Raw genomic sequence first — 57,671 nt, forward strand, 5'->3', positions numbered from 1 at the left:
CGAGTCGACATTCTTGAGGCCGCGGCGGTAGGCGCCCAGCTCAAGGTTTTCGAGCACGGTCATGGTGGTGAGGATGGCCCGCCCTTCCGGGACCTGCACGATGCCGCGCGCCACGAGCTGGTGCGGCGGCAGGTTGGTGATGTCCTCGCCTTCAAAGGTGATCTTGCCGCGCGCCTTGGGCAAGAGGCCCGACAGTGCCAGCAGCGTGGTCGATTTGCCAGCGCCATTGGCGCCGACCAGAGCGGTGATTTCCTTGGCGTTCAGGTCCAGGTCGATGCCGCGGACGGCTTCGATATGGCCATAGTTGACCTCGAGTCCGCGGACTTCCAGCATGGCGCTCATTGTGCAGCCTCCGCGCAATGCGCTACGGTATTCGTCTTGGGAGCGGCCCGGCGACTCATCGTGCAGCCTCCGTTTGTTCGGTGTCTTCGTCGTCTTCGCGGCCCAGGTAGGCTTCGATGACCTGTTCGTTGTTGCGGATTTCCTCGGGCCCGCCGCAAGCGATGATCTTGCCGAAGTTCAGCACCGCGATGCGCTCGCACAGCCCCATGACGAAGCGCATGTCGTGCTCGATCATGAGGATGGTGTAGCCGCGGTCGCGGATGGCCAGGATCTCGCGCATGAGTTCGGCGCGCTCGCCGGTGTTCATGCCGGCGACCGGCTCATCCAGCAGCAACAGCTTGGGCTCGGTGGCCAGCGCGCGCGCCAGCTCGAGACGGCGCTGTTCGCCGTAGGACAGGTTATCGGCCAGATCGTTGGCCTTGTGGTCCAGGCGCATCCACGTCAACAGTTCGTGCGCGCGTTCACGGGCGCGCTTTTCGTGCTCGCGGTAGCCCGGCAGGCCCAGCAACAGGCTGGGGAAGCCGTAATTCATGTGACGGTAGGCCCCTACCACCACGTTTTCCAGCAACGTCATTTCCTTGAAGAGACGGATGTTCTGGAAGGTGCGGGCGATGCCCATGCGCGTGATGCGGTGCGGCTTCTTGTCCAGGACGCTCTGGCCGTTGAACGTGATGGTGCCGCCGCTGGGCGGCAGCAAGCCAGTAATGAGGTTGAACACCGTGGTCTTGCCGGCGCCATTGGGGCCGATCAGGCCGAAGATGGCGCCCTCGGGCACGGACAGGCTGACGTCATGCAGCACATGCAGGCCGCCAAAGCTCTTGGAGACGGAAGAAAGCTCAAGCATGGCGCTTGCCTCCCTGGCGTCCTTGGCGCATCCAGCGCTTGAAGCGCGCCGGATCCCAGATGCCTTGCGGCAGGAACAACACAATCACCACCAGAATCACTCCGTTCGCGACCAGGCGCAGATCGGCAAAACCGCGCAGCATTTCGGGCAACACGGTAATGATGAAGCTGCCCAGCACGGGACCGGCCAGGCCGCCAATGCCGCCCAGGATCGCCATGGTCAGGATTTCCACGCCACGGTCGAAACCGTATTCGTTGGGACCGATAAAGAAGGTCAGGTGCGCGTTCAAGGCGCCGGCCAGACCCGCGATCATCGCGCCGGCCACGAAGGCCAGCATCTTATTGGCGCGCACATCGATGCCCATGAGGCCTGCCGCGGTTTCATCGCCGCGGATGGCGTCGAACGAGCGACCGATCTTGGAGGCGCGCACGCGCCACAGCACGAACAGCACGATGACGACCGCCAGCACCACATGCCACCACTGGGTCAGCTGCGGAATGCCGTTAAGGCCCAGCGCGCCGCCGGTAATGGACTCGGTGTTGAGGATGGTCACGCGAACCACTTCGCCGAAGCCCAGCGTGGCCATGGCGAGGTAGACCCCTGACAGCCGCAAGGTCGGCAAGCCGATCAGTGCCGCCACCAGCGCGGGCGCGGCCATGCCGCCGGCAAGCGCGACCGAGAACGGCGCGTCGTAGTTCATGGTGAGCAGCGCGGCGGTGTACGCCCCGATGCCCATGAAGGCTGCATTGGCCATGGCGAGCATGCCGCAAGCCAGGGTCAGCCAGATGGAGAGGGCCAGCAAGGCGTTGGTGCCCAGCGTGAGCACCAGGTTGCCGTAGATGGCCCAGAAATTTTCGAATCCGCTCATTCTTTAAGCCTTGCGTTGAACCACTTTGCCGAACAGACCTTGCGGGCGCACCAGCAGGATCAGGAACAGCAGGCCGAAAGCCACCGCATCACGCATGGTGGAGCCGATATAGGCCACCGACAGCACCTCGGCAAAGCCGAGGAACAGGCCGCCCAGCATGGCGCCGCGGATGTCGCCCATGCCGCCCAGGATGATGACCGCGATGCCCTTGTGCAGCATGGGCTGGCCCATCAGGGGGAACAATGCGTTCGAGTACAGGCCGATCAGCACGCCGGCCACGCCGCCCAGGGCGGCAGCGGCGAACGAGGTGGTGACGAACAGTTTTTCGACGTTGATGCCCAGCAGCCAGGCAGCCTTGGGCGATTCGGCGATGGCGCGCAGGGCGCGGCCGAATTGCGTGCGGCGCATGACGAACATCAGCACGGCCATCAGCGCGAAAGACAGGAAGATAATGCCCAGTTCGATGACGGTCAGGTGCAGGCCGGCGATCTCGATCACTTCCTCGGGCACGGTGCCGTGCGGGAAGCGCAGGTTGCTGGCGCCGAAGATGCCCTGGGCGGAATTATTCAGGATGATGCCCACGCCAATGGTGGCGATCATGGGGATCAGGTGAGGCGCGTTGCGCTTGCGCAGCGGCTTGAGCACCAGGTAGTCGATGATGACCCCGGTAAAGCCGGCGACGAAGAACGCGGCCATCAGCGCCGCCCACAGGGGCAGGCTGAATTGCTGCACCACGAACAGTGCTGCGTAGGCGCCAACCATGAAAACGGCGCCATGCGCCAGGTTGATCACCCCGAGCACGCCGAAGATCAGCGTGAAGCCCAGCGCGAACAGTGCATACACACAGCCCAGCGACAAGGCATTGACGAATTGTTGTTCGAACATGATGGGACTTTCCAAAGCTGTGAGGGCCCCATGCAGCGCCCACTGCATGGCCTTGAGCCTCCTGGCAAGGAGGCGATTCTTTTAGGGTGACGGCCCTGCGATAAAAAGCGCCTTGCGGACGGCCGGGCCATCCGCAAGGCGCATCCCCCCGCGCGGGGATGCGTAGCGCTTACTTTTCGATGACGTACTTGCCGTCCTTCGTCACGCTGACGATGGGGGCCTGGTCGGCATCGTAGCCGGCGGGCTTGCCGGCGCGGTCGTTGGCTTGACGGAACTTGAACGCGCCGGTGGCGCCGGTCCACGTGACCGAGGGCAGCGCGTCGCGCAGGGCTGCGCGATCCTTGGGCAGTTCGCCGGAGATCTTGACGTTCTTCAGCGCCTGGGCGGCGATGTACATGGCGTCGTACGACTGGGCCGCGAACTGGTCGGGCGCGCCGTTGAACTTGGCCTTGTACGCGTCGATGAACTTGACGTTCTCGGGCGCCTTGTTCTCGATCGACCACGGGCTGCCGATCCACAGATTGTTCGACGCGCCGCCGGGGGCCAGGTCGAAAATCTTGACCGAGTTCATGCCGTTGCCGCCGATGACCGGCACGTTCAGGCCGAGCTGGCGGGCCTGGACCATGATCGGAGCACCTTCGGCCAGCAGCGCGGACAGCACGATGGCGTCGGGGTTGGTGCCCTTGATCTTGGTCAGCTGGGCCTTGAAGTCCACGTCGCCCTTGGCGAACGTTTCGGTCGTCGTGACCGGGATCTTCTGGTCTTCCAGGGCCTTCTTGAAGTTGTCGTAGCCGCTCTTGGTGAAGACGTCGTCGTTGCCGTACAGGACAGCGACATTCTTCAGGCCGGTCTTGGCCTTGACGGTGGAGATGGTGGCGGGCAGCACGTCGGCTTCGGTGACCGAGTTGCGGAACACGTAGTTGCCGATGGAGGTGATGCCGTCGGCAGTGTTCGAGGTGCCGAAGACGACCGTCTTGGCAGCCTGGGCGATCGGGTCGGCGGCCTGGGCCGAGTTCGACAGCGTCGGGCCGAAGACCATCAGGACGTTGTCCTTGAAGATCAGTTTCTTGAAGACGTTGATCGCTTCTTCTTTCTTGCCTTGTTCGTCCTCGACCACGAGCACGATCTTGTTGCCGTTGATGCCGCCGGCGGCGTTGATTTCATCAGCAGCAAGCTGGAAACCGTTGCGGATCGACACGCCGTACTGGGCGGCGCCGCCGGACAGGGCTTCCGCCACACCGATCTTGATGTCGGCCGCATGGGCAGCCGGGACGATACCGGCGGCGATCAGCGCGGCCAGCAGCTTCTTGGTCTTGGATTGCATGGTTGTTACCACCTTAAAGTCTGTCTCGGAATATTGGTAATCCGGGCTGATGTAATCCTGCCGGATTGACGACGAACGCCGCCTAAAGGCGCCGTGTTTGCGCGTCAAGACCCGGGATATTACTCCTTTGTATCAGGCGGATACTCGAACGCCATTCAACAAAAGCCTACAAACCGCCCATTTTTTTGTAAAAAACGTGTGGTTACTAGCAAAAACCCTAACGCTGGCCGAATGATATTCGGCAGGCGTAAGTGTCCTACGTTCTGGCCGATAACGCCACGCCCAGATACTGGTCGTAGGCGCTTTCGGTCAAACGGAACCATGGCATCTCCCTGTCGCGAAAACCCATGTAACTATCGTGCATCGCCTTGAATCTGGGGTCTTTGGCGCCCAAGTCCTTGTAGACTTGCTGCGTAGCCTCGAATGCCAGATCCATGATGGATCGCGGAAATGCGCGGACTTGCGCGCCATTAGCCGTCAATTGAGCCAGCGCCGCCGAGTTGCGGGCGTCATAGCGGGCGATGGTGGCGGCGTGCGCAGCCTGCGCGGCGGCCTCGACAAGGGCCTGATAATTCTTAGGCAGCGCGTTCCAGGCCTCGTCATTGATATAAAGCGACAGCTGTTCGCCGGGGGCCCACCAGCCCGGTGCGTAGTAATACTTAGCAACCTTATTCAGGCCCAGCTTGTCGTCGTCGTACGGCCCCGCGCCGGCCACCGCTTGCAGGCCGTCCTTCTCGAAGGCCTCAGTCAGTTTGGCCAGGTCCGCCTGCTGTGGCGCGACACCCAGTTTGGCCAGCACGTCGCCCGCCAAGCCGCCGACGCGCATTTTCAGGTCCTTCAGGTCGCCGGCGCGCTTGATTTCCTTATTGAACCAACCCCCCATCTGGGCACCGGTGTTGCCTAGCGGAAAGTTGATGATTTTTTCCGGTTTGAAGAGCTCGCGGGTGAGCCGCAGGCCGCCGCCTTCGCTCATCCAGGCGTTCATCTGCCTTGCGTTCAACCCGAAGGGCACGGCAGCGTCGAAGCAGAAGACGGGATTCTTGGCGTAGTAGGCGCGGGACGAAGCATGACCGCATTCCACCTTCTTGGTGGACACCGCTTCCATCAGGTCCGCGGCGGGCACGATGTCGCCCTCGGGGAAGTGGCGGATGTTGAATTTCCCGCCGGTGGCTTCCGAGACAAATTTACAGAAGCTTTCGCCCGCTCCGATGCGCAGGTCCAGGGTGCTGGGGAAGCCGGAAGACAGGCGCCAGCTCAGTGAGGGCATGTCCTGCGCGAACGCGGGCGCGCTGACTGCGGCGCCGGTAGCGACGGCGCCGAGACCGGCGTGCTTCAAGAACGAACGTCGTTGCATCTCTTTGCTCCTTTACAGCAACACCTGGGACATCAAGCGATACCCGCCGGATATTACACGCTGATATCGGCCTGCCTTGCCACACTATCAGGTAAGGGATTGCAAAGACCGGAACGACTGCGGCGATCCGGTAGCCGGCCGCGGCACACGGGCCGCGGCCGCCCGGAGGATCAGGTTCCGGCGATCGCCATCTGCTCGATCAGGATCGAGCCGGTGGTCTTGGTGCCGCGGGAAATCGTGTCGGCGCCGACCGCCACGATCTGCTTGAACATGTCATTCAGGTTGCCCGCGATCGTGACTTCCTGCACGGCGTGCTGGATCTGGCCGTTTTCCACCCAATAGCCGAACGCGCCGCGCGAGTAGTCGCCCGTCACGTAGTTCACGCCCTGGCCGATGAGTTCGGTGACGAGAAAGCCCGTGCCCATCTTCTTGAGCATGGCTTCGAAGTCGTCACCCCGGCGGGTCAAGGTGGAGCTGAACACCAGATTATGCGACCCGCCCGCATTGCCGGTGGTCGTCAGGCCCAGCTTGCGGGCAGTGTAGGAAGAGAGGAAGTAGCCTTCCAGCACGCCGGCCGACACCACGCTGCGGCGGCGCGTGCGCACGCCTTCGTCGTCAAAGGGCGAGCTGCCCATGGCGCCGGGGATATGCGGATCCTCGGTGAGGTTGATGTGTTCAGGAAAAATGGGCTTGCCCAGCGAGTCCAGGAGGAAACTGGCCTTGCGGTACAGCGCGCCGCCGTTGGCCGCCTGGGTCAGGGCGCCAACCAGCCCCAGCGCCAGCGGCGCTTCGAACAGGACGGGAAATTTGCCGGTGCGGATGCGGCGGGCCGACAGACGCGAGAGCGTGCGCTCGGCGGCGTAGCGGCCGATTGCTTCGGGCGAGGCCAGCTTGGCCGGATCGCGCTCGGAGCTATACCAATAGTCCCGCTGCATGCCGTTGCCGCGGCCGGCGATGGGCGCCACCGACAAGCTGTGGCGCGAATAGGGGTAGCCGCCCAGGAAGCCGCGCGTGTTGCCCATCACGAACTGGCCTTCGTAGGTGCCCACGGTCGCGCCATCGGTGTTGGTGATGCGCGGATCGACCTCGCGGGCAGCACGCTCGGCGCGCAGCGCCAGCTCCGCGGCTTCTTCGGTGGACACGCCCCACGCGCGGTGCAAGTCCAGATTGGGGAATTCAGTGGCCAGTTGATCGGCGTCGGGCAGGCCGGCGGCCGGATCGGCGGCGGTATGGCGCGCGATGTGCCAGGCGGCTTCCACCGTCTGGCGCAGCGCCGCTTCGGAAAAATCGGAGGTGGAGGCGGAGCCGCGGCTCTGGCCGGCGTAGACCGTCAGGTCCAACGAGCGGTCGCGCGTCTGTTCGACGGTTTCAATGTCGTTCTTGCGGACGGAGACCGACAGGCCCAGGCTTTCCGAGACTTCCGCCGCGGCGTCGGAGGCGCCGATCTGGCGCGCATAGGCGAGGGTTTGTTCGACGAGTTCGGAAAAACGCGCGTGATTCGCCGCCAGCGGCAAGGATGAGGAGGATTTAACCATTGCTGTCCAATTTGCAGAGACGGTTATCATAGCCAAGTCTGTCATTGCGCAGTTTTCCATGAATTCCCATACTGAAGAAGAATCCGTCGACGACGGTTACGACGAGAACGGCTACGACCGCCCCAGCAAGTCCCAGATCAAGCGCGAGATGCACGCCCTGCTGGACCTGGGCAAGCAGCTGATCGAACTGTCCCCCGAACGTCTCAAGCAGCTGCCCCTGGAAGAACGCCTCTATGAGGCGATCCGCATGGCGCAGCGCACCACCGGGCGCGAAGGCAAGCGGCGCCAGGTTCACTTCGTGGGCAAGCTGATGCGCGACGCGCCGGCCGACGAAATCCGCGCCCAGCTCGATATCTGGGAAAACGGTTCGCGCGAGGAAACCGCCGCCATGCACCGGCTGGAAACGCTGCGCGACCGCCTGCTCGACGACGACGATGCCCTGACGCGGTTGCTCAATAGCAATCCGCAGGCCGACGTCCAGCAACTGCGCGCCTTGATCCGCGCCGCCCGCAAGGAAAAGCTGGCCAACGCCGCCCTGCTGCAAGGCCAGGAGCCGCAGAAGAAGCATTACCGCGCGCTGTTCCAGGCCCTGAAGACCCTTACCCTCTGATTCACCACCCTCCGTCCATGAACGCTCCGACCGACCTGCTCGATTGCATCGAGATCGAAACCGCTCCCAACCCCACGCATGCTGTGATCTGGCTGCACGGCCTGGGCGCCGACGGCAACGACTTCGCGCCCATCGTGCCGGAGCTGGACCTGCCGGCCGGCGTGTCGGTGCGCTTCGTTTTCCCGAACGCGCCGGTGCAGCGCGTGACGATCAATAACGGCATGGCGATGCGCTCCTGGTACGACATCCTGGTCATGGACCTGGTGCGCGTCGAGGACGGCCGGGGCATCCGCGCCTCGGAGGCCCAGATCCACAAGCTGATCGCGCGCGAGAACGCCCGCGGCATCCCCACGTCGAAAATCGTGCTGGCGGGCTTTTCGCAGGGCTGCGCCATGACCCTGCATACGGGCATCCGCCTGCCGGAAAAGCTAGCGGGCATGATGGGCTTGTCGGGCTATCTGCCGCTGCTGGACACGGCCGAGGCCGAGCGCAACAGCGCCAATCAGGACACGCCCATCTTCCTGGCTCACGGCCAATACGACCCGGTGGTGTCGCTGCCGCGCGCCCAGGCCTCGCTGGCCGAGCTGCAGCGGCTGGGTTACGACGTGCAATGGCACACCTACCCGATGCCGCACTCGGTCTGCGCCGAGGAAGTGGCGGATATCTCCAAGTTCCTGAAGCAAGTCCTGGTCTGAAGACCATGCGGGGCCGCGCCCGGCGGCCCTGATCGCGGCAGAGGGGCGCGCCGCGCCCTGCCCGCCCACTCGCAGGCCCTGGCGGTCTGCGATTTCATTTTGTATACCAACTGGTATCCCAGCCTGGAATTTTCCTAGGCTGCCTTTCCTGCGTCCATAGAGAAAAACGCCAACTTCAAAAAGCTTGTCGCCCATTTGCATTGAATATAGTATTCGATCCAAGCCTTACCGGCCCGGGCGTGCAGTTCGGGCTTCCCTGTTGTTGCAGTCGAGTCGATCCATCCCATTGGCCGTGTTGCGCCGGGTTTCGGCGTGGCATTCAAGACGCAGGAGAAAGTCCCGTGAAATTCTTGCCATCGCCCCGTCTGGCGGCAGCGGCGCTGCTAGCGTTGCTCGCCCCCCTGGCCGCCCAGGCCGAAGCCCTCAATCCCCCGGTGAAGATCCGCTACGAAGAAGTCGTGCGGTCCATTCTTTACGTGCCCAAGTACGTGGCCCTGTCGCAGGGTTACTTCAAGGACGCCGGCCTGGACGTGTCCATGAAGACCTCGCAAGGCACCGACAAGGGCATGACCGCCCTGCTGTCCGGCAGCGCCGACATCGTGCTGATCGGGCCCGAGGCCTCCATCTACGTCCACAACAGCGAATCCCCGGTCAAGCCCAAGATCTTCGCCGGGCTGACCGCCACCGACGGGTTTTTCCTGCTGGCGCGCAAGCCGGTGGAGAAGTTCGACTGGTCCATGCTCAAGGGCAAGGAAGTGATCGGTTTCCGTCCGGGATCCAACCCCATCGTGTTCCTGGAAACGGCGTTGCGCAAGCACGGCGTGGATCCGCAAAAGGACGTAAAGCTGCTGAACAACATCGGCATTCCAGCGCGCGCAGGCGCGTGGATGGCAGGCCAAGGGGAGTACGGCATTTTTCTTGAACCCGAGGCCGGCGAGCTGGTGCGCAATGGCAAGGGGTACATCGTCGCGTCCGTGGGCCACGAAGTCGGCCAGGTGGACTACACCGTATTCACCGCCACCGATAAATACATCCGCGACAACCCCAAGGTCATCCAGGCCTGGACCAACGTGGTGGCGCGCGCCGAGAAGTACGTAAAGGACACTCCCGCCGCCACGCTGACCCCGCAGATCATGAGCTACTTCCCCGGTATGGACCAGGCCGCCGTAACCGAGGCCATCGAACGCTACAAGCAATACCAGATCTGGAAAACCACGCCGTTGGTGACGGCGGAAGCCATGAACCAGTTGCAGGACATGCTGATCGCCAGCGCGGTCATGAAGGACAGCGCCCGCGTGAAGTACGAAGACGTGGTGGTGGCCGACTTCGCCAAGAAGGCCCAATGATGGGAGCCGTCATCCACAACCTGAAGCCGGATACCGCCACGGCGAAGATCGAACTGCGCGAGGTCTGTCTTTCGTACTTTACGCAGGAAGGCGAGACCGAAGCACTGTCGAACGTGTCCTTCACGCTGGCGGCGGGCGAATTCGTCAGCCTGATCGGGCAAAGCGGCTGCGGCAAGAGCACACTGCTGTCCCTGATCGCCGGCCTGATTCCGCCCACCTCGGGCGCCGTGATGATAGATGGCCAGGCCGTGACCAAGCCGAATCCTCGCATCGGCTACATGCTGCAGCAGGACTATCTGTTCGAGTGGCGCACCATCCTGGACAACGTGATGCTGGGCGCCGAGATCCAGGGGCGGCGCGATGCGCGCAGCGAAGCCCGCGCCGTGCACCTGCTGGAGAAATGCGGCTTGGGCGCTTTCCTGTCGCATACGCCGCGCCAGCTGTCGGGCGGCATGCGGCAACGCGCCGCGTTGGCTCGCACGCTGGTCACCGAACCCGACGTCATCCTGCTGGACGAGCCCTTCTCCGCGCTGGATTCGCAGACGCGGCTGGCGATCTCCGATGAAGTGGTGGACATTCTGCGGCGCGAGGGCAAGACGGTGGTGCTGGTCACCCACGACATCGGCGAAGCCATCGCCATGACGGATCGCGTGATCGTGCTGTCGCGCCGGCCCGGCCGCCTGAAAAGCCAATACCGCATCCACTATGGCGACGGCCAGGCCAGGCCCACGCCATTCCAGGCGCGTTCGCGGCCGGAATTCAATACCTACTTCAAACAGCTATGGGACGAGCTGGACGTCCACGTGGAGGGTTGACCATGAACGCGCCCATCGCCAACACCGTACCGCTACGCGCCGTGCGCGCGCCCAGCGAGAAGTACCTGAACTATCTGCGGCGCGACCGCGCCCGCCGCAGGCACATCCGCATCGCGCAGGCCCTGCTGCTGGCCGTCTTCCTGTGCGCCTGGGAAATCCTGCCGCGCATGCACATCCTCAACCCCTTGCTGACGAGCTATCCCAGCGCGCTGTGGCCCACGTTCATTGAACTGTGGAACAACGGCAACCTGGGCAAGCACATCATGACCACGCTCAGCGCCACGCTCGTGGGCTTTGGCCTGAGCATGGTGATCGGCATCGTGGTGGCGGCCGCGCTGTGGTGGTCCGATTTCCTCTACAAGGTGCTGGACCCCTTCCTGGTGGTGGCCAACGCCATGCCCAAGATCGCCTTCGTGCCGATCTTCTACCTGTGGCTGGGTTCGGATTACGCGGTGTACGGTATGGCCGTGGCCATCGCGGTCTTCGTGACCATCATGGTGGTTTACGCGGGCTTTCGCGGCATAGACCTGAACAAGGTGAAGCTGGCCCACACCTTCGGCGCCAGCCGCTGGCAGGTGCTGACCAAGGTCGTGCTGCCGGGCAGCGTCCCCACGCTGATCGCTGCCGTAAAGATGAACATCGGCCTGGCGCTGGTGGGGGTCATCGTGGGCGAATTCCAGTCGGCGGACTCCGGCCTGGGCTTTCTCATCATGAACGGCAGCCAGGTGTTCAAGCTGAACATCGTCATGACCGCCATCGCCATACTGGCCGTGATCTCCAGCGTGATGTACCTGATCGTCTACCGCATCGAGGCCGCCATCGCGCGGCGCTACGGATAAGGAACCGCCATGGAATTCCCGCAATGGGTAAAGGACCGCGTGATCGCCCGCCAGGGCTGTCTGCATCCCTATGACGAGCTGCCCGCCGCGCGTCTGGCCGTGGTGGTGGTGGACATGCAGCAGTACTTCACCCTGCCGGGCTACCAGGGCGAATGCGCCCCCGCGCGCGAGATCATCGCCCCCATCAACCGCCTGTGCGACGCGGTGCGCGCCGCCGGCGGCACCATCGTGTGGGTGCAGACCGCCTCGGACAACGCCGATTCGTTCTGGTCCCACCACCATGGCGTGATGTTGACGCCGGAGCGCAGCGCCCGGCGCCTGGAAACGCTGCGGCGCGACGCTCCCGGCTACGCGCTGCACCACGACCTGCATGCGCACGACGCGGACCTGCGGGTGACCAAACGCTTCTACAGCGCGATGGCGCCCGGTTCGTCCGAGCTGGAGCCGCTATTGCGCGGGCGCGGCGTGGACACGCTGTTGATCGCCGGCACCGTCACCAATGTGTGCTGTGAATCCACCGCCCGCGATGCGATGATGCGGGACTTCCGCACCATCATGGTGGATGACGCGCTGGCTGCGGTCACGCCGGCCGAACACGAAAACGCGCTGCATGGCTGGATGCTGTTCTTTGGCGACGTGCTGTCGGTGGACGAATCGATCGCGCGCTTAAAGCCCGTCCAGGCGGCCAGGAAGACCGCCTGAACGAACGTCCCGGACCTGGCGGGATCAGGACAGGTTCAGCCAGACCCGGCGCATCGTCGGGTCTTCCGGATCCGCGTCGTTGGTGAAGCCCAGGCTGGTCATCAGCGCCAGCATGGGCCGGTTGGTCGACAGCACCAGGCCATCGATGTATTCCAGCCCCTGCTCGCGCGCCGCGTCGATCAGCGCCGACATCAATTGGCGGCCCAGTCCGCGCCGCTGCCAGTCGTCGCCAATCACCAGCGCATACTCCGCCCCCCGGCCGTCGGGATTGCGCAGGTAGTGGGCAAAGCCCACCAGCACCTCCCGAGGATGGCCGCGGTTGGCCGGATTCGGCACCTGCGTGGCGGCCACCAGGGCCAGCTCGCGGTGATAGTCCACCTGCGTATAGCGCGACACCATGCGCGGCGTCAGCTCGCGCATCATGGACACAAAGCGCATGTAGCGCGAACGTTCGGACAAGCCTCGGATGAATTCCTGCAGCGGCTCGGCGTCCTCGGGCCGGATCGGGCGCAACACCCAGGGTATGCCGTCCGCGAAACGCCGCACCTGCACCAGCCGCGCTGGATAGGGATGGATCGCCATGTGGGGGTAGCCCGCTGTCTGTGGCGATTCACAACCCGGCTTTTCGGTCAGGGTCATGCGCAGGCCGCCGGCGCGCAAATGCGTTTCGCCGGCGTATAGAGGATCGATGTCCAGGGACTCGATATCGGGCAGTTCCGACACCAGTTCTGACACCAGCACTACCGCCTGCTGCAGCGCCTCGGCGGCCATATGGCCGATGCGCGGCGCCAGCACCCGGCGCCACAGCCGGCTGCGCTCGATCAGTTGGCGGGCCAGGAAGCCGTTGAGCGGCGGCAGGTCCATGCCACGGTCGGACAGGGACAGCACCGCGTCCGGGCCGCCCGCGCCGAAGCGGATGACCGGGCCGAATTGCGGATCGCGCCGCACCCGGATCGCCATGGGGCGGGATTCCGGCTCGGCCGCGGCCACGTCCATCGGCGTGTCGCGCAGCGGCACGTAGAACAGGGCCAGCAGGCTGCGGATCTCGGCGGTGTTCAATTCGCGCCGGCACTCGGCGCGCACGCGCGCCAGGATCTCGCGCGCGGCCGCCAGGTCCGGCACGTGGCTGGCCGGCTCCGGCGGCTGCGTCTGCAGCAGCAGTTGCTGGTTGTAGTGGTGGGTCGCGAGCACGCCGAAAGCGTCCGCAGCCGACTCAGGCGTGCGGAATGCCGACGTGCCCGCGTCGTCCAGCATGCGCCGCAGCGGCCGCATGCCGGCGTCGCCCATGAAACACGTCACGACGGGCTTTTTCGCCTTGGGGGCAATCTGCGCCAGTTCACGCGCCACGGCCTGCATGTCGGCCAGCGCGTCGGGCGCCAGCAGCACCAGCACACCGTCCACACCGTTATCGTCCAGCACGGCGTCCAGCATGGCCCGTATGCGTTCCGGCGTCAGCGGCGTAAACGTGATGACCGGGTTGGCGGTGGCGGCGTCCGGCTCCAGCATGGCCGCCAGCGCGCGTTGGGTCGCGGGAGCCAGTTCCGCGCGCAGCACGGCGGCGTCGGGACCGATCAAGTCCATCGCCAATTGGGGAGGACCGCTGCCGTTGGAAATCAGCGCCACGCGTCGGCCCTTGGGGCGCCGCGTGTAGCCCAGCACCTTCACCGCCGAGAACAACTGCACGAAGTAGCGCACGCGGACCGCGCCGGCGCGGCGCAAGGCCGCGTCGAAGATGGCGTCGCCGCTGTCGGTATCGGACCGGCCGGCCTTCAACACAATCACGGGCTTGACCGAGGCCGCCGCGCGCAGGGTGCTCATGAATTCGCGGGCTGGACCCACGTCTTCCAGATAGAGCACGATGCTGTCCGTGCGCGGATCGCTGGCCAGGTAGTCCAGCACCTTGGACAGGCCCACCACGGCTTCGTCGCCCAGCGACACGGCGGTGGAGAAACCGATGTGCACGTCCTCGGCCCAGTCCATGACCGCGGCCATGATGGAGCGAGACTGCGCCAGCAACGCCACGCGGCCGGCGCGCGCCAGCACCGGGTGCTGGCTCAGGTTCAGGCCTGCGTGCGGACGCTGGGCGCCAAAGGAGCGCGGCCCCAGCAATTCGCAGCGGTTTTCCTCGGCCCAGGCACGGCAGAGCGCCAGCGTGCCGCGCGGGTAGGGATCGGGCAATTCATGCGGCAGCAGGATTACGGAGCGCGGCGCCAGGGATGACAGCCGGCGCAGCGTTTCCGGCAGGACGGCGGGCGATACGCAAACCAGGGCCAGATCAGGCCGTTCGCCCTTGGCCAGGCCTTGCAGCGCATCCGGCAGATCCGGCGCGGCGCCGACCTCGCAGGCGACGACCGTGGTCTTGCCCTTGAGCGCGGGGGGCAGCGAAGCCGCCGCCGGCAGCGGCCGGTCGGCGACGATCACCAGCGAGGCGGGCTCGAACATCGGGGCGAGAGCGTGTCGCAACATGGTGTTAGCAGGCCCTAATCTAAAATACCCTTCATCGTAACAAGACAATCCCGCTCTACGTTTGACGCGGGCCCAGCCTGACGCCGTTTTGTGGCGCCGCAGCCGCTATCATTGCCACCTATGACTTCCAACGCCTCTTCTCCCATTCGTACCCGTTTCGCGCCCTCGCCCACGGGTTTCCTGCATCTGGGCGGCGCCCGCACCGCGCTGTTCTCCTGGGCCTTCGCGCGCCACCACAAGGGCACGTTCGTGCTGCGCATCGAAGACACGGACGTCGAACGCTCCACGCCGGAAGCGGTGCAGGCCATCCTGGACAGCATGGACTGGCTGGGCATGCAGCCCGATGAAGGTCCCTTCTATCAGATGCAGCGCATGGACCGCTACCGCGAAGTGGTTGCGCAGATGCTGGCCGCCGGCACCGCCTACCACTGCTACAGCTCGCCCGAGGAAGTGGAAGCCATGCGCGAAGCCGCCCGCGCCCGCGGCGACAAGCCGCGTTACGACGGCACCTGGCGCCCCGAACCCGGCAAGACCCTGCCGGCCATCCCGGAAGGCCGCAAGCCCGTGGTGCGCTTCAAGAACCCCCAGGAAGGCGCGACCTCCTGGAACGACATGGTCAAGGGCACGATCAGCTTCGACAACACCGAACTCGACGACCTGATCATCGCGCGCCCGGACGGCACGCCCACCTACAACTTCTGCGTCGTGGTCGACGACTGGGACATGGGCATCACCCACGTGCTGCGCGGCGATGACCACGTCAACAATACCCCGCGCCAGATCAACATCCTGCGCGCGCTGGGCGCCACCCTGCCCGAATACGGCCACGTACCCATGATTCTGGGCCCGGACGGCGAAAAGCTGTCCAAGCGCCATGGCGCCGTCAACGTCATGGAGTACGACAATGAGGGTTACCTGCCCGAGGCCATGGTCAACTACCTGGCGCGCCTGGGTTGGAGCCATGGCGACGACGAACTTTTCTCGCGCGAACAGCTGGTGTCGTGGTTCGACACCAAGCACCTGTCCAAATCGGCCTCGCAGTGGGATCCGAAGAAGCTGAACTGGGTCAACGCCCACTACATCAAGCAGATGGACAACGCGGAACTGGCCGAACGCGTGGCGCCGCGCGTGGCGAACCGCGGCGGCCATCCGGAAAAGATCGACCTGCCGGGCGTCATGGGCCTGTTGAAAGATCGCGCCGAAACGCTCGAACAACTGGCCGACGGCGCCATGCTGTTCTGCGCCGAATTCAAGGGCGCGCCCGCCGACCTGGCCGAGCAGCACCTGACCGCCCCGGCGCGTGAAGCCTTGGCCGACTTTGCCCAGCGCGCCCAGGACGCCGACTGGAGCCGCGAAGCCCTGTCCGCCCTGATCAAGGCCGTGCTGGCCGACCGTGGCATGAAGATGCCCCAGCTGGCCATTCCCCTGCGCGTCGCGGTAACCGGCCAGACCCAGACCCCCGCCGTCGACGCCGTGCTGGCCTTGCTGGGCAAGCAAACGGTGCTCAAGCGCCTGGCAGCGATCTGACCGCCGCTTTCCCAAACGCACCGCGGGCCTTGCTCATTCCCGGATGAGCAAGGCCCGCAGTGTTTTTCAGCGAAGCTTCTTGGTGCGTGGACAGGCCCTAGGCCTGCTGGACCGCCGCGCGCGCCTTCAACGCGCGCGCAAAGAACGCTCCCAGCAGCGGAAGCAGCACGGCCGAACCTCCGAATAGCGCGGCCGGCCCGATCTCATCGACCACCGCGCCTGCCAGGGCCACGCCCGCCGCTTGCCCCATGAAGAGGCAGGACGCGAACCACGCCACCGCCGTGCCCCGCGCCGAGGGCACCATCTGGGTCGCGTTCGTCTGCAGGGTGGCATGCAGCAGGTAGTAACCGAAACCGGCCAGCACGCTGGCCAGCAGGCTCCACACCCAGACCGGCCCCAGCAAGTAGGACAGGAACGCCGCCCCCAGGACCAGTCCGCCGGCAATCGCGAGGCCGCGTTCACCCAGGCGCTTCAGGATGCGGCCGGCCACGACCGTGTAGATCAGGCCGCCCACCGCATACACGGCCACCAGCGCGCCTGCGGCGGTCAACGAGATGTCGAAGCGTTCATGCAGGTACGAAGGCGCGAAAGCCAGGGCCCCGAAGACCAGCAGGCCCTCGACGAATACGGTCGCCAGCACGATCCGGGCCCAAGGCGTGCCCAGCACCAGCCGGGCCTGCGCAACGAATCCTTGGCGAACCGCGGCCGGGTCCACCTGGCCGAGCCCCAGGGCCCGCTGGCGCCGCACTTCCAGCAACAGCAACACGCCGACTATCAGGTAGCCGCAGACCAGCGCGGCAAAAGCCCAGCGCCAGCCCACCGTATCGGCGAACAGGCCGCCAGCCAACTGGCCGGCCGACATGCCCAGGATGGTGCCGGTCAGAAAGCGGGCCAGCGTGGCCTGGCGCCGTTCATAAGGGACGTTGTCGCCGATCCAGGCCATGGACAAGGGCACGATGCCCGCGCCCGCGGCGCCCGACAGCACGCGGCAGAACACCAGGACATCCAGAGTCCCGGCCATCACCGCCCCGGCGCTGCCCAGGGCGCAGGCGAAGGTCGCAATGCTGACGACACGGTACTTGCCGTAGCGGTCGCCCAGCGGGCCGAAGAACATCTGCAGCACGCCATAGGCCACGGCAAACGCGGTCACCGCGCGCGCGGCCTGGCCCGTGGTGGTGCCGAATTCCGCCGCAAGTTGCGGCAACATGGGGTCGCAGATGCGAAAGGCGCTGGCGCTGACGAAGGCGGCCAGGGCAAGCAGCGCGATGGCGCGCGCTTCGGAGGACAAGGCAGGCATGGATGACCGGCAGCGGGGATGGGTGAAGACCGCACCTTACCGCAGCCCGGCCATCTTGGCTTTGCGGCGGGGCGGAATGTCCGCCCCGCGCAACGCTCAATAGGACAGACGGTAGCCCGTGGGCATGCGGCGCGCAGTCATCACCTGGCCGCCGTTTTTCAGCTCGCGCATCGTCAGTTTGGTCTTCTCGAGCTTTTCGACGCGATAGCGGTTCAGGTAGATCGGATCGTTGGCATCCACGAGCTCGCCGGCGGACTTGGTGGTCTGCATCGTATAGATACCGTCGGCCACGCTCCAGCAGCCGGTCTCGCGCAACGCGGGGCGCGTCTTGCGGCCGATCTTCAGCAGGGACTCGTAGGCCATGGTGCCATCGGCGGACAGCACGAGCAACGATTGCAGGTCGCCGCTGACGTCGCGCGGGCGGCTGTTCGACAGCCAGGTGCCTATCATGGGATCGCCGGCCTTGGCGGGCACGCAGGCGACCGGCTTGGGCGGTTCCGCGGGCTGGGCCTCGGTGATGGTGGCGGGCTTCCTGGCGGCGCAACCGGCCAGGATCAGAACGGCGCAGGCGATGCCGGCCGAACGCAAATACACACTGCTCATGACTTCCTCAACACGTCTGTCGACGCGCCGCGCCGATCACCCCGGCACGTCCCTCGCGCAGCAAACATCACGCACTCTAAAGAGCCGTTTGCGAAGAATCAACGGCGATCCGCGCCACGTGCAATTGCGCAACAGTCCGCCCCGGAATTGCCCGGTTTTATGGCCGCAAATCGCAAAAATGCGTTGGTTTCAAGCGACACTGCGGCCGCGTTTCGCAGCCTTCGCCCGCAGCATTTCCTCCATGCGTTCGGCGGCTGGAGACAAGCTGCGCCCCGCCAGGCGGGTGATGCCCAATTCGCGTTCAATGCGCGGCCCCGACAGCGGCACGAAGGCCAGGCCCCGGGAGTCCGGCGGCACGCCCAGCCGCGCCAGCACCGTGACGCCCACGCCCCGCTCCAGCATGGCCAGCAGCGACATCATGTTGGACACGAAGACCTGCCGATCCAGCATGAACGCGGCCTGCGGATAGCCGGCAAGCTGGCGATGCGCAATGGTCCCGACCAGGGGCAGGTCTTCGATCTCGCGCCAGGTCACCGACTTGCGCCGCGCCAGCGGATGGCCGCGATGGCAGACCAGGCCGAAGGCGTCGCGCAGCAAAGGCTCGAACGCCAGCCGCCGGTCCTGCGACACCGGGCTGCACACGCCCAGCTCCACCTCTCCCGCCAAGACCATCCGTTCCACGCCTTCCGAGTTGTCGTCGAACAGGCGCAGCGCCACCGCGGGATAGCGTTCGCGATACGCAGCCACCAGCTCCGGCAACCAGTGCGTCGCCACCGTGGCCACCGAGGCCATGGTCAAGGTGCCGGCCTGATTGGTGGCCAGCCCCGACAGCGCGCTTGCCACGCGATCGTGGTGCTGCACCAGCTCGCGCGCCAGCGGCAGGCAATCCTGGCCGAAGCGCGTGAGCGTGCCGCGGTTGCCTGGCTCGAACAGCGGCTGCCCCAGGCGTTGCTCCATTTCGCGGATGGACAACGACAGCGCCGGCTGGGAGCGGAACGCCCGGGCCGCAGCCGCGCGAAAACTGCGCAGCTCGGCCACCAGCAGGAAATGGCGGTAATGGGTGATGGAAAGTTCGGGCGATGAACGCATGTGCGCCCCAATTAGTAGAACTTATCTAATCATATGAAAAATAAAGTTTTCTGATCACATGCGCCCACCTAATATGGCCGCACCATGAATGCCGACTCCCTGCTCGCCCCGCCGCCCGCCTTCGCCGACCCGCTGGATTTCAGCCTCGTCGACCACTTGCCCGCCCTTTTTGCCGGCAGCGGCCGCCTTGTCGTTGGCGCCGCCCCGCAAGACGCCAGGCCGGGCCTGCTGTTCGTGCCCGGCGCCTATCACGGCGCGTGGTGCTATGCGCACTACCTGGCCTACTTCGCCCGCGCCGGCCTGGCCTGCGCGGCGCTGGACTTGCGCGGCCACGGCGCGCTGCCCCAGGACGCCTCGTTCCCGTCAGCCACCATCGCGGACCTGGGCCAGGACGTAATCAGCGCACTGGATGCGCTGTCGCACCCCACGGTCGTCGTGGGGCACAGCATGGGCGCGCTGCCCGCGCTGCTGGGCGCCAGCCAGCGCGCGGTGGCGGGCGTAGTCTTGCTGGCACCCTCGCCTCCTGGCGATCTGCCCGGCGCCCAGGCGCTGCCTCCCGTCCCCGATGGCGTGCCGCGCCGCGCCCCGAACGAGCATGAAATACGCGCGCGTTTTCTGGCGACCTCCCCGGACCGCGACATCGGGCCGGTGGCGCAGCGCCTGTGCGCCGAAAGCCCGGAAGTGCTGAACGACCGCTATCTGCTGCGCGTGCCCGTCGATGCCGCCGCCATTGGCGCGCCCGGCCTGTGCCTGGAAGCGGGGCTCGATACCCATGACCGGCATCCGCCCGGCCAGGACCTGGCAATCGCGCGCCGCTTCGGCTTTTCGCACGCGGTGCTTGCCGGCCAGCCGCATTGCATGATGTACGCGGATCAGTGGCAAGTCAGCGCCGCAGCCATTCTGGGTTGGCACCGCGGCCTTTTCGGCTGACCGCAAGAAACCCCTAGGACAACAACGGCGCGCAATCGCGCCATCAGGAGACAACCATGTCCATTCCCCGCTACCTCCGCCCGGCGCTGATCGGCGCCGGCCTGCTGCTGGCCGCGGCCGCGCATGCCGCCGGCTGGCCCGAAAAGCCCGTAACGCTTATCGTGCCGTCCGCAGCAGGCGGCGCGGCCGACCTCACCGCGCGCACCCTGGCCCAATACCTGGGCGAGAAGACCGGCCAGACCGTGGTGGTCGAGGACCGTCCGGGCGCCGGCGGCATCGTCGGCACCAATGCCGCCAAGAATGCGGCGGCGGACGGCTACACCTTCCTCCTGTCCACCAACTCCACCCATTCCGCCAACCAGTTCCTCTACAAGAGCCTGCCCTACGACGCGCAGAAGGACTTCCGCCAGGTCGGCATGCTGGGCACCTTCGGCACCGTCGGCGTGGTATCGCCCGACAGCCCCTACCGCACGGTTCCCGATCTGGTCGCCTACGCCAAGAAACATCCCGGACAGGTCTTCTTCGGCTACTACAGCTCGTCCTCGCAAGTGCCGTCCGAACTCCTGAAGCAACGCGCCGGCATCGAAATCACCGGCGCGGCCTACAAGAACATCACGCAGATCATCACCGACCTGCGCGGCAAGCAGATCAACTTCGCCTTCGTGGACTACCTGACCGCCATGGGCCAAATCGACGGCAAGGGGTTGATCCCCATCGCCGTCACCGGCGCCCAGCCGCAACCGGCCTGGCCCAGCGTGCCGACCATGACCAGCTATTACCCGGATTTCGTCGTTGCCGGCTGGCTGGGCCTGTCTGCCCCCGCGGGCACGCCGCCGGACATCGTGGAGAAAATGAACGCCCACATGCAGGCCGCGGTCAAGGACGAAGCCACCGCGAACAAGCTGCGCGCGCTGGGCCTGACGCCCGAATCGATGGACGTGGCGCGCTTCGATGCCTTCGTGAAGGAAGACACTGCGCGCTGGAAGGAATGGATCCGAATCTCGGGCATCCAGCCCCAATAAGAACGCGGTCCCCTCTATATATAGATACGGAGGGGACCTGCCCGCCTACAGCGGCAGGCGCTGTTCGTGCTTGATCTCGCGCAGCGCGACGATGGTGCGCGTCTGGCGTATGCCCGGCATGTTGAACAGGAAGCGATGCAGGAACCTGTCGTAGGCTTCCGGGCTTTCGACCAGGATCTTGAGCAGGAAGTCCGAATCTCCCGTCACCGCGTAGCACTCCAGGATTTCGGGTGCGTCGCGCACCGAACGCTCGAAGTTCTCGACCGTATTGGCGGAATGCCGCTCCAGGCTGATCTGCGCGAACATGCAGCCCAGCCCCACCTTGCTGCGGTCCACCTGGGCGCTGTAGCCCTGGATCACCCCGCTTGCCTCCATCGCCTTCACCCTGCGCCACACCGGCGCGGCCGACAGGCCGACCTTCTCTGAAAGCTGCTGCGCCGAGGCCCGGCCGTCCTCCTGCAAGGCCTTGAGGATGCCGATATCGGTCTTGTCCATCGCTTAGTCTCCTGGTTTTTGTCGAACACGAAATGTTCATTGCGAATTATAGGGATAGCACGATCCAAAAACGCAATAAACCCGATGGCTCGCGAACCTATCATGGTGCCGAAACCAGGAGTATTCACTATGGACGGTACCCCCGCCGCCGAGCCCCAGTTGGACCTCGAGTACCAGCTCGCCGACAACCTCACCCGCAGCTCCGGCCGCATCTTCCTCACCGGCACGCAAGCCCTGGTGCGCATCATGCTCACCCAGAGCCGGATGGATCGCGAGCGAGGTTTGAACACGGCCGGTTTCGTTTCCGGCTACCGCGGCTCCCCCCTGGGAGGCGTGGACATGGCCATGTGGAAGGCGCAGAAGGCGCTGGACGCCAACCAGATCACCTTCCTGCCCGCCATCAATGAAGACATGGCGGCGACTGCCGTCATGGGCACCCAGCAGGCCGGCGTGCGCGCCGACCGCAACGTGGATGGCGTCTACGCCATGTGGTACGGCAAGGGCCCGGGCGTGGACCGCGCGGGCGACGCCCTGCATCACGGCAACGCCGCGGGCGCCTCGCGCAACGGCGGCGTGCTGGTGGTGGTGGGCGACGACCACACCGCCGTCTCGTCCTCGATCCCGCACTCCAGCGAGGCTTCGCTGATCGGCTGGCAAATGCCCATCGTGCATCCCGCCTCCATCGACGAATACGAAACCTTCGCGCTGTGGGGCTGGGCCCTGTCTCGCTATTCGGGCACCTGGGTCGCCTTCAAGGCCGTGTCCGAAACCATAGAGTGCGGACATTCGTTCGTCCCCGCCCCTGCGCAACGCTACGACATGCCTGCGGACCCGGACATGCCCCCCGAAGCGCTGGAATACTCCGCGCGCGACTTCCTGTCGCTGGCGATCGAAACGCGCATGAACCTGCGCATGAAGGCGGTGGCCGCGTTCGCGCGCCGCCACAGCATCGACCGCCTGACCTGTCCTGCGCCCAAGGCGACCGTGGGCATCGTCACGGTAGGCAAGGCGCATCTGGACACGATGGAAGCGCTGTCGCGCCTGGGCGTGGACACCGTCACCGCGAACGCGCCGGTACGCGTCTACAAGCCCGGCCTGACCTGGCCGCTGGACACCGGCCGCCTGCTCGAATTCGCCCGCGGCCTCTCGCATATCCTGGTGATCGAGGAAAAAGGCGCGGTGGTCGAAAGCCAGATCAAGGACCTGCTGTTCAATATGCCGGACCGTCCCACCGTCATCGGCAAGAAGGGCCTGGACGGCGAACCGCTGGTGCCCTCGGCGGGCCAGTTGCGCCCTTCCCTGCTGGCGCAACCGCTCGCCAGCTGGCTCAGCCGTGCCGCCGGCCTGCCGCTGGCGGCGGACCTGGCCGCGTTCGGCTGCGAGGCGCCGCTATCGAATGACGCCGACGGCATGCGTCGCCGCCCCTACTTCTGTTCGGGCTGCCCGCACAGCACCTCGACCAAGGTGCCCGAAGGCAGCCAGGCGCTCTCGGGCGTGGGCTGCCACTACATGGCCGCGTGGATGGACCGCGACACCGGCGGCCTGACGCAGATGGGCGGCGAAGGCGTCGACTGGATCGGTCTGTCGCGCTACACCAAGATGCCGCACATCTTCCAGAACATGGGAGAAGGCACCTACTACCATTCGGGTTATCTCGCCATCCGCCAGGCCGTGGCGGCCAAGGCCAATATCACCTACAAGATCCTGTTCAACGATGCCACGGCGATGACGGGCGGCCAACCCATCGACGGCCCGATCTCCGTGCCCAGCATCTGCCAGCAATTGCGCGGCGAGAATGTGGCGCGCATTGTCGTCACCACGGATGAACCCGAGAAATATCAGGGCGTGGACCTGGGGGCCGGCATCAAGGTGCATCATCGCCGCGAGCTTGATGCCCTGCAGCGCGAACTGCGCGAAATCCCCGGCGTGACCGTGCTGATCCACGACCAGACCTGCGCCGCCGAAAAGCGCCGCCGCCGCAAGAAGAACCAATTCCCCGATCCGGCACGCCGCATGCTGATCAACAGCGCGGTGTGCGAAGGCTGCGGCGATTGCGGCGTGCAGTCGAACTGCCTGTCGGTCGTGCCCCTGGAAACCCCATACGGCCGAAAGCGCGCCATCGACCAGTCCAGCTGCAACAAGGACTATTCCTGCGCTGAAGGCTTCTGCCCCAGCTTCGTTTCCGTCATGGGCGGCAAACCCAAGAAGAGCGCGGCCCCCAAGGCCGACCAGGAACGCCTGCAAAGCCTGATCGCGCAATTGCCCGCGCCTGCCACGCCCGCGCTGGACCGTCCCTATCGCCTGCTGGTCGCCGGCATGGGCGGCACGGGCGTCATCACCATCGGCGCCATCGTCTCGATGGCGGCGCATCTGGAAGGTCTGTCGGCAGCCGTGCTCGACCTGACCGGCCTGGCGCAAAAGGGCGGCACGGTAGTCAGCCACATCCGTCTGGCGCCCGCCGGCTCGCCGGCCGGCCCGGTGCGCCTGGACTGGCAGCAGGCGGACGCCGCGATCCTGTGCGACCCGGTGGCTTCCATCGCGCCGGATTCGCTGGGCGCGCTGCGCCGTGGCCATACCCAGGTCACGGTCAACACCTACGTGGCCCCGGTCTCCGACTTCACCCGCAATCCGGACGCCGCGATGCGGCCCGAAGCGCTGCTGGCCAAGATCCGCCACGCGGCGGGCGAATCCAACACCGCCGCGATTGACGCGCACGAAGCCGCGCTGGCCCTGTTCGGCGACAGCATCCTGTCCAATATGTTCATGTTGGGCTATGCCTGGCAGCGCGGCGGCGTGCCGCTGTCGCAAGCCGCGATCAATCGCGCCATCGAACTCAACGGCGTGGCGGTAGCCGCCAACCGGGCCGCGTTCGATAGCGGCCGGCTGGCTGCGCATCAGCCGCAGGCGCTGGAAGGCGCGCTGCGACCGCGCGCCCAGGTGGTGCAGTTGCACGTGCCCGAATCGTTCGAGCGCGCCGTTGCGCGCCGTATCGAAGACCTGACCGCCTACCAGGACGCCAACTACGCCCGCCAGTTCCAGGACGTCGTCGAGGCCGTCGCGGCGCGCGAGCGCGAACTGGCGCCCGACGCCAAGACGCCGCGCCTGGCGCTGGCGGTCGCGCGCGGCCTCTTCAAGCTCATGGCCTACAAGGACGAATACGAGGTGGCGCGTCTCTACACCGGCGAATCGTTCCAGGCGCAGTTGAAAGGCCAGTTCGAAGGCGACTACAGCCTGCGCTTTCACATGGCCCCGCCGATCTTCGCCCGCAAGGACCCGCGCACCGGCGTGCCGCGCAAGATGACGCTGGGCCCGCGCACCATGACAGCGTTGAAGCTGCTGGCGCGCCTGAAGGGTTTGCGCGGCACCTGGTTCGATCCTTTCGGCCATACGGCCGAACGCAAGATGGAACGGACGCTGGTGCGCGAGTACCGCCAGACCATAGACCAGTTGCTGGCAGGGTTGACCCGGGACAAGCTGCAGCAAGCGGCTACAATCGCCGGCCTTGCAGAAACCATCCGCGGCTTCGGCCACGTGAAGACTGCGAACGTCGAGAAGTATCGGACGGAGTTGGGCCGCTTGATGCAAACCTATACGGCGCCTGCCCCGCGCGATATGCCCCTGCGGAAAACCGCATAAACATTCGCTCTGAGCGGCACCTTCCTAGGCGCGCCTTGCTGGGCGCGCCTAGTGCATTTAGTAACAATCTTTTGTGACCTTCGTCTTATCTTCTTCTTGTCCCTGTCGTACTCGATCACTAGAATTAGTGTCCAACGAGGGGTGCTACACTATATGTTGTGGTCGCCTAAGCGCTGATTCCCGTCGGCCACGCCTTTTGGACTAGCCCGTCCTAACGTTGCGACCCCCTTTAAAAGATCCGATTTCGTACCTGACATGACGCCGTCATGTCGCTATCTACGCGCTTTTCGCACAGGAGCTTCCATGCAGACTACGATCGCCTCTGTGACCCGGCCCTCGGCCGTGCCGCCCTCCCAAACCGATTCTCCCGCCGACGCAAATGGCGGGAAATGGGCCAGCTACAACATCATTCGCCGCAATGGCTCGGTGGTTGGGTTCGAACCCAACAAGATCGCCATCGCCATGACGAAGGCTTTCCTGGCCGTCAATGGCGGCCAGGGCGCGGCCTCCGCGCGCGTGCGTGAGCTGGTCGAGAACCTGACCGGCCAGGCCGTCAATGCGTTGGTGCGCAACCGCCCCAACGGCGGCACCTTCCATATTGAAGACATCCAGGACCAGGTTGAACTGGCGCTGATGCGCTCGGGCGAGCACGACGTCGCCCGCGCCTACGTGCTGTACCGCGAAAAGCGCACGCAGGAACGCGCCGCGGCCGCCGCCGCCGCCGAAAACCAGGAGAAAGCCGCCGCCCCGCAGGAACACGTGCTGAACGTGACCGACGCCGGCGTGCGCCGCCCGCTGGACCTGGCCGAACTGCGCGCCACCATTGAAGCCGCCGGCGAAGGCCTGGCCGAGTTCATCGACACGGAAGCGATCCTGAAGGAAACGGTCAAGAACCTGTACGACGGCATCCCCGTCGACGAAGTGTTCAAGTCCGCCATCCTCTCCGCGCGCGCACTGGTCGAAAAGGATCCGGCCTACAGCCAGGTCACCGCCCGTCTGCTGCTGCACACGATCCGCAAGGAAGTGCTGGGCGAGGAAGTCTCGCAGGACGGCATGGCCACTCGCTACGCCGAATACTTCCCCACCTTCATCGCCCGCGGCATCGAAGGCGGCCTGCTGTCGCCCGAACTGGCCAACTATGACCTGACCAAACTGGGCCACGCGCTGAACGCCAAGCGCGACCTGCAGTTCGGCTACCTCGGCCTGCAGACCCTGTACGACCGCTACTTCCTTCACATCCGCGGCACCCGCATCGAACTGCCGCAGGTGTTCTTCATGCGCGTGGCCATGGGCCTGGCGCTGCGCGAATCCGATCGCGAAGCCCGCGCCATCGAGTTCTACGAGATCCTGTCCTCGTTCGACTTCATGAGCTCGACTCCCACGCTGTTCAACTCGGGCACGCTGCACTCGCAGCTGTCGTCGTGCTACCTCACCACCGTCTCCGACGACCTGGAAGGCATCTACGACGCCATCAAGGAAAACGCGCTGCTGGCCAAGTACGCCGGCGGCCTGGGCAACGACTGGACCCCGGTGCGCGCGCTGCGCAGCCACATCAAGGGCACCAACGGCGAAAGCCAGGGCGTGGTTCCGTTCCTGAAGGTCGTCAACGACACCGCCGTGGCGGTCAACCAGGGTGGCAAGCGCAAGGGTGCGGTCTGCACGTACCTGGAATCTTGGCACCTGGACATCGAAGAGTTCCTGGAACTGCGCAAGAACACCGGCGACGAACGCCGCCGCACGCACGACATGAACACGGCGAACTGGATTCCCGACCTGTTCATGAAGCGCGTCATGGAAGGCGGCGAATGGACGCTGTTCTCGCCGTCCGACTGCCCCGACCTGCACGACAAGTACGGCCGCGCCTTCGAAGAAGCCTACGTGGGCTACGAAGCGCGCGTGGCCAGCGGCGACCTCAAGCTCTTCAAGAAGATGCCGGCGCTGACCCTGTGGCGCAAGATGCTGTCGATGCTGTTCGAAACCGGCCATCCGTGGATCACGTTCAAGGATCCGTGCAACATCCGTTCGCCGCAGCAGCACGTGGGCGTGGTGCACAGCTCGAACCTGTGCACCGAGATCACGCTGAACACCAACGAATCCGAAATCGCAGTGTGCAACCTGGGTTCCGTGAACCTGGTCGCGCACATGAAGCCGGCTGCCGGCGGCGGTTTCGAACTCGACCACGACAAGATCAAGCGCACGGTCAGCATCGCCATGCGCATGCTCGACAACGTCATCGACATCAACTACTACGCCGTCGACAAGGCCCGCAATTCCAACGCGCGCCATCGTCCGGTGGGCATGGGCATCATGGGCTTCCAGGATTGCCTGCAGATGATGCGCGTGCCTTATGCATCGCAAGCCGCCGTCGAGTTCGCCGATCGTTCGATGGAAGCCGTGTGCTATCACGCGTATTGGGCATCGAGCCTGCTCGCTGAAGAGCGCGGCCGCTATCAATCGTATGAAGGCTCGTTGTGGTCGCGTGGCATCTTGCCGCAAGACACGTTGAAGATGCTGCGCGATGAACGCGGCGGTCACGTTGAAGTCGATGAGTCGAGCACGCTCGATTGGGATACGTTGCGCGCGCGCATCAAACAACATGGCATGCGCAACTCCAATTGCATCGCAATCGCCCCAACCGCGACTATTTCCAATATCATTGGTGTATCTGCGTGCATCGAACCCACTTTCCAGAACTTGTACGTCAAATCGAATCTCTCCGGCGAGTTCACGGTCGTTAACGATTACCTCGTGCGTGACCTGAAGAAACTCGGTCTCTGGGACGAAGTCATGGTCGCCGACCTCAAGTACTTCGACGGCAGCCTGTCCCGCATCGATCGCGTACCTTCCGAACTCCGCGACCTCTACGCCACCGCGTTCGAAGTCGAACCGAGCTGGCTGGTTGAATGCGCGTCGCGCCGCCAGAAGTGGATCGATCAAGCACAGTCGCTGAACATCTACATGTCGGGCGCGTCGGGCAAGAAGCTGGACGACACCTACAAGCTGGCCTGGAAGCGCGGCCTGAAGACGACCTACTACCTGCGTACCCTTGGCGCCACCAGCGCCGAGAAGTCCACGGGACGCGGCGGCGAATTGAACGCCGTCTCGGCGGGCGCTCCGTCCGCTGGCCCCGCGGTCGCTGCTGCTGCACCTGTTTTGCCGGAACCCGAAGTTCTCGGGGCGGTTTGCACCATGCGGCCGGGCGACCCCGGCTTCGAAGAGTGCGAAGCCTGCCAATAACCGCCTCCGGAGAATGAATCATGATTAATTGGGAAGACGACACCATCGCAACGCAACCTGCTCAATCGCCCGCACCCGCGGCGGGCGGGCAGGCTGCGCCCGCAGTCCGGGCAGCGACCGGTGTTTTCGGCGATGCCGCCATGCCCACGCCGCCCGCGCCTGAACACGCGGCCGGCCTGGCTGCCAGCGGCTCCGCCGCCTCGCAACGCGTGAAGGTTGCCGACAAGCGCATCATCAACGGCCAGACCGACGTCAATCAGCTCGTGCCCTTCAAGTACAAGTGGGCGTGGGAGAAGTACCTGGCCACTTGCGCCAACCACTGGATGCCGCAAGAGATCAACATGTCGCGCGACATCGCCCTCTGGAAGAACCCGAACGGGCTCACCGAGGACGAGCGCCGCATCGTCAAGCGCAACCTGGGCTTCTTCGTCACCGCCGACTCGCTGGCCGCGAACAACATCGTGCTGGGCACCTATCGCCACATCACGGCGCCCGAGTGCCGCCAGTTCCTGCTGCGCCAGGCGTTTGAAGAAGCGATCCACACGCACGCCTATCAATACATCGTCGAAAGCCTGGACCTGGACGAAGCGGAGATCTTCAACGCTTACAACGAAGTGCCGTCCATCCGCGCCAAGGACGAATTCCTGATCCCGTTCATCGACGCGATCGCGGACCCCAACTTCAAGACGGGCACTCCCGAAGCCGACCAGACGCTGCTGAAGTCGCTGATCGTCTTTGCTTGCCTGATGGAAGGCCTGTTCTTCTACGTTGGATTCACGCAGATCCTGGCGCTGGGCCGCCAGAACAAGATGACCGGCGCCGCCGAGCAGTACATGTACATCCTGCGCGATGAATCCATGCACTGCAATTTCGGCATCGACCTGATCAACACCGTCAAACTGGAAAATCCGCATCTGTGGACGCCGGAATTCCGCGAAGAAATCCGAGAACTCTTCCGCAAAGCGGTCGAACTCGAATACGCTTACGCCGAAGACACGATGCCGCGCGGCGTGTTGGGCTTGAACGCACCTATGTTCAAATCCTACCTGCGCTTCATCGCCAACCGTCGTTGCCAGCAAATCGGTATCGAACCGCTGTTCCCGCAGGAAGAAAATCCCTTCCCGTGGATGGCGGAAATGATCGACCTTAAAAAGGAACGCAACTTTTTTGAAACTCGCGTGATCGAATACCAAACCGGTGGCACGCTGAGCTGGGAGTAAAAGCAGTACGTCATCAGGCCCGGCGCGGGCACGCTCCAGATGCAAGGAGCGTCGCGTTCGCGACAGGCTTGGTGACGCTCTCCTCGGTCAGGGTGTTTTGTCGCCGGGCCGCCCTAAGGCAGAATGCCCCCCCTCGGAGGCAGCGAGCCGAAGGTGCAGCGTGGTGGCATATCGAACACGTAGAACAAGCGGTCGGCGGCCTGTGATCAGGTCGCCTGCCGGCGCCATTTGAAATGGCTCGCGCCAAAGGAGCGGGGGCCATATCAAATGGCTGTGCCGAATTCATTAGCGCAAACCGTAGTAGCTGTTGCTCGCACAGAACAGCGGCATGCGCCGATGAATAGCCCGGGCACGATGCGCCTTGTTGGCGGATCGGGGCACGGGTTTAAGTTCTGGGACCCCTGAACCTAAGGAGCATGACCATGGCAACAGCCAAGAAAGCCGTAAAGAAAGCGGTGAAGAAGCCCGCCGCCAAGAAGGCAGTAGCGAAGAAGGCCGCACCGGCCAAGAAAGCTGCCGTCAAGAAGGTAGCCGTCAAGAAAGTCGCTGCCAAGAAGCCGGCAGTGAAGAAGGTTGCCGCCAAGAAGCCGGCAGTCAAGAAGGTCGCCGCCAAGAAAGCGGTAGCCAAGAAGGCCGTCGCCAAGAAAGCGGTAGCCAAGAAGGCTGTCGCCAAGAAGGCCGTCGCCAAGAAAGCTGTCGCCAAGAAAGCTGTCGCCAAGAAGGCGGTTGCCAAAAAGGCCGTAGCCAAGAAGGTTGTCGCCAAGAAGGCCGTCGCCAAGAAGGCGGTTGCCAAGAAAGCGGTAGCCAAGAAGGCCGTCGCCAAGAAGGCCCCCGCTGCCAAGAAGGCGGTTGCCAAGAAGGCCGTAGCCAAGAAGGCGCCTGCCGCCAAGAAGGCTGTTGCCAAGAAGGCCCCCGCTGCCAAAAAGGCTCCCGCTGCAGCCAAGCCTGCCGCTGCCAAGAAGCCCGCTGCGAAGAAAGCCGCTCCGAAGAAGCCCGTAACGCCGCCGTCCACGGCTGCCGCACCGGGCGCGAAGACCGCGCTGAACCCCGCCGCGTCGTGGCCGTTCCCGACGGGTGGCCGTCCCTAATCAGGACGGTTCGAAGCACTAGCTTCGCAGAGCCGCCTGGCCTAGGCCGGGCGGCTTTTTCATGCCCGCCCGGCCTGGAAAGATGCCTCCTCTACCAAGGACTGCAAGCCCGCGCCGCCTGCAGGCGATTTTTCGTCTGGGCGTGCGACAATTGACTCCTCTTTTTCAGGGTGATCGTGTCCATGCTCGATGAAATCTTGCGCTTCCTCCTCGAAATCGCATTCACGCTGTTCGGCGCAGCGCTGATTGCCCGCGCCTGGATGCACGCGATACGGCTGCACCCCTTCAACCCGTTGTCGCGCTTCATCTACCAAGTCACCAACTGGCTGGTGATGCCCTTGCGCAAGATCATTCCCGCCGGCAACAAGATCGACTGGACCAGCCTCGTCGCCGTCTGGCTTGCCGCGCTGCTCTATCTGGTGCTGGTCTGGCTGGTGGCTATCGGCGCGCTGATCCCGGTGGAATACCTGCCCAAGGCCATGGGCTCGGCCTTGATCATGGCTATCAAATGGGCGCTGAACCTGGTGGTGTGGCTGACGCTGATCCAGGCCGTCCTGTCGTGGGTCAACCCGATGGCGCCCATGATGCCGCTGCTGCAGGCACTCACCGCGCCCATGCTGGACCCTATCCGCCGTCTGCTGCCGCGCACCGCGATCGACTTTTCGCCGCTGGTGCTGCTGATCGTGGCGCAGGTGCTGCTGATGGTGCTGTCCAATATCAGCCAGCGCATGATGGGCCTGTAAAGGCGGGGCGCTGCCCCGCCTCAAGGCCGCCTACGCCGGAATGGCGGAGTAGATTTCGACCAGCTTCTTGCGGTCGATCTTGTGGTTGTTCGACATCGGCAGCGCGGGGCAGGCCACCAGCTCGGACGGCACCATATAGGGCGGCAGGCGCTGGGCCAGCCGCTCTTTCCAGCCCGCCAGGGCGTCCGGCGGCAATGTGCGCGCCACCTGCTCCGCATCCACGCCCGCCACAAATCCAATCAAGCGCACCGCCGTGCCGTCCGGCCTGCGCAACACCGCGCAGGCGCCGCCCTCCACCCCAGGCAGGCCGTGCAGCGCCTCGTCGATTTCCGCCAGCTCGATGCGATAACCGTTCAGTTTGATCTGGTCGTCCATCCGGCCACGGCAGAACAACAGGCCATCGCCCTCCATCTGGCCCAGATCGCCCGTGCGGAATGCGCGGCGGCCATCGGCATAGATGTAGAGCTTGGCCTCGTTCAGGTCGGGCCGGTTCAGATAGCCGCGCATGACGTGGTCGCCGACGATACAGATTTCACCTTCGTCCACGAACAGCACGCTATCGGGCTTGGCATGCCCCACCGGCAGCGGATCATGCGCGGCCAGGACAGCGTCCGTCACTTCGATCCACGTGGTGGCCACGGTGGCTTCCGTGGGACCGTAAGTGTTCAGGATCACGGCATCAGGGAAGCGTTGACGCAGCTTCTTGGCCAGCGCCGAAGGTAATGGCTCGCCACAGAACAAAAAGGTGCGTAGCGTCGGCAAGGTGGCTGGCGAGAAATCACGGTTGGCCAATTGCTGGTGGGCGAACGAAGGCGTGGACACCCAGACCGTCACGCGGTGCTCTGCCAGGCGGGCCATCCAGGGCGCGGGCGCGGCGATCTGCTCGCGCGCGTTCAGCACACAGCAACCGCCCGCGGCCAGGGTCGCGAATACTTCGTACATGGACAGGTCGAAGCTAAACGGCGCCTGATTCATGAACACGGGCGCTTCGCCCAGGCCGAAACTGCCCAGCATCCAGTCGCCCAGCAGGCCGACGCTTTCGCGGCCGATCTGCACGCCCTTCGGATCGCCCGTGCTGCCCGACGTGAACATGACGTAGGCCAGGCCGCGCTCGGCCAGCACCGCGCCTTCGCCCCGTGTGAACGTGCCGCTGGCGGCGTCGAAAACAGCGGCGGCGCGCACGATCTCGACGATGCGGCGCAGGCGCTCTTCGGGGTAGATGGTGTCCACCGGCACGAACGGCGAGCCGATCAACAAGGCCCCCACCATGGCGACGAAGAACGAGGCTTCCTTGTGGCCGTAGATAGCCACGGGCACGTCCGGCGCCGCACCATGTCTGCGCGCCTCTTCGGCCCAGGCGCCGGCTTCGGCGCGCAACTGCGCCCAGCTCAGGCTGCGATCAGCGGCAACGATGGCCGGCGCGTCGGGAGCTTGGTCGGCGTCCGTGAACTGGAAAGACTTGAGATCGAAACGCATGCCGAAACTCCCGGCGTCAGATAGGGCTGCGGCCGCTGAACACGTAAAGCGCCAGCGCGGCCAGAATCAGGGTGAGCACGCGCCCGAGAAAGCGCATGACGGGCTGCGCCAGCGCGGCCTGCAGCGCCGGCCGGGTCCGCGCGGCATTGATCAGCAGGTTGTGTCCGACCGAATACGCGCCGAACATCAGGCCGCTGACGATGTAGTGCAGCGACAGGCCGTTCCATACGCCCATGGCCAGCAAGGTGGCGAAGATGCCGATGTTCTGCGCGGCCATCCGATGGCGCGAGAAGAATTTGGTCTTGCTCAGCGCCTTGTAGATGGGCATGAACACCACGTCGCGCAGCCATTCCGACAGGCTGATGTGCCAGCGACGCCAGAAATCCTGCGGATTGAGCGTGGCCAGGGGATTGCGGAAGTTGATCGGCAAGGTGAAGCCGAACAGCATGCCGATGCCGATCGCCATCGTGGAGTAGCCGGCAAAGTCGAAGAACAGATAGGCGCTGTAGAGCGAGGCATTGAGCGCCACGCCGGTGAACGAGTAGTCGTGCGCGTCCAGCGTCGACAGGCCGTAGCGCCAGATCAGTTCGGCCAGGCCGAACTTCTGGATCACGCCCAGCATGATGAGCTCCAGGCCGCTGAGCCAGGTATTCAGGTTCACGCCTTCGTAGCCGCGCTTGAGGTCCGCCTGGAAGTTGCGCCAGCGGTACATCGGGCCGGCCAATAGCGTCAACGGAAAGAACAGGTAGATAAAGTAGTCCAGCGGCGACACGCGCTCGTTGCGCTGCGCGAAGAGCAGCACATCGATGGCGCGGAAGGTGGCGAAGGACAGGCCCAGCATGGCGCCCAGGTGCGACACGCCCGTTTTCACCAGCAGCAGCGGCGTCATCGTGATGATCATGGCCAGCCACGTGGGCATGTAGTTGCGCCGCACGGCCCACAGCGCGCTGCCGGAAATCGCCAGCAACGCGATGGGCTGGTAGGGGCGCGCCCAGAACACGGCCATCCACACACCGAGGCAAATCACGCCGATGATGTGGCGGTAGCCGATGCGCAGCGGCATGCCAAAGGAACGGTAGGCCAACAGGCCCAGGCCGCCGCACAAGGCGCCGCCGAAAAAGCTCAAGCTTGCGAACAATTCCATGCCGGGCTCAGAACTGTTGGTATTGGAATTCGACCTTGATCGGTCCGCCGCTGCCCGTGGTGGGCTGCGCCTGCAGCACGAACACCAGGATCACGCCGATATACAAGCAAAGGTGCCAGAAAAAGCGGCGTCCCCAGGCGGCAGCCGCCTTGCGGGTTTGCTGCCCTTCGCCAGTGCTGCCGGCCTCGGGCGAGGCCGTGGGAAGAATCTTGCTCATCGGGAAAAGTACTCCGCAATGCCTTGATCGGCCATGGCCCAGCCGAGCTCGGCCAAGTGCATGTCGTCACGCAGCATGCCCGGTTCGAACGGGATGCTGTAGAGATCCAGGCAGCCCATCTGGTAGCGCGCGCACATGCCCGTGATGGCAGCCACCACCGGGTCGAAGCGTTCCACATCCAGGATGAGCTTGGGATTGAACGGCTGAATGACGAAGTAGGCGCGGACCTTGCGCTTCTGCAACAGCGCCATCACGCGCGACAAGTCGCCGAGTTCCGCGCGAGTGATCGGGTCCACGTCCGCAAACTCGTTGCGCGCCGGCGAATACAGCGGCGCCAGGTACTGTTTGTAGTAGTCGTCGCGCACGTCATAGGGGTTGTGGCCGCCCAGGTCCTGCTCGACTGCGCGCGCCTGATGCGTCAGGCGCGCCCACTGCCCCTGATCGAGACGCGCGGAGGACGGCCATGACACGTAGCGGTGCGCCGGCACGGACAGTTTGCTGCGCGGACGATCGGGCGCCGGCTCCTTGCGTGCATGCCACCACAGCCCCAGCTTGTCCTTGAGCTCCGCAACCTGCCCATTGGCGATGAGCCACAGCAGGCCCCAGTTGGCGTTGTCGCTAATCCATGTCTGCATCTGCTCGCGCGTGCTGGGTTGGTCCCAGAGACGGTCCCAGACCGGGCCGGTCACGTGCTCGGCAAACGCGCTGCGCGGCAGCTGCCCGCCCGACGCGAACCAGGCCGGCGACAGCATGATCACCAGTCGCGTGTTGGGCGTAAGCGAATCCGCCACCGACTCCAGCACGCTGACGATGCCGTAGGACTGGAACATGGCGTGGCCATAGGCCAGCGTAGGCACCTTCAGTTCTTCGGGGAAGAAACGATAGGGCACGAAGCGCAGGTCGTGGCTGGACAGCTCGGACGAGCCAAGCACGACCAGCGTCCCGTCGCTCAGGGCGTTGCCCAGGCGGTTCAGGTTGACGTGCTGGGTGCCCCAGTCCGGGCCCAGGTTGGGCAGGTAGTTGCTCTTGGTGGCCGCGAGGGCCGAGGGCGCCGACATCGGGTTCACGACGCGGCTGAGCAGATCATCCGCGCCGCAATATGTTCCCACTGCCAGAGCCACCGCCGTCGCGGCAGCCGCGACGTGAGACAACAGCCGGGTATTACGAAGTATGGGCAGCGACATAGCCGGCAAGCGTGCGGACCGACTGTAGGTGCTCCGCGATCTCGGGAGCCGGGATGCTGCAGCCGTACTCCGACTCGACCGCCAGCGTGATGTCCACGGCGGCGAGCGAATCGACCAGGCCTGAGGCAATCAGTTGCGTATCGGGGGTGACTTTCTTCATGACGATCGACTCGACGATCTCGCCGATCTTGGTGTGGAGTTCTTGCTCGGTATGCATAGATAGTGCGGCGTTACAGGCCTGATCGGCCAGACATCCCCCGCCCCGGGATTCAGGACGATGAGATTACAAAGAAACGACTGAAACCAGGCTGAACGTCCAGCCCTCCAGAACGACGCGCGGATGCACTCAGTTACATGATTTTCGCAATGCGACGTCGATCGCAGACGCAATCATGGCACTACGTTCGTCGAATCGCCATTGAACTTGTGGATGAAATCGCGAGAAAAGGCTGGCAAACGTAACGTTCGCGGGTAAATCCCCGGGTGCCGCGTTGCGGCCGAACGACAGATTCTTACGCATGCGCGCCCTCCTCCGCCCCGCCCCCGTTTACGGATCGCCTCGCCCCAATAAAAAAGCCCCCTGACGGGGGCTTTGCCTTGCTGCGCCGCGAAGGGCGTCAGAGGGCTACTTACATCGGCGTGACGCGGGTGGGACCGGCGCCGCTGATCACCTGCACGCGCTGGCCCACGCTGATGGGCACGTCCGCTTCCTGCGCGACGACGCGGGTTTCGCCGTTATCCAGGCGCACGGTGATTTCGTAGCCGGAATTCTTGCCGGTCTGGTTTTCGATGGCGTTACCTGCCAGGGCGCCGAGAATGACGCCGCCAACGGTGGCGATCGTACGGCCGGTGCCGCCGCCAATGGCGTTACCCGCCACGCCGCCCAGCGCACCGCCGGCCACCATGCCGACGCCGCTGGACTTGTCGTTCTGGATCACGATGGGACGCACGCCGGTGACCGTGCCGGTACGGACGATCTGCTCGCGTTGCGCCTGGTCATAGCTGTAGACGCCGCTGGACGCGCTGCGGTTGGCGCAGCCGCCCAAGACCGCCATCGAGGTCACGACGGCAGCGATCGCCAGCCAGCGCCCCGCGCGCGGCGTCACCAGGGAAAAAGTTTTGCTTTGGTTCATTTGGACTCCTCGATCGGCCGTTGCCGACGATGTACTCATCATACCCTGGCCCACAATCCCGGCCAGCGCGGCTGCAACACACTGAAACGCACCGCCAGAAGCTGAAAAAACAGCGGTAGAGCTGCTCAAGAAAGGCGCCGGAACGCGGCGCCTTCAAAATCTTTCAACCGTTCGACCGCGACGCAGCGGCCGGGTTCCCAGCGCCGCTTATGCGGGCAGATGGATGCCGTAGGTCGCGTGCAGCACGGCGTCGATCTCGGCACGCGAGGGCGCATGGTTCTGCGGTCCGCGCGAAGCGATCTTGATGGCGCCCATGACGTTGCCCAGACGGCAGCTGTCTTCCCAATTCCAGCCGCTGGTCAAGCCGTAGAGCAGGCCGCCGCGCTGCGCATCGCCGCAGCCCGTCGGGTCCACCACCTGCGCCGCGCGCACCGGCTCGATCTGGATGGTCTTGCCGCCGGTCAGCAGCGTCGCGCCTTCCGCGCCCCGCGTCACCACCACGGCCTGCAGGGTACGGGCGATATCCGCCATGCTGCGGCCCGTGCGCTGTTCCACCACGCCAGCCTCGTAGTCGTTTACGGTCAACGCCTGCGCCAGCTCGAGCATGCGTTCCAGGTCCGCCCCGTCGAACAGCGGCATGGCCTGGCCCAGATCGAAGATGAAGGGGATGCCGCGCTTGTGCAGGCGCTCGGCGTGGGCAAACATACCCTCCTTGGCGTCGGGCGCAACAATGGCCCAGGCCGCGTCGGCGTCGCTCAGATCGTTTTGCGCCGCGTGCGACATGGCGCCCGGGTGGAAAGCCGTGATCTGGTTGTCGTCCAGATCGGTCGTGATGAAGCACTGCGCGGTAAACGTGCCCGGAATGACTTTGACGCGGCTGACGTCGATGCCCAGCCCCGCCATGCGCTCCATGTATTCGCCGGCGTCCTCGCCCACGGTCGCCACCGGCACGGGTTTGCCGCCCAGCAGGTTCATGTTGTAGGCAATATTGCCCGAGCAGCCGCCATACTCCTTGCGCATGCTGGGCACCAGGAACGACACGCTCAGCGACTGGATGCGGTCGGCAAGAATGTGCTCCTTGAAACGTCCTTCGAACACCGCGATGGTGTCGAACGCCATCGAACCGCAAACCAGAACTGGGGTTGCCATGCTAGTCATCCCTTAAGGAAAGAATTTATCGAGTTGGTAGCCATTGACCTGGACGCCGGTCACTTCAATGGGTACTGAAATCTTGAGTTCGCCGGCGGGCGCGAAAGGACCGCGCAACTGTTCCGGCGTGAGATAGTCCTCGGGCTTGAGCACGCGGCGCACCACCACCGTGTCCGACAGATCGGTCAGGTCCAGCACCAGCGCTGGCCAGTGCTGCGGCTTGTCGTAGCGGTTGCGCAGGACCAGTGTCAGGACCAGGCGGCTGCGCCCGTCGTCGATCGCCGCGGCGCCGGGCGGCGGCTGCAGCGACGACGATGCGATCGCGATGCGCTCCAGGCGGCGCGCGTACCCCACGGTGCAGCCCAGCGGCTGGCACACCGTTTCCAGCACGGGCCGCAGGGCGGGCACGGAATTGGCGATGTCCGTGCGGTAGGCATACACCAGCTGCAGGCCCAGCGCGATCAGGCCAACCAGGCAGGCATAGCCCCACAGCTTGCGTAACAGGCCGCGCCGCTCCTGGCGGTCCTGATCGAGGAACTCGGGTGGCGCCCGGCCCACATCGGTCGCGCTGGAATAGCGAGTGCGTGTATCGCCCAGCACCGGCTCGCCGGGGGCTTCGCGGTCGCCAGCATATTCGTCGTGGTAGTCGTCACGGTCGTCGTCGCGGTGTTCGTCGGCGTACTCGTTGTCGTATTCGTCGTCGCGAGCTTCATCGCGCACATCGGGGCGCGCACGGCCAATGGTGAAGGACGGCTCCGCATGGGTACCGCGCGCAGGCTGCTCGGCGTAGTGCGCAGGCCTGGCCGCGGCAGGCGCCGTCCAGCGCGGCGGCTCCTCGGCATCCGCAAGATCGTCATCGGCCAGGTCGTCGGCCTCGTCGAGGTCTTCCGCCTGCTCGGCCTGGACAGGTTCGACGCGTCGGCGGATGTCGTCGCGGCCGCGCAGCACGGCTGGAGGAGCCGAGGCGGCAACAGGAGGCGTCGCGGGCGCGAGCGGCGGTTCCGGCTCGTCTTCCCAGGGAGGAACCTGCGGCGCGGCTGGTACGGCAGGCGTGGCCAGCACCGGCGCCGCATGGCTGGCGGCCGGCGACACGGGCGCGGCAGGCGGCGCGGACTGCGGCGCCGCGCCCGCGGCCGGGACCAGGCAGGCGCGTCCGTCGAACACGGTCGAGCAGGCCCCGCAACGCACCAGGCCATTACGGACCCGCAATTGATCAGGCACCACCTTGAAGGTGGTGCCGCACTGCGGGCAACGGGTGGTCAAGGCCATGGCGCGATCTGCTGCGGCCGCGCTCAGGCCTTCTGGCCGTGCAGGCACACCCAGCCGTCGCGCGCGCGCCAGACCGACATGGCGATCCAGGGCGCATACGCAGCCGCCACTTCTTCAGCCTGCCGTTCCAGCACGCCGGACAGCACCAGATGGCCGCCTGCGGCGACGCGTCCGGCCAGCATGGGCGCCAGCACTTTCAGGGGATTGGACAGGATGTTGGCCACGACCACTTCAAAGGTGCCTTCCGCCAGCGCATCGGGCAGCATGGCCTGGAGTTCGACGTGGTTGACCTCGGCATTGAAGACCGTGCTCTGCACCGCCTGGGCGTCGATATCCACCGCCTGCGTCGGGCCCGCGCCCAGCTTGCGCGCGGCAATGGCCAGAATGCCCGAGCCGCAGCCGTAGTCCAGCAACGTGGCGCCGGCCGGCAACTCGGCTTCCAGCCAGGCCAGGCACAGATGCGTTGTGGGATGGCTGCCCGTGCCGAACGCCAGGCCGGGATCCAGCTCGATATGGATGGCGCCTTCCTGGGTGGCGGCTTCCGGCTCGAACGCCGGGACGTCGGGATTATCGCGGTGCCAGCTGGGCACGATCCACAGGCGCTCGGCGATATGGATGGGACCGAACTGCGATTGCGTCAGCCGCACCCAGTCGGCGTCCGGCACGTCGCGCAGGCTCCAGCCCTCGAACACTGCAGGATCCAGTTCGCCCGCGGCGCCGGCTTCTTCCATGATCTGCGCGGGATCGGCTCCGTCGGGCAACAAGGCAACGACGCGGTTCCGGTCCCAGGCCTGCACGTCGGGCTCGGTGCCCGGTTCGCCGAACAAGGGGCGTTCGTCGTCGGTGCCCAGGTCGGCGTCTTCAACCGATACCGACAGCACGCCCGCTTCCAGCAGGGCGTCCGAGAGGGCTTCGGCTTGCGCCTCCAGGCAATGGAGCACGAGTTCACGCATGATGATTCTTCCATCTGGCCAACGGGCCGCGGCTTGCGCCGCGGCCCGATCGACCGTAATACAAAACAGGAACGGTCCGGAGCTAACGCCCCGGATCGCGGGTCAGGGACGCTGAGCCAACTTGTGTTCCAGGTAGTGGATGCTGGTGCCGCCTTCGATGAAGCGGGCGTCCTGCAGCATTTCGCGGTGCAGCGGGATGTTGGTGGAAATGCCTTCCACCACCATTTCCGACAGCGCGGTGCGCATGCGGGCCAGCGCCTGGTCGCGCGTGTCACCGTAGGTAATGACCTTGGCGATCATCGAATCGTAGTTCGGCGGCACGAAATAACCGTTGAACGCATGCGAATCGATGCGCACGCCCGGACCGCCCGGCGTATGCCAGTTGGTGATCCGGCCGGGGCTGGGCACGAAGCGGAAAGGATCTTCCGCGTTGATGCGGCATTCGATCGCGTGGCCCTTGAACGTGATGTCGCGCTGGCGCAGCGTGAACTTCTCGCCGGCGGCGATCAGGATCTGCTGCTGGACCAGGTCGACGCCGGTGATCAGCTCGGTGACGGGGTGCTCGACCTGGATGCGGGTGTTCATTTCAATGAAATAGAACTCGCCGTTTTCATACAGGAACTCGAACGTGCCCGCGCCGCGGTAGCCCATCTTGCGGCAGGCGTCGGCGCAACGGTCGCCGATGCGCTCGATCAGGCGGCGCGCGATGCCGGGGGCCGGCGCTTCCTCGATGACCTTCTGGTGGCGACGCTGCATGGAGCAGTCGCGCTCGCCCAGCCAGACCGCATTGCGGCCGCCGTCGGCGAGCACCTGGATTTCCACGTGGCGTGGATTTTCCAGGAACTTCTCCATATAGACTTCGGGGTTGTTGAATGCGGCGCCTGCCTCCGAACGCGTCATCGTGACGGCGTTCAGCAGCGCGGCCTCGGTGTACACCACGCGCATGCCGCGGCCACCGCCGCCGCCTGCCGCCTTGATGATGACCGGATAACCGACTTCGCGCGCAATACGAAGGATTTCCTGCGGATCGTCGGGCAACGCGCCTTCCGAACCGGGCACCACCGGCACGCCGGCTTCGATCATGGCGCGCTTGGCGCTGACCTTGTCGCCCATCAGGCGAATGGTGTCGGGACGCGGGCCGATGAAGACGAAGCCACTCTTTTCGACGCGATCGGCGAAGTCGGCATTTTCGGACAAGAACCCGTAACCCGGGTGAATTGCCTCGGAATCCGTGACTTCGGCCGCCGAAATGATGGCCGGCATGTTCAGGTAGCTTTCACGCGACGGCGCGGGCCCGATGCACACCGATTCATCGGCCAGGCGCACGTACTTGGCTTCGCGGTCGGCCTCGGAGTGCACGACCACGGTCTTGATGCCCAGCTCGCGGCAAGCGCGCTGAATGCGCAGGGCGATTTCGCCCCGATTGGCGATCAGGATTTTTTCGAACATTTTCAGCTATCAGCCAATGACGAACAGGGGTTGACCGTACTCGACGGGCTCGCCGTTTTCGACCAGGATTTCTTTGATGACGCCGGACTTGTCGGCTTCGATCTCATTGAGCAGCTTCATGGCTTCAATGATGCACAGCGGGTCGCCTTCCTTGACGGTGGCGCCTACGTCGATGAACGGAGCAGCGCCCGGGTTCGGAGCGCGATAGAACGTGCCGACCATGGGGGCCTTCACGACGTGGCCCTGGATCACCGGCGCGGCTTCCGCGGCGGCGGCGGGCGCGGCCGGCGCGGCAGCCTGGGCCACGGGCGCGGCGGGCACGCCAGCTTCGGGGTGGTGATAGGCAACCGGCTGCAAGGTCTGCGAGAACTTGACGATCCTCACCTTGCCTTCGCCTTCGGTGATTTCCAGCTCGGCGATGCCCGATTCAGCCACCAGGTCGATCAGGGTTTTGAGTTTTCGGAGGTCCATAGAAGCTGCTTCCCGAGATAGTGTCGGCGACGTCCCAGCGTCGGGTCCGCGCCATATAAGATGTAAATGCTGTGGTTTGGTGCGAGATCAGTGCCGCACTGCGTAACGCAGAGCCGCCTCGTAGCCATCCGCGCCCAGGCCGCTGATGAGGCCTACCGCCAAGTCGGACAGATAAGAGTGATGCCTGAAGGGCTCTCGCTTATACAGATTGGACAAATGTACTTCAATAAATGGGATCGCGACCCCGGCCAGCGCATCGCGAATTGCGACGCTGGTGTGCGTATATGCCGCCGCGTTGATGATGATGAAGTCCGTGCCGTCTTGCCGGGCCGCCTGAATGCGGTCAACCAGCGCGCCTTCGTGATTGCTTTGCCACGCTGTCAGCGTGGCGCCCATTTCGCCTGCAAGCAGCTCAAGATTCTCATTGATCTGTTGCAGCGTGAGGCTGCCGTAGATATGAGGTTCTCGGGTGCCGAGCAGGTTCAGGTTCGGGCCATGCAATACCAGTATGTTTTGCGCCATGCGCTTGCCAATGAGTGGTTTGCCAATTGTTGGCAAAACAGCCGATAAACCAGCTTTTTACGCCAATTCCTACTATTTGTCCAACAGACTTACGCCTTTAAACCAGATAAGGTGCGATCCAGATCGTCGGGCTGAATTTCACCCAGTATCTTCCGGTTAATTCCGCCATCTGCGTTGAAAACAATAGTAAAAGGCAGACCCCCGCTGGGATTTCCCAGCTTGCGCAGCGTATCGATGGCACCTGCGCCAATTACCCAGAGCGGATAGGAAACCTGTACTTTCTCGACAAATTTTTGCATGTTCGCGGCGGAATCGACACCAATCCCGACAAATCGTACATGCGGATATTTTTTCTGCAGGGCATCGAGTTCCGGCATTTCGCGCACGCACGGCGCGCACCACGTTGCCCAGAAATTGACCACGATGGGCTGGCCTTTCCAGCCGGACAGCGACTGGGATGCCCCATTCAGGTCGGGAAGTTGCATCTGCATCAGCCCGGCGACGGGATCGCCGGCATCGGCGGGGGCCGAGGGCCCGGAGGTCTTGCGGCCCATCAGGGTGTAGCCGCCCGCGACCGTGGCGGCAATGGCCACGCCAGCGGAAAGAAGTAGGCGTCGATTCATGGCGCGATCATAACCGCTGCGGCCGTTTTACGCCGAGCCGGCCGCGGCTGGCGCCGCCTCTATATATACAATGCAGGACAGGAGAGTTTTCAATGCACCTGCATATTCTTGGCATCTGCGGTACGTTCATGGGCGGCTTGGCGCTGATCGCGCGCGCCGCCGGCCACAAGGTCACTGGTTGCGACGCGGGCGTGTATCCGCCCATGAGCACGCAACTGTCCGAACAGGGAATCGAGTTGATCGAAGGCTTCGGCGCCGAACAATTGGCGCTCAAGCCCGATCTGTACGTGATCGGCAACGTGGTCAGCCGCGGCAATCCGCTGATGGAGGCCATCCTGGATTCGGGCGCGCGCTACGTCTCGGGGCCGCAATGGCTGGGCGACAATATCCTGCCAGGCCAGCACGTTCTTGCCGTGGCGGGCACCCACGGCAAGACCACCACCAGCTCGATGCTGGCCTGGGTGCTGGAGGCCACGGGCATGGCGCCCAACTTCCTCATCGGCGGCGTGGCGCAGGATTTGCACGTGTCGGCCCGCTATGATCCGTCGCGCCGCCCCTTCGTCATCGAAGCGGATGAGTACGACACAGCCTTCTTCGACAAGCGCTCGAAGTTCGTCCATTACCGTCCGCGCACGGCCATCCTGAACAATCTTGAGTACGATCACGCGGACATCTTCCCCGATCTCGCCGCGATCGAAACCCAGTTCCATCACCTGGTGCGCACCATCCCCGGTTCGGGCCGCATCGTTCGGCCGGCGCGCTGCGCCGCGCTGGACCGCGTGATCACCCGCGGTTGCTGGTCTGAAACCGTCACGTTCGGCGCCGATGGCGCCTGGCAGGCGACCGCGCCCGATGCCGAGGGCGCCTTCAGCGTGCTGCGCGGCGGCGTAACCGCCGGGACCGTGCGCTGGAACCTGACGGGCGAGCACAACCGCATGAACGCACTGGCGGCGCTGGCAGCCGCCGAACACGTGGGCGTGCCGGCCGCGCAAGGCATCGAAGCCCTGAGCCGTTTCGCGGGCGTGAAACGCCGCATGGAATTGCGCGGCACGGTCAACGGCATCAAGGTCTACGACGATTTCGCGCACCACCCCACCGCCATCGCCACCACGCTGGAAGGCCTGCGCCGCCAGGTCGGCCCGGCCCGCATTTTGGCCGTGCTGGAACCGCGTTCCAACACCATGAAGCTGGGCACCATGGCGGCCCGCCTGCCCGAAGCCCTGGCCGATGCGGATCTGGTGTTCTGCTTCGGCGCCCATTCGGGCAAACACGCCCTGGGCTGGAATCCGGCCGAGGTGCTGGCGCCCCTGGGCGACCGGGCTTCCAGCTACGATGACATTGGCACGCTGGTCGCGGCCGTGGCCGGCGCCGCCCGTCCGGGCGATCAGGTGCTGGTCATGAGCAATGGCGGCTTTGGCGGCGTGCACGGCAAGCTGCTGGACGCCCTGCAGGCACGCGGCTGATTCCCGGAATACACCGCAAAGGCGAGCAATGATCCTCTATCTGCACGGTTTCCGTTCCTCGCCGACCTCGTTCAAGGCCAGGATGATGGCGGACGCCATGGCCGCGCGCGGCCTGTCGGCGGCCTGGGCCTGCCCGCAACTGCCCGCCAGCCCGCGCGAGGCCATCGACTTGGCGATGGGCATCGCCAGGCGCCAACTGCACGGAGCGGACTCCCCCCGGGCGCTGACCGTGATCGGCTCTTCGCTGGGCGGTTTCTACGCTACGTGGCTGGCCGAACAGCTGGGCTGCAAGGCCGTGCTGCTGAATCCCGCGGTCGAGGCCGCCCGGGATCTCGCCACCCAGGTCGGCGAGCACCGCATGTATCATTCCGACGCGCCATTCGTCTTCCTGCCCGAGTACGTGGACGAACTGGCCGCCATCCATGCCCCTCGCATCACCCAACCCGACCGGTACTTCCTGGTGGCGGCCACCGGCGACGAGGTCCTGGATTGGCGCGAGATGCGCGACCGCTTTGCGGGCTGCCGCCAGCACATCGTGCAAGGCAGCGACCACGGTTTATCCGACTTTGCGGAATGGATGCCCGAAGTGCTTGAATTCGCCCTTGGCGACAAGCAGGTTCGCCCCCAATAATCAGTATCAGACATCAACACTCTATATAGCTGCGCAAGGCGGCGCGTGCGCGCCGCCCAGGACGATCCCCACCATGTATGTGTTTTACGAAGACGACGGCAGCTTCAAGGCCGGCAATATCCTGTCCGAGACCGATGCCAGCCTGCAGGTGGAATCGGAATCCGGCAAGCGCAGCAAGATCAAGCGCGCCAACACCTTGTTCACCTTTGCCGCGCCGGAACCGGCCGCGCTGATGAGCCAGGCGGCCGCGACCGCCGAGACCCTGGAGCTGCAATTCCTTTGGGAGTGCGCGCCGCAGGAAGAATTCGATTCCCCCGCCCTGGCCGCCGATTACTTCGGCCACGCGCCCACGCCCGTGGAGCAGGCGGCGCTCCTGATGCGCCTGCACGGCGCGCCCGCCTACTTCCACCGCCGCGGCAAGGGCCGTTACCGTCCCGCGCCGCCCGACATCCTGGCGGCCGCGCTGGCGGCGCTGGAAAAGAAGCAGCGCCAGGCTGAGCAGCAGCAGGAATGGGTGGACGAAATGGCCGCCGGGCGCCTGCCCGAACCCATTGCCCAGGCCGCGGAGTCGCTGCTGATCCGTCCCGACAAGAATTCTCAGCAATGGAAGGCGCTGGACGCCGCCTGCGCCAAACTGGGCAAGAGCCCCGATCGCCTGCTGCTGGAACTGGGCGCCTGGCCGCATGCGCTGGCGCTGCACAAGCGCCGCTTCCTGGCGGTGAACTTCCCGCGCGGGCTGGCATTCCCCGATCTGGAACTGCCCCCGATCGACCGTGACTTGCCCCTGGCCGACGCCGAGATCTATTCGGTGGACGATGTCACGACCACTGAAATCGACGACGCCCTGTCCGTTTCCACCTTGCCCGACGGCCGCCTGCGCGTCGGCGTGCACGTGGCGGCGCCGGGCATCACCGTGACCCGCGACAGCGAGTTCGACAAGCTGGCGCGCGCCCGCCTGTCCACCGTCTACATGCCGGGCGACAAGATCCCGATGCAGCCAGACAACGTCATCCAGGCGTTCTCCCTGGACGCCGGGCGCGAAGTGCCGGCGCTGTCCCTGTACGTCGTGGCCGACCCGGAAACCGGCGAGATCATTGAATCGGAAACCCGCCTGGAACGCGTGGTGGTGCGCGAGAACCTGCGCCACAACATGCTGGACGCCCAGATCACTGAGGCCAGTCTGTCCGATCCATCGGCCGACCTGCCCTACGGCCATTGGCTGCGCCCGCTCTGGAAGCTGGCGCAAGCCCTGTCGGCCCAGCGCGAGAACGTGCGCGGCAAGCCCGAGAACAACTCTCGGGTGGAGTACAGCTTCTACCTGGACGGCGACCCGAACGATCCGGACACGCCGGTGCGCCTGGTGCCGCGCCAGCGCAACGCGCCGCTGGACCGTATGGTGGCCGAGTACATGATCCTGGCGAACAATCTCTGGGGCGGACTGCTGCATCAGCACGGCGTGCCGGGCATCTACCGCTCGCAACAGGCGGGCCGGGTGCGCATGAGCACCCAGGCCCTGCCGCACGAAGCCATCGGCGTGCCGCAATACGCCTGGAGCACCTCGCCGCTGCGCCGCTACGTGGACCTGGTGAACCAGTGGCAACTGATCGCCGCCGTCGAACACGGCGTATCGGCGCGCCTGGTCGCCCCGTTCAAGCCGCGTGACGCAGACCTGTTCGCCATCATCGGCGCTTTCGACGCGCAGTACGCAGCCTGGGCGGAGTTCCAGAGCGCGATGGAACGCTACTGGTGCCTGCGCTGGCTCAAGCAGCACAACGTGACCCGGACGGTGGCGCACGTGCTGCGCGAGGACCTCGTGCGCTTCGCGAACGCCCCGTTGGTGACGCGCGTGGGCGGGATGCCGGAGCTGGAGCGCGGGACTGCGGTGGAGATTGATATCCTGGGGATGGATGAGTTGTCTCTGGAGCTGGATTGCCGGTATATCGGGGAGATTAATCCTGCTGTGGGTGGGCAGGAGTAGGTTTCTTCTGGTCTGGTGTCTTTGGGCGGTGCGTTGCGAGTTCTACGTAGGCCGCCCATCGGCGCGGGCACGTGGGAGGCGAGCGCCCACGATTGCGGTCCGGCGCGCGGGCGCCGGACTTCCCCGTTGTCAACCTCGTCCAGGCCTTCGGCCTTCCCTACGGTTTCCCTCGGGCGCATCGAGGTTGCTCACCCCCACGCGCCCGCGCCGACGGGCTACTTGAATCTTGGACTGATGCGCTGCTGGGGCCGAGGTCAGGGACGAGTCTTGCGTTGCCCGCCATTCTCGGCCGCGCGGGCGGCCGGGAATGGCATACGTGATTTCTTGAATTTCGATTGTGTTCGCTTGCGCGAATGCGACGAATGATTTGCTATTGGTCCCCAGCTCTTGGGGGATGGGCGGTGATGGGTGGCGCGCGACGGGCAGCCGCTTGCGCATGCAGACCCGGACGCGCGCCACCCATCCGGCATTCGCGTTGAAGTGACGATTACTGGCCGACCGCGTGCTTGGCCATCTCCCCAACACAACACCATACCCAGACCCGGTTCTCGCTTGCCATATGCGTCACAAAGAGAACGCCTCCACCACCAGCGCGCAGCGCCATCACGTGACGCAAGACACCGCGTAAGCCCCAAAAGGCCGCCCGCGCGGCCGGCCTGGGGCGGGCCCCGCAAGACACGCCAACCCCACTCGTCCGTGGCCAGAACGCCAAGCACACCACCCGCCCCAGCGCCCGTGAAGTTTCAACCAGCCGAGCCTGTCGCGTCGGGGGCTCGCGAGGCGCGGGGCGTCGATAAGCCCGAGGGAATCGGAAGAAAAGGCCGAAGGCCTGGACGACGATGACGACGGGGCAGTCCGGAGCGAAGGCTCCGGACCGCAATCGTTGCCCCGCGCCTCGCGAGCCCCCGACGCGACAGGCGCCTAAAGAACCAGCACCCCGGCACCAACCCGCAAGCCTCAAGACCCACAGAACCCTCACACCCCTATAAACTCCCCCGAAAGCCACAAAAGACACGGAGACAACACATGCGCATTTTGCTGGTCGAGGACAATCTCGATCTCGGCGATGCCGTGGAAAGCAAGCTGCGTACGGCCGGCCACAGCGTGCAATGGGTGCGCGATGGCGTGGCGGCGTTACGCTGGGGGCTGGACGAAACTTGGGACGCCCTGGTCCTGGACATCAACCTGCCCGGCAAGGACGGCTTTACCGTCATCCGCGAATTGCGCGCCGCCGGACTGGAAGCCCCCGTCCTGGTCATGACCGCGCGCTCGGAAATCGAAGACAAGATCGACATGCTGGACCTGGGCGCCGATGACTATCTCGTCAAGCCCTTCGACCTGCGGGAACTCGAGGCCCGGCTGCGCGCCCTGATGCGCCGCCCCGCCGGCCAGACCAGTAGCGTCACCGTCTACGGCAACCTCAGCCTGGACCTCGCCAACCGCGACGTCAGCGTGGCCGGCGCGCCCCTGGAGCTGGGGCGGCGCGAATTCCGCCTGTTGGAGATCCTGCTGGGCAAACTGGGCCAGACCGTCGCCAAGGAACGGTTGATGAACCAGCTCTTCGACCTGGACGACGGCACCCTGAACGCGCTGGAGTTGCTGATATCGCGGCTGCGCAAAAAGCTCGCCGGCGCGTCGATCGATATCGTCACGGTGCGCGGCGTGGGCTATCAGGCCCGAAGCCATGAACAGCCCTGAAAACTTCTCCATCCGCCGTCGCGTCTTCGCATTGGGCGTGCTGCTGCTGGCCTGTGCATTGATCGGGCTGGTGTTCTTCCTGCGCGGCTACGCCCAGCGTGCCGCGGAGCAGGCCTTTGACCGGCTGTTGGCGGCCTCGGCGCTGACCATCGCTGGTTCCGTGCAGATCGAAGACAACAACGTCACCGTCGAACCGCCGGTCTCCTCGCTGGCCATGCTGTCTGGCGGCGAACGCGTGTTCTACGAAGCCCGCGCGTCCAACGGCCGCCTCATTACCGGCTACGAAGACCTGGCGCCCGGCCTGCCGCTGGCGCAATCGGCCACTCCTGTGTTCACCTACCTGCGCTATCACGATGAGCCCGTGCGCGTCGCGACCGTGGGCCGGTTGGTGTCCGCCAGCCAGCATGCGGGCTGGGTCACCGTGCGCGTGGCTGAAACTCTGGGCTCTCGCGAAGCCCTGGCCGACGAGATCTTGGGACGCACCGCGCTGCCGCTGGTCGTGGTGTCCCTGGTGGCGCTGGGCCTGCTCTGGTTCGGCGTGCAGCGCGCCTTCGCGCCGCTGAGCGTGGTGGAACGAGAGTTGCGCGGCCGCGCGCCAGACGATCTGGCGCCGTTGGTAACGCCCGTCCCGCGCGAGGTCCGGCGGCTGGTCGAAGCGCTGAACGCATTCATGCAGCGCCTGTCCGGCGTCATGGGCACGCTCAATACACTGGTGGCGGATGCCGCGCACCAGGTCCGAACGCCGCTGGCCTCGCTGCGCGCGCAGGCCGAGGTTGCCCTGGACGAGACCGATCCGCAGCGACTGCATGCCCGCCTGGAACGCATCCATCTGAACGCCATGCATGCCAGCCAGCTGATCAACCAGCTGCTCATGGACGCGACCATCACCCATCGCCTGGGACAAGGCTCGCGCACATTGGTGGGCGTGGCCGAGACCGTCAACGAAACGCGGCGCCGCATCGGACCGCTGGAGGCGCAGCGCCTGCGCATCGAGATCGCGCCAGAAGTACGCCGCGCCCGCATCGCCGGCGACCGCGTCGCCTTGCGCGAAATGCTGCGCAACCTGGTGGACAACGCGCTGCGCTACGCGCCGGACGGCCCCGTCGACATCCAGGCGACGCCAGTGGCCGGGTTCCGCGTGGCGCTCACTGTGTCCGACCGCGGCCCGGGCGTGGCCGACGACGAAAAAGACGCCGTGCAACAGCGCTTCACGCGTGGCCGCGCCGGTGAAGCCCAGCCGGGGTCCGGGCTGGGGTTGTCGATCGTGCGCTCGGTGGCCACCGCCCATGGCGGGTCGCTCTGGCTGCAGGACCGGCCAGGCGGAGGGCTGACGGCGCGCGTGATCCTGCCGCTGGCGCGCTCCGCGCCGGGGCGCGCCGCTGCCGCCTGCCTGGGCGCGCTGTGCATGATGGGCCTGCTGCTGGCCTCGTCCTCCCCCGAGGCGCGCGCCGCCGACATCCCCGAAATCGTCACCCGCTACGCCGCGCCGCAACCCACGTCGCGGGTGCTGACCATTGCCGGGCCCACGGACACGCCGGTGGTCGCGCCGCTGATCCAGGGCTTCCAGTCGCAGCGGCCGGACGTAACCGTTGTGTATCGCGAAATGGGCAGCCGCGAACTCTACGAAGCCGCCGTCAATGGGCAGCTGAAAGACGTGGACGTGCTGATGAGTTCGGCTTCGGACCTTCAGATCCGGCTGGCCAACGACGGCTATGCGCTGAGCTATTCGTCGCCCTATGCCGCCAAGCTGCCCTCATGGGCCATCTGGCGCCATGAAGTCTACGGCTTCACTTTCGAGCCGGCCGTCATCGTCTACAACCCCAAACGCTACACCGAAGCCACCGTGCCGCGGTCGCGGCAGGACCTGCTGCGTCTGCTGGAGCGCGACTCGGCGAAGCTGCGCGGCCGCATCGGCACCTATGACATCGCGGCCAGCAGCGTGGGCTATCTGCTGGCTGAACAGGACGAGCTGGTGTCGTCGAACTTCTGGGGACTGGCCAACGCGATGGGCCAGGCAGGTGTGCGCCTGTCCGCCACCAGCGCCGAGATCCTGGACGCGATCGAGAACGACCAGATCGACATCGGCTACAACATCCTCGGCTCCTACGCCCTGTCGCGGCAGGCGGCTGGCGCGCCCATCGGCGTCGTCTTTCCGCAAGACTACGTGCTGGTGCTGGCGCGTTCGGTGCTGATCGCGCGCACGGCCCCCAGCCCGGAGTTGGCGCGCGCGCTGGTGGACTGGCTGCTGTCGCCGGCGGGGCAGCAAGTGGCGTCCAGCCATGCCGCGCTAGGCTCCATCATGGAAGATACGCCCGGCCGCTGGACCTCCGAAGCGGTGCTGGCGCGTTCCCAGGGCATCGTGCAGCCGGTAGTGCTGAGCCCCGCCCTGCTGGTCGGCCTGGACCAGCGCCGACATTCGCGCTTTGTGCAGAACTGGATCCGACTGGTAACGGACACCCCCGCAAGACCGTAACGGCGCGGGGCGCACGCGCCCGCCGGCAAGGGATTTCCCCTATGCCCCTCTTGCCGCCATGACAGGACGACGACAGACGCGGGCTCCTAAGATGCCCGCAAGCTGGACACGGATCCTGCTCATGCCTATACCAATCGGAGACACACCCATGCTTGCCAAGTCCCAACTGGCGGCCGCCTGCGCCGCTGCATTCGCCCTTGCCGCCGGCAGCGCCTTTGCGCAGCAAGTGCCGGCCGGCTACCCGGCCGATTACCAGAAGATCCTGGACGGCGCCAAGAAGGAAGGCAAGGTCGTCATCTACTCGACCACCGACACCAAGGCCGCAGGCCCCGTCATCAAGGGCTTCGAGGAGCTGTATCCGGGCATCAAGGTCGAATACAACGACATGAACAGCACCGAGCTCTACAACCGCTACATCAGCGAACAAGCGGCCGGCGGCGGTAGCGGCGACATCGTCTGGAGCTCGTCGATGGACTCGGCCCTGAAACTGGCCACCGACTACGCCCTGCAGTACAAGTCGCCGGAAGTCAGCAAGCTGCCTGCCTGGGCGGTCTGGAAGGATTCGGCCTACGGCACCACCTACGAGCCGGCCGTGTTCATCTACAACAAGCGCCTGATTCCGGCTGCCGAAGTGCCCACCACGCACGGCGCGCTGGCCAAGCTGATCGCCAGCCAACCGGACAAGTTCAAGAACAAGGTCACCACCTACGACATCGAGAAATCGGCGGTCGGCTTCATGCTGGCAGTGCAGGACAAGGCCAACGATCCCAAGTACTTCGAGACGCTCAAGGGAATCGGCGCTGGCGGCCTGATCGTGCAGTCGTCCACCGGCACCATGATGGAACGCGTGTCCTCCGGCGAAAACCTGATCGGCTACAACATCCTGGGCTCGTACGCCGAAACGCGCGCCAAGAACGACCCGTCGCTGGGCGTGGCGTATCCCACCGACTATGCGCTGGTCCTGTCGCGCGTGGCCTTCATCAGCAAGAAAGCCAAGAACCGCAACGCCGCCAAGCTGTGGATGGACTACCTGCTGTCGCAGAAGGGCCAGACGATCCTGGCCAATCAGGCCGACCTGGCGTCCGTGCGCGATGACATCGAGGGCGACAACGACGTGGACGGCATGACCAAGAAGCTGGGCGCAGCGCTCAAGCCGATTCCGGTCAATGAAACCCTGCTGGACTACCTGGAGCAGAACAAGCGCCTGCAGTTCATCAAGGACTGGCGCGCCGCCGCGGGCAAGTAATGCCGCGCAGCCCGGGGCGCCGCCGCTGCCCCGAGCCGCCAAGCGCGTAGGAAAGGGCGGCGCCCCGCCGTCCGTCCTGGCGCAGCCGGAGCGCTCGCCTGCGGCCCGGCCGCGCGACCGTCGCGCCATTCAAGAACACAGGATTCCCCATGCAGTCATTGCGCTCGAAATGGCAGTCCCTGCCCCGCGGCGTGGTGGTGCTGATCACGGCCTTGGCCATCTATGTGCCGCTGTCGTTCATCATCATCCAGAGTTTTCTCTCCGCGCCCTTCTTCACGCCGTCCAAGACTTTCAGCCTGGACGCGTTCCGCTTCATCTTCGCGGACCCTGATTTCTACAAAGCCCTCAAGAGCGGCTTCATCCTGGCCTTTGGCCTCGCCATCATCGCCATACCGCTGGGGGGCATGCTGGCCTTCCTGATGATACGCACCGACCTGCCCGGCCGCCGCTGGATCGAACCGCTGATCCTGGTGCCGGTGTTCGTGTCGCCCATGGTGCTGGGGTTCGGCTATGTCGTGGCGGCAGGCCCCGTGGGGTTCTTCTCGACCTGGGCGCAGAACCTGCTGGGTTTCGTGCCCTGGAACGTCTATTCGCTGACCAGCATCGTCATCATCGCCGGCCTGACCCACGTGCCGCATGCCTACCTTTACATCTCGTCGGCGCTGCGCAGCATGGGTTCCGACGTCGAGGAGGCCGCCCGCGTGGCCGGCGCCTCGCCGCTGCGTGTGATGGTGTCGGTCAGCCTGCCGATGGTACGGCCGGCCATGCTGTATGCCACCGTCCTGCTGTTCTTCCTGGGTCTGGAAGTGTTCGGCCTGGTACTGGTGCTGGGCGACCCCGAAGGCAACCTGGTGCTGGCCACGTATCTATACAAGCTCACCAACAAGCTCGGCATCCCGTCCTACCACCTGATGGCCGCCGTGGCCGTGGTGCTGATCTGTATGACGATTCCGCTGGTGATGCTGCAACGCCGCCTGATGCGCACCGCCAACCGCTTCGTCACCGTAAAGGGCAAGGCCTCGCGCGCCCGCGCCCTGCCGCTGGGCAAGTGGCGCTGGGTGGCCGGCGCGGTGGTGGCGTTCTGGCTGCTGGTGACCATTGTGGTGCCGCTGCTGGGCGTGCTGCTGCGCGCGTTCGTCTCCAACTGGGGCATGGGCGTGTCGCTGCTGGACGTGCTGTCGCTGGACGCATTCCGCACGGTGTTCGCCCAACCCAACCTGATGCGCGCCATCGTCAACTCGGTGGCCATCGGCGTGTTCGGCGGCGCGCTGGCCGTGGTCTGCTACATGTTCGTGGGCCTGGCCATGCACCGCAAGCCCGACAACATCACACGTTTCATGGACTACAGCGTGCTGGTGCCGCGCGCGGTGCCGGGCCTCCTGGCCGGCCTGGCTTTCCTTTGGGTGTTCCTTTTCGTGCCGATGTGGCTGGACAACGCCCTGGACGAAGGCGGCTGGCTGTCGGCCCTGCCCTTCGCGGAATGGCTGCGCGAGAACTTCATCGAATGGCTGCGTTCCATGCGCAGCACCATCTTCAGCGTGTGGTTGGCTTACACGGTGGTGTGGATGGCCTACGGCCTGCGGCTGATCTCCTCGACCCTGCTGCAGGTAGGCCCCGAACTGGAAGAGGCCGCCCGCAGCGCCGGCGCGCGCCGCGGCCAGGTCACCCGGCATGTCACCGTGCCCCTGGCCAAATACGGCCTGATCGGCTCCTGGCTGCTGATGTTCCTGATTTTCGAACGCGAATACTCCACCGGCGTCTACCTGCTGTCGCCCGGCACCGAGACCATCGGCTCCATGCTGGTGTCGCTGTGGGCGTCAGGTGCCATCGACATCGTGGCCGCGCTTTCCTTCATCAATATCGTTCTGGTCGTAATCGGCCTGGGCATCGCCCTGCGATTCGGAGTCAAACTTCATGATTGAGCTTTCTGTAGAAGACCTGCACCTGGACTACGGCGACAACCCGGTGCTCAAGGGCGTGTCGATGCAGCTGCGTCAGGGCGAAGTGGTGTCGTTGCTGGGCCCCTCCGGCAGCGGCAAGACCACCCTGTTGCGGGCAGTGGCCGGCCTGGAAGGCCCCAAGCGCGGCCGCATCACCATAGGCGACCGCGTCGTCTACGACGGAGCCGCAAAAAAGGAAATCCCCGCCGAGGAGCGCAACCTGGGCCTGGTGTTCCAGTCCTATGCGCTGTGGCCGCACAAGACGGTATTCGAGAACGTGGCCTACCCGCTCAAGCTGCGCAAGGTGTCTGGCGCCGAAGTGCGCGAGCGCGTGCAGGCCGTGCTGGACCAGCTGGGCCTGGGCAAGCTGGGCCAGCGCCACCCGCACGCCCTGTCCGGCGGACAACAACAGCGCGTGGCCATCGGCCGGGCGCTGGTGTACAGCCCGCCCGTCATCCTGCTGGACGAACCGCTGTCCAATCTGGACGCCAAGCTGCGCGAAGAGGCCCGCGCCTTCCTGCGCGAGCTGATCATCCGTCTGGGCCTGTCGGCGCTGATGGTGACGCATGACCAGAGCGAAGCCATGGCGATTTCAGACCGCATCCTGCTGCTGAATAACGGCAAGATCGAACAGCAGGGAACGCCGCAGGAAATGTACGGATCCCCCTCCACGCTGTTCACAGCCGAGTTCATGGGCAGCAACAACCGGCTGGACGGCAAGGTGACTGAAGTGCGCGAGGGCCGGGCCCGCATCGAGGGCCGCGGCTGGTCGCTGTGGGGCAAGGCCAGCCCGGACGTGTCCCAGGGCCAGGACGCCACGGCGGTCATCCGGGTAGAGCAGGTGCGCCTGGCGGATGACCCCGACGGCAACCACCTGGACATGCCGCTGTTGACCAGCATGTACCTGGGCGACCGCTGGGAATACCTGTTCCGCACGCCCGACGCCGACCCGGCCCACACCCTGGCCTTGCGGGCCTATGGCCCCGAAGGCCGGGAGCCCGGCCCCTGCCGCCTGGCGCTGCCCGCCAGCAAGGTCTGGGTCTTCCCGCGCACGGCGGCCTGAAGCACCGGCCGGCGGTGCCCGGGTTGTTACAAGCCCGGGCACCGCAAGCCCCCCGCTTGAGGCGTAGCCTGTCCGTGGGAACAAACCCTGGCGCCCAGCCGGCGTGGACTCGCTCTACAATGCCAGCGTGCAACGCCTTGCTGATTCCCCTTCCCCGCTGAGCCGTTCCCTGCGGTGGCTGGGCGCACCCGCCCAGCACTACCTGCGCATCGGCATCGCGATATCGCTGTTGGTGCACGCCGGCGCCCTGGCGTGGCGTTTCGGCGCGCCCGCGCTCTCGCGTCCGCCGGTGACCAGCCTGGAAGTCGTGCTGCTCAATGCCCGCAGCGAAACGCCCCCGGAAACCCCGCGCGCGCAGGCCCAGAACCAGATGAGCGGCGGGGGCAACGCCGAGCGCGGCATGTCCACCACGCCGCTTCCCCGCACCGGAGAATCGGCCGAAACCATCGTTCTGGAGGCCATGCGCCGCCGCCAGGTGCAATTGGAAGCCGAACAGACCCGCCTGATGACCCAGCTGCGCGCCGCCGACCGCGCCGGCGCCGAACGCCAGGCCGTCAACCCGTGGCCCGATGGCGCCGACCTCGGCCGCGATGCCGAAGACCAGGCCAGCATCATCCAGAGCGCCCAGATAGCCGCGCTGGCCGCGCGCGTGCAGCAATACAGCGCCGAACCGCGCAAGCAGTTCGTGGCCCCCTCGGCCGAAGCCTCGCGCTACGCCGCCTACCTGGACGCCTGGCGCACCCGCATCGAGACGGTCGGCACCCAGCACTACCCCGACGAGGCGCGCGGCCGTATCTATGGCTCGCTGCGCATCACGGTGTCCGTGCGCGCGGACGGCAGCATCGCCAATGTCGAGATCGACCAGCCCTCGCCGCACGCCGTCCTGAACCAGGCGGCCCGCCGTATCGTCCAACTGGCCGCGCCCTTTCCGCCGTTCCCGCCCGACATCGCGCGCGACACGGACGTGCTGGTCATCACCCGCACCTGGCATTTCGTCAACGACACCCTGGAAACACAAGCCCCATGACCGAGGCGCCCCCTCTCGCCAGATACGCCGTCATCGGCAATCCCATTGCGCACAGCCGCTCGCCTCAAATCCACGCCATGTTTGCCGAACAGACCGGCAAGCCGCTGCGCTATGACAGGCTGCTGGCCCCGGTCGACGGCTTTGCCGAGGCGGTCGCTGCATTCGTGGCCGAAGGCGGGCTGGGCCTGAACGTGACGGTGCCCTTCAAACTGGACGCCTATGCCCTGGCCGCCGGACGCCTGTCCAGCCGCGCCCGACTGGCCGGCGCGGTCAATACCTTGTCCTGGCGCGATGGCGCCTGGCACGGCTGCAATACGGACGGCGTGGGCCTGGTGTCCGATCTGCTGCGCCTGGGCCTGCGGCTCACCGGCGCATCGGTGCTGCTGGTCGGCGCGGGCGGCGCCGCCCGCGGCGTGCTTCAGCCCCTGGCCGAGGCCGGCTGCGCCCGCATCCACATCGTCAACCGCACTGCGGCCAAGGCGGAAGCGCTGGCCGCGTCCTGGCGCGACAGCGGGGTATCGCCGCAGACCGCGGTCACCGGCGGTAGCCTGGCGGACGCCGCCCTTGCCGGCGGCTGGAACCTGGTCATCAATGCCACCGCCAGCGGCCTGCAGGACGCCGCCCCTGACCTGCCCCCCGGCCTGTATGCGCCCGGCGCGGCCGCTTACGACATGATGTACGGCGCCCAGCCCACCGCCTTCATGAAACAGGCCGAGACCGACGGCGCCGCCCTGACCGCCGACGGCTTGGGCATGCTGGTGGGTCAGGCGGCCGAGAGCTTCTACATCTGGCATGGCGTGCGGCCCGATCCCGCCCCCGTGCTGGCAGCGCTGCGCGAGGCGCTCAAGGCCGGACAATAGACGGCATGGCGACGCGCAAGGGGCGCTCCTGGTTCCGGATCATCAGCGGCGCGCTGATGGCGCTGGTGTGCCTGGTCCTGCTCTACCAGTTCTGGCTGTTCGCCCAGGTGGTCTGGTACAACTACCGTCCCCCGGGCAGCAGCGCGATCATGCGAGAGGAACTGTCCCGCCTGCGCGACGGCAACCCGGA

At 65.4% G+C, this 57,671-nt stretch carries 50 protein-coding genes (2 of these 50 only partly in view); 25 read left to right on the forward strand and 25 right to left on the reverse strand.

Annotated elements, in window-relative coordinates; genetic code table 11:
• The 7 genes from VCS63_RS26370 to pmbA all read right to left on the reverse strand — a co-directional run.
• On the reverse strand, positions 1-342 hold the 5' end (the start) of the coding sequence (locus tag VCS63_RS26370) for an ABC transporter ATP-binding protein (RefSeq protein ID WP_042796332.1). Its footprint begins 369 nt before the window's first position; only the first 342 of its 711 coding nucleotides appear in the window; it begins with the start codon at positions 340-342; its stop codon lies beyond the left edge, outside the window.
• 55 nt (positions 343-397) lie between these two features.
• Positions 398-1,186 (reverse strand): ABC transporter ATP-binding protein, encoded by a 789-nt coding sequence (locus VCS63_RS26375; protein WP_042796331.1) that lies wholly within the window; start codon positions 1,184-1,186, stop codon positions 398-400.
• Positions 1,179-2,054, reverse strand: a complete 876-nt coding sequence (locus tag VCS63_RS26380; protein WP_013391409.1) for a branched-chain amino acid ABC transporter permease — start codon at positions 2,052-2,054, stop codon at positions 1,179-1,181. Before VCS63_RS26380 ends, VCS63_RS26375 begins: the two co-directional genes overlap by 8 nt.
• A 3-nt stretch (positions 2,055-2,057) precedes the next feature.
• Positions 2,058-2,939 (reverse strand): branched-chain amino acid ABC transporter permease, encoded by an 882-nt coding sequence (locus VCS63_RS26385; RefSeq protein WP_042796329.1) that lies wholly within the window; start codon positions 2,937-2,939, stop codon positions 2,058-2,060.
• Between the two features lie 169 nt (positions 2,940-3,108).
• Positions 3,109-4,263 (reverse strand): ABC transporter substrate-binding protein, encoded by a 1,155-nt coding sequence (locus tag VCS63_RS26390; RefSeq protein ID WP_042796328.1) that lies wholly within the window; start codon positions 4,261-4,263, stop codon positions 3,109-3,111.
• Between the two features lie 256 nt (positions 4,264-4,519).
• Positions 4,520-5,617: a TRAP transporter substrate-binding protein gene (locus tag VCS63_RS26395; RefSeq protein ID WP_112966655.1), complete on the reverse strand. Its 1,098-nt coding sequence runs from the start codon at positions 5,615-5,617 to the stop codon at positions 4,520-4,522.
• A 170-nt stretch (positions 5,618-5,787) separates the two neighbouring features.
• Positions 5,788-7,152 (reverse strand): metalloprotease PmbA, encoded by a 1,365-nt coding sequence (gene pmbA / locus VCS63_RS26400; protein ID WP_063639785.1) that lies wholly within the window; start codon positions 7,150-7,152, stop codon positions 5,788-5,790.
• Positions 7,153-7,210: 58 nt separating this feature from the next.
• On the opposite strand from pmbA, the gene yjgA reads away from it, so the two are divergent.
• The 6 genes from yjgA to VCS63_RS26430 all read left to right on the forward strand — a co-directional run bounded on the left by yjgA (position 7,211) and on the right by VCS63_RS26430 (position 12,159).
• Positions 7,211-7,762 carry a ribosome biogenesis factor YjgA gene (yjgA, locus tag VCS63_RS26405; RefSeq protein WP_042796326.1) on the forward strand — a complete coding sequence of 184 codons (552 nt, stop codon included), beginning with the start codon at positions 7,211-7,213 and terminating at the stop codon, positions 7,760-7,762.
• Positions 7,763-7,779: 17 nt separating this feature from the next.
• A complete protein-coding gene (locus VCS63_RS26410) occupies positions 7,780-8,457 on the forward strand; it encodes an alpha/beta hydrolase (RefSeq protein WP_042796325.1) in 678 nt (225 codons plus the stop codon).
• A 341-nt stretch (positions 8,458-8,798) separates the two neighbouring features.
• Positions 8,799-9,803, forward strand: a complete 1,005-nt coding sequence (locus tag VCS63_RS26415) for an ABC transporter substrate-binding protein (protein WP_042796324.1) — start codon at positions 8,799-8,801, stop codon at positions 9,801-9,803.
• Complete coding sequence (locus VCS63_RS26420; RefSeq protein WP_042797538.1) at positions 9,803-10,618, forward strand: ABC transporter ATP-binding protein; 816 nt, start codon at positions 9,803-9,805, stop codon at positions 10,616-10,618. Before VCS63_RS26415 ends, VCS63_RS26420 begins: the two co-directional genes overlap by 1 nt.
• A 2-nt stretch (positions 10,619-10,620) precedes the next feature.
• Positions 10,621-11,457 carry an ABC transporter permease gene (locus VCS63_RS26425; protein ID WP_042796323.1) on the forward strand — a complete coding sequence of 279 codons (837 nt, stop codon included), beginning with the start codon at positions 10,621-10,623 and terminating at the stop codon, positions 11,455-11,457.
• A gap of 9 nt (positions 11,458-11,466) precedes the next feature.
• Positions 11,467-12,159, forward strand: a complete 693-nt coding sequence (locus tag VCS63_RS26430) for an isochorismatase family cysteine hydrolase (protein WP_112966656.1) — start codon at positions 11,467-11,469, stop codon at positions 12,157-12,159.
• Positions 12,160-12,183: 24 nt separating this feature from the next.
• Here VCS63_RS26430 and VCS63_RS26435 read toward each other — a convergent pair whose 3' ends face one another.
• Positions 12,184-14,625 (reverse strand): GNAT family N-acetyltransferase, encoded by a 2,442-nt coding sequence (locus VCS63_RS26435; RefSeq protein WP_323881492.1) that lies wholly within the window; start codon positions 14,623-14,625, stop codon positions 12,184-12,186.
• A gap of 120 nt (positions 14,626-14,745) precedes the next feature.
• Between VCS63_RS26435 and gltX the strand changes: the two genes are divergently transcribed.
• Entirely contained in the window at positions 14,746-16,152 is a 1,407-nt protein-coding gene (gltX, locus tag VCS63_RS26440; RefSeq protein WP_063639793.1) for a glutamate--tRNA ligase, read from the forward strand.
• Between the two features lie 97 nt (positions 16,153-16,249).
• Here gltX and VCS63_RS26445 read toward each other — a convergent pair whose 3' ends face one another.
• The 3 genes from VCS63_RS26445 to VCS63_RS26455 form a co-directional block, all read right to left on the reverse strand.
• Positions 16,250-17,449: an MFS transporter gene (locus tag VCS63_RS26445; protein ID WP_042796320.1), complete on the reverse strand. Its 1,200-nt coding sequence runs from the start codon at positions 17,447-17,449 to the stop codon at positions 16,250-16,252.
• 96 nt (positions 17,450-17,545) lie between these two features.
• On the reverse strand, positions 17,546-18,052 hold the full coding sequence (locus VCS63_RS26450) for a hypothetical protein (protein WP_063639796.1): 507 nt from the start codon (positions 18,050-18,052) through the stop codon (positions 17,546-17,548).
• Positions 18,053-18,241: 189 nt separating this feature from the next.
• Entirely contained in the window at positions 18,242-19,141 is a 900-nt protein-coding gene (locus tag VCS63_RS26455; RefSeq protein WP_063962511.1) for a LysR family transcriptional regulator, read from the reverse strand.
• Positions 19,142-19,225: 84 nt separating this feature from the next.
• On the opposite strand from VCS63_RS26455, the gene VCS63_RS26460 reads away from it, so the two are divergent.
• Positions 19,226-20,071: an alpha/beta hydrolase gene (locus VCS63_RS26460; RefSeq protein ID WP_323881494.1), complete on the forward strand. Its 846-nt coding sequence runs from the start codon at positions 19,226-19,228 to the stop codon at positions 20,069-20,071.
• A 56-nt stretch (positions 20,072-20,127) separates the two neighbouring features.
• Positions 20,128-21,093 (forward strand): Bug family tripartite tricarboxylate transporter substrate binding protein, encoded by a 966-nt coding sequence (locus VCS63_RS26465; protein WP_063639801.1) that lies wholly within the window; start codon positions 20,128-20,130, stop codon positions 21,091-21,093.
• A 45-nt stretch (positions 21,094-21,138) separates the two neighbouring features.
• Here the strand turns inward: VCS63_RS26465 and VCS63_RS26470 are convergent, their stop codons facing one another.
• Positions 21,139-21,588, reverse strand: a complete 450-nt coding sequence (locus VCS63_RS26470; protein WP_008159001.1) for an Lrp/AsnC family transcriptional regulator — start codon at positions 21,586-21,588, stop codon at positions 21,139-21,141.
• Positions 21,589-21,717: 129 nt separating this feature from the next.
• Between VCS63_RS26470 and VCS63_RS26475 the strand changes: the two genes are divergently transcribed.
• The 5 genes from VCS63_RS26475 to VCS63_RS26495 all read left to right on the forward strand — a co-directional run bounded on the left by VCS63_RS26475 (position 21,718) and on the right by VCS63_RS26495 (position 31,512).
• Positions 21,718-25,224 carry an indolepyruvate ferredoxin oxidoreductase family protein gene (locus VCS63_RS26475; RefSeq protein ID WP_323881497.1) on the forward strand — a complete coding sequence of 1,169 codons (3,507 nt, stop codon included), beginning with the start codon at positions 21,718-21,720 and terminating at the stop codon, positions 25,222-25,224.
• 303 nt (positions 25,225-25,527) lie between these two features.
• Positions 25,528-28,461 carry a ribonucleoside-diphosphate reductase subunit alpha gene (locus VCS63_RS26480; RefSeq protein WP_042796314.1) on the forward strand — a complete coding sequence of 978 codons (2,934 nt, stop codon included), beginning with the start codon at positions 25,528-25,530 and terminating at the stop codon, positions 28,459-28,461.
• Positions 28,462-28,481: 20 nt separating this feature from the next.
• Complete coding sequence (locus tag VCS63_RS26485; protein ID WP_042796313.1) at positions 28,482-29,681, forward strand: ribonucleotide-diphosphate reductase subunit beta; 1,200 nt, start codon at positions 28,482-28,484, stop codon at positions 29,679-29,681.
• Between the two features lie 422 nt (positions 29,682-30,103).
• A complete protein-coding gene (locus tag VCS63_RS26490; protein ID WP_076816435.1) occupies positions 30,104-30,769 on the forward strand; it encodes a histone H1-like DNA-binding protein in 666 nt (221 codons plus the stop codon).
• A 182-nt stretch (positions 30,770-30,951) separates the two neighbouring features.
• Positions 30,952-31,512, forward strand: coding sequence for a YggT family protein (locus tag VCS63_RS26495; RefSeq protein ID WP_042797537.1), 561 nt, complete (start codon positions 30,952-30,954; stop codon positions 31,510-31,512).
• Between the two features lie 30 nt (positions 31,513-31,542).
• On the opposite strand, the gene VCS63_RS26500 is transcribed toward VCS63_RS26495, so the two are convergent.
• From VCS63_RS26500 to VCS63_RS26560, 13 genes are all read right to left on the reverse strand, one after another.
• Positions 31,543-32,988: a D-alanine--poly(phosphoribitol) ligase gene (locus VCS63_RS26500; protein WP_323881499.1), complete on the reverse strand. Its 1,446-nt coding sequence runs from the start codon at positions 32,986-32,988 to the stop codon at positions 31,543-31,545.
• Positions 32,989-33,004: 16 nt separating this feature from the next.
• Complete coding sequence (locus tag VCS63_RS26505) at positions 33,005-34,132, reverse strand: MBOAT family O-acyltransferase (protein WP_323881500.1); 1,128 nt, start codon at positions 34,130-34,132, stop codon at positions 33,005-33,007.
• A 7-nt stretch (positions 34,133-34,139) separates the two neighbouring features.
• Positions 34,140-34,349 (reverse strand): hypothetical protein, encoded by a 210-nt coding sequence (locus VCS63_RS26510; RefSeq protein WP_042796310.1) that lies wholly within the window; start codon positions 34,347-34,349, stop codon positions 34,140-34,142.
• On the reverse strand, positions 34,346-35,533 hold the full coding sequence (locus tag VCS63_RS26515) for a D-alanyl-lipoteichoic acid biosynthesis protein DltD (RefSeq protein WP_042796309.1): 1,188 nt from the start codon (positions 35,531-35,533) through the stop codon (positions 34,346-34,348). Before VCS63_RS26515 ends, VCS63_RS26510 begins: the two co-directional genes overlap by 4 nt.
• Positions 35,511-35,750, reverse strand: coding sequence for an acyl carrier protein (locus VCS63_RS26520; RefSeq protein ID WP_323881502.1), 240 nt, complete (start codon positions 35,748-35,750; stop codon positions 35,511-35,513). The genes VCS63_RS26515 and VCS63_RS26520 overlap by 23 nt, the downstream gene beginning before the upstream one ends.
• Positions 35,751-36,162: 412 nt before the next feature.
• A complete protein-coding gene (locus VCS63_RS26525) occupies positions 36,163-36,666 on the reverse strand; it encodes a glycine zipper 2TM domain-containing protein (RefSeq protein ID WP_042796308.1) in 504 nt (167 codons plus the stop codon).
• Positions 36,667-36,873: 207 nt separating this feature from the next.
• Positions 36,874-37,815: a carbohydrate kinase family protein gene (locus tag VCS63_RS26530; RefSeq protein WP_042797536.1), complete on the reverse strand. Its 942-nt coding sequence runs from the start codon at positions 37,813-37,815 to the stop codon at positions 36,874-36,876.
• Positions 37,816-37,827: 12 nt separating this feature from the next.
• Positions 37,828-39,084, reverse strand: a complete 1,257-nt coding sequence (locus VCS63_RS26535) for a zinc-ribbon and DUF3426 domain-containing protein (protein WP_323881505.1) — start codon at positions 39,082-39,084, stop codon at positions 37,828-37,830.
• Positions 39,085-39,107: 23 nt separating this feature from the next.
• On the reverse strand, positions 39,108-40,037 hold the full coding sequence (prmA, locus tag VCS63_RS26540) for a 50S ribosomal protein L11 methyltransferase (protein ID WP_042796307.1): 930 nt from the start codon (positions 40,035-40,037) through the stop codon (positions 39,108-39,110).
• A 102-nt stretch (positions 40,038-40,139) separates the two neighbouring features.
• Positions 40,140-41,486 carry an acetyl-CoA carboxylase biotin carboxylase subunit gene (gene accC, locus VCS63_RS26545; RefSeq protein WP_042796306.1) on the reverse strand — a complete coding sequence of 449 codons (1,347 nt, stop codon included), beginning with the start codon at positions 41,484-41,486 and terminating at the stop codon, positions 40,140-40,142.
• Between the two features lie 9 nt (positions 41,487-41,495).
• The gene (accB, locus tag VCS63_RS26550) at positions 41,496-41,957 is read right to left on the reverse strand and encodes an acetyl-CoA carboxylase biotin carboxyl carrier protein (protein ID WP_042796305.1); all 462 of its coding nucleotides are present in this window, start codon (positions 41,955-41,957) and stop codon (positions 41,496-41,498) included.
• Between the two features lie 87 nt (positions 41,958-42,044).
• On the reverse strand, positions 42,045-42,479 hold the full coding sequence (aroQ, locus tag VCS63_RS26555) for a type II 3-dehydroquinate dehydratase (protein WP_042796304.1): 435 nt from the start codon (positions 42,477-42,479) through the stop codon (positions 42,045-42,047).
• 89 nt (positions 42,480-42,568) lie between these two features.
• Positions 42,569-43,102, reverse strand: a complete 534-nt coding sequence (locus tag VCS63_RS26560) for a TlpA disulfide reductase family protein (RefSeq protein WP_323881507.1) — start codon at positions 43,100-43,102, stop codon at positions 42,569-42,571.
• A 92-nt stretch (positions 43,103-43,194) separates the two neighbouring features.
• Here VCS63_RS26560 and mpl point away from each other — a divergent pair, with 92 nt between their 5' ends.
• The 11 genes from mpl to mtgA form a co-directional block, all read left to right on the forward strand.
• Entirely contained in the window at positions 43,195-44,565 is a 1,371-nt protein-coding gene (gene mpl, locus VCS63_RS26565) for a UDP-N-acetylmuramate:L-alanyl-gamma-D-glutamyl-meso-diaminopimelate ligase (protein WP_280134770.1), read from the forward strand.
• Between the two features lie 28 nt (positions 44,566-44,593).
• Positions 44,594-45,196: a YqiA/YcfP family alpha/beta fold hydrolase gene (locus VCS63_RS26570; RefSeq protein ID WP_164793465.1), complete on the forward strand. Its 603-nt coding sequence runs from the start codon at positions 44,594-44,596 to the stop codon at positions 45,194-45,196.
• A gap of 73 nt (positions 45,197-45,269) precedes the next feature.
• Entirely contained in the window at positions 45,270-47,174 is a 1,905-nt protein-coding gene (locus VCS63_RS26575) for a ribonuclease catalytic domain-containing protein (RefSeq protein ID WP_323881509.1), read from the forward strand.
• 1,026 nt (positions 47,175-48,200) lie between these two features.
• Positions 48,201-48,872, forward strand: a complete 672-nt coding sequence (locus tag VCS63_RS26580) for a response regulator transcription factor (RefSeq protein WP_042796301.1) — start codon at positions 48,201-48,203, stop codon at positions 48,870-48,872.
• Positions 48,859-51,345 (forward strand): extracellular solute-binding protein, encoded by a 2,487-nt coding sequence (locus VCS63_RS26585; protein WP_175198807.1) that lies wholly within the window; start codon positions 48,859-48,861, stop codon positions 51,343-51,345. Before VCS63_RS26580 ends, VCS63_RS26585 begins: the two co-directional genes overlap by 14 nt.
• A 148-nt stretch (positions 51,346-51,493) precedes the next feature.
• Complete coding sequence (locus VCS63_RS26590) at positions 51,494-52,591, forward strand: ABC transporter substrate-binding protein (RefSeq protein WP_063639818.1); 1,098 nt, start codon at positions 51,494-51,496, stop codon at positions 52,589-52,591.
• A gap of 149 nt (positions 52,592-52,740) precedes the next feature.
• Positions 52,741-54,513, forward strand: coding sequence for an ABC transporter permease (locus VCS63_RS26595; protein WP_042796299.1), 1,773 nt, complete (start codon positions 52,741-52,743; stop codon positions 54,511-54,513).
• The gene (locus tag VCS63_RS26600; RefSeq protein WP_112966667.1) at positions 54,506-55,594 is read left to right on the forward strand and encodes an ABC transporter ATP-binding protein; all 1,089 of its coding nucleotides are present in this window, start codon (positions 54,506-54,508) and stop codon (positions 55,592-55,594) included. The genes VCS63_RS26595 and VCS63_RS26600 overlap by 8 nt, the downstream gene beginning before the upstream one ends.
• 127 nt (positions 55,595-55,721) lie before the next feature.
• Positions 55,722-56,621, forward strand: a complete 900-nt coding sequence (locus tag VCS63_RS26605) for a TonB family protein (protein WP_082900494.1) — start codon at positions 55,722-55,724, stop codon at positions 56,619-56,621.
• Positions 56,618-57,481: a shikimate dehydrogenase gene (gene aroE, locus VCS63_RS26610; RefSeq protein ID WP_323881511.1), complete on the forward strand. Its 864-nt coding sequence runs from the start codon at positions 56,618-56,620 to the stop codon at positions 57,479-57,481. Before VCS63_RS26605 ends, aroE begins: the two co-directional genes overlap by 4 nt.
• Before the next feature lie 5 nt (positions 57,482-57,486).
• A protein-coding gene (mtgA, locus tag VCS63_RS26615) for a monofunctional biosynthetic peptidoglycan transglycosylase (RefSeq protein ID WP_042796297.1) crosses the window boundary here: on the forward strand, positions 57,487-57,671 show its beginning. It continues 538 nt past the right edge of the window; only the first 185 of its 723 coding nucleotides appear in the window; its start codon is at positions 57,487-57,489; its stop codon lies beyond the right edge, outside the window.

The organism is Achromobacter sp. D10 (assembly GCF_035282245.1).
Classification (GTDB): domain Bacteria; phylum Pseudomonadota; class Gammaproteobacteria; order Burkholderiales; family Burkholderiaceae_B; genus Achromobacter; species Achromobacter insolitus.

Bases quoted from the DNA above. Each gene is read 5' to 3' on its own strand.
- VCS63_RS26430 (WP_112966656.1), top strand. From the start codon at position 11,467: ATGGAATTCCCGCAATGGGTAAAGGACCGCGTGATCGCCCGCCAGGGC.
- VCS63_RS26470 (WP_008159001.1), bottom strand. From the start codon at position 21,588: ATGGACAAGACCGATATCGGCATCCTCAAGGCCTTGCAGGAGGACGGC.
- VCS63_RS26395 (WP_112966655.1), bottom strand. From the start codon at position 5,617: ATGCAACGACGTTCGTTCTTGAAGCACGCCGGTCTCGGCGCCGTCGCT.
- VCS63_RS26375 (WP_042796331.1), bottom strand. From the start codon at position 1,186: ATGCTTGAGCTTTCTTCCGTCTCCAAGAGCTTTGGCGGCCTGCATGTG.
- VCS63_RS26380 (WP_013391409.1), bottom strand. From the start codon at position 2,054: ATGAGCGGATTCGAAAATTTCTGGGCCATCTACGGCAACCTGGTGCTC.
- VCS63_RS26385 (WP_042796329.1), bottom strand. From the start codon at position 2,939: ATGTTCGAACAACAATTCGTCAATGCCTTGTCGCTGGGCTGTGTGTAT.
- VCS63_RS26520 (WP_323881502.1), bottom strand. From the start codon at position 35,750: ATGCATACCGAGCAAGAACTCCACACCAAGATCGGCGAGATCGTCGAG.
- VCS63_RS26505 (WP_323881500.1), bottom strand. From the start codon at position 34,132: ATGGAATTGTTCGCAAGCTTGAGCTTTTTCGGCGGCGCCTTGTGCGGC.
- VCS63_RS26460 (WP_323881494.1), top strand. From the start codon at position 19,226: ATGAATGCCGACTCCCTGCTCGCCCCGCCGCCCGCCTTCGCCGACCCG.
- VCS63_RS26590 (WP_063639818.1), top strand. From the start codon at position 51,494: ATGCTTGCCAAGTCCCAACTGGCGGCCGCCTGCGCCGCTGCATTCGCC.
- VCS63_RS26530 (WP_042797536.1), bottom strand. From the start codon at position 37,815: ATGGCAACCCCAGTTCTGGTTTGCGGTTCGATGGCGTTCGACACCATC.
- VCS63_RS26420 (WP_042797538.1), top strand. From the start codon at position 9,803: ATGGGAGCCGTCATCCACAACCTGAAGCCGGATACCGCCACGGCGAAG.
- aroE (WP_323881511.1), top strand. From the start codon at position 56,618: ATGACCGAGGCGCCCCCTCTCGCCAGATACGCCGTCATCGGCAATCCC.
- VCS63_RS26580 (WP_042796301.1), top strand. From the start codon at position 48,201: ATGCGCATTTTGCTGGTCGAGGACAATCTCGATCTCGGCGATGCCGTG.
- VCS63_RS26435 (WP_323881492.1), bottom strand. From the start codon at position 14,625: ATGTTGCGACACGCTCTCGCCCCGATGTTCGAGCCCGCCTCGCTGGTG.
- VCS63_RS26595 (WP_042796299.1), top strand. From the start codon at position 52,741: ATGCAGTCATTGCGCTCGAAATGGCAGTCCCTGCCCCGCGGCGTGGTG.
- VCS63_RS26535 (WP_323881505.1), bottom strand. From the start codon at position 39,084: ATGGCCTTGACCACCCGTTGCCCGCAGTGCGGCACCACCTTCAAGGTG.
- VCS63_RS26560 (WP_323881507.1), bottom strand. From the start codon at position 43,102: ATGAATCGACGCCTACTTCTTTCCGCTGGCGTGGCCATTGCCGCCACG.
- VCS63_RS26495 (WP_042797537.1), top strand. From the start codon at position 30,952: ATGCTCGATGAAATCTTGCGCTTCCTCCTCGAAATCGCATTCACGCTG.
- pmbA (WP_063639785.1), bottom strand. From the start codon at position 7,152: ATGGTTAAATCCTCCTCATCCTTGCCGCTGGCGGCGAATCACGCGCGT.
- VCS63_RS26485 (WP_042796313.1), top strand. From the start codon at position 28,482: ATGATTAATTGGGAAGACGACACCATCGCAACGCAACCTGCTCAATCG.
- VCS63_RS26410 (WP_042796325.1), top strand. From the start codon at position 7,780: ATGAACGCTCCGACCGACCTGCTCGATTGCATCGAGATCGAAACCGCT.
- VCS63_RS26500 (WP_323881499.1), bottom strand. From the start codon at position 32,988: ATGCGTTTCGATCTCAAGTCTTTCCAGTTCACGGACGCCGACCAAGCT.
- accB (WP_042796305.1), bottom strand. From the start codon at position 41,957: ATGGACCTCCGAAAACTCAAAACCCTGATCGACCTGGTGGCTGAATCG.
- prmA (WP_042796307.1), bottom strand. From the start codon at position 40,037: ATGCGTGAACTCGTGCTCCATTGCCTGGAGGCGCAAGCCGAAGCCCTC.
- VCS63_RS26455 (WP_063962511.1), bottom strand. From the start codon at position 19,141: ATGCGTTCATCGCCCGAACTTTCCATCACCCATTACCGCCATTTCCTG.
- aroQ (WP_042796304.1), bottom strand. From the start codon at position 42,479: ATGGCGCAAAACATACTGGTATTGCATGGCCCGAACCTGAACCTGCTC.
- VCS63_RS26570 (WP_164793465.1), top strand. From the start codon at position 44,594: ATGATCCTCTATCTGCACGGTTTCCGTTCCTCGCCGACCTCGTTCAAG.
- VCS63_RS26475 (WP_323881497.1), top strand. From the start codon at position 21,718: ATGGACGGTACCCCCGCCGCCGAGCCCCAGTTGGACCTCGAGTACCAG.
- yjgA (WP_042796326.1), top strand. From the start codon at position 7,211: ATGAATTCCCATACTGAAGAAGAATCCGTCGACGACGGTTACGACGAG.
- VCS63_RS26575 (WP_323881509.1), top strand. From the start codon at position 45,270: ATGTATGTGTTTTACGAAGACGACGGCAGCTTCAAGGCCGGCAATATC.
- VCS63_RS26480 (WP_042796314.1), top strand. From the start codon at position 25,528: ATGCAGACTACGATCGCCTCTGTGACCCGGCCCTCGGCCGTGCCGCCC.
- VCS63_RS26390 (WP_042796328.1), bottom strand. From the start codon at position 4,263: ATGCAATCCAAGACCAAGAAGCTGCTGGCCGCGCTGATCGCCGCCGGT.
- gltX (WP_063639793.1), top strand. From the start codon at position 14,746: ATGACTTCCAACGCCTCTTCTCCCATTCGTACCCGTTTCGCGCCCTCG.
- accC (WP_042796306.1), bottom strand. From the start codon at position 41,486: ATGTTCGAAAAAATCCTGATCGCCAATCGGGGCGAAATCGCCCTGCGC.
- VCS63_RS26525 (WP_042796308.1), bottom strand. From the start codon at position 36,666: ATGAACCAAAGCAAAACTTTTTCCCTGGTGACGCCGCGCGCGGGGCGC.
- VCS63_RS26465 (WP_063639801.1), top strand. From the start codon at position 20,128: ATGTCCATTCCCCGCTACCTCCGCCCGGCGCTGATCGGCGCCGGCCTG.
- VCS63_RS26510 (WP_042796310.1), bottom strand. From the start codon at position 34,349: ATGAGCAAGATTCTTCCCACGGCCTCGCCCGAGGCCGGCAGCACTGGC.
- VCS63_RS26450 (WP_063639796.1), bottom strand. From the start codon at position 18,052: ATGAGCAGTGTGTATTTGCGTTCGGCCGGCATCGCCTGCGCCGTTCTG.
- mpl (WP_280134770.1), top strand. From the start codon at position 43,195: ATGCACCTGCATATTCTTGGCATCTGCGGTACGTTCATGGGCGGCTTG.
- VCS63_RS26490 (WP_076816435.1), top strand. From the start codon at position 30,104: ATGGCAACAGCCAAGAAAGCCGTAAAGAAAGCGGTGAAGAAGCCCGCC.
- VCS63_RS26445 (WP_042796320.1), bottom strand. From the start codon at position 17,449: ATGCCTGCCTTGTCCTCCGAAGCGCGCGCCATCGCGCTGCTTGCCCTG.
- VCS63_RS26515 (WP_042796309.1), bottom strand. From the start codon at position 35,533: ATGTCGCTGCCCATACTTCGTAATACCCGGCTGTTGTCTCACGTCGCG.
- VCS63_RS26425 (WP_042796323.1), top strand. From the start codon at position 10,621: ATGAACGCGCCCATCGCCAACACCGTACCGCTACGCGCCGTGCGCGCG.
- VCS63_RS26600 (WP_112966667.1), top strand. From the start codon at position 54,506: ATGATTGAGCTTTCTGTAGAAGACCTGCACCTGGACTACGGCGACAAC.
- VCS63_RS26585 (WP_175198807.1), top strand. From the start codon at position 48,859: ATGAACAGCCCTGAAAACTTCTCCATCCGCCGTCGCGTCTTCGCATTG.